This window comes from Alteromonas confluentis, assembly GCF_001757105.1.
Taxonomy (GTDB): Bacteria; Pseudomonadota; Gammaproteobacteria; order Enterobacterales; family Alteromonadaceae; genus Alteromonas; species Alteromonas confluentis.
On record NZ_MDHN01000039.1, the window covers coordinates 78,691 to 127,271 of the forward strand.

Sequence of the window (48,581 nt, forward strand, 5' to 3'; positions counted from 1 at the left end):
TTTAGAGGCATTGCCGCGATTTACTTCAGGTTTCAAAGAACTGGACCGGGTGCTCGGGGGCGGTATCGTTCCTGGCGCGGCCATGTTGATTGGTGGTTCCCCAGGGGCGGGTAAAAGTACCTTGTTGCTTCAGGTTATGTGTGAACTGGCAAAAGAGAAAAGCGCCTTGTATGTCACCGGTGAGGAATCGCTACAGCAGGTTGCGCTGCGAGCCCAGCGTCTGAATCTGCCTACTGACAAGTTGATGATGCTGGCAGAAACTAATGTGGAAACCATCTGCGAGCTGGCACTCACTCAGCAACCGAAGATCATGGTTATCGATTCCATTCAAGTAATGAATGTGTCGGATGTGCAGTCTGCGCCGGGTAGCGTGTCGCAAGTGCGGGAAAGCGCCGCCTACCTGACCCGCTTTGCCAAGCAAAACCACATCGCTATGTTTATCGTTGGGCATGTAACGAAAGACGGTAACCTGGCTGGCCCCAAGGTGTTAGAACACTGTATCGACTGTTCTATGATGTTGGAAGGGGAAAGTGATGGGCGTTTTCGTACCCTGCGTAGCCATAAAAATCGCTTTGGTGCGGTGAACGAACTGGGCGTGTTCGGCATGACCGAGCGGGGTTTAAGAGAAGTGAATAATCCTTCAGCGATTTTCCTCAGCCGCGGTGAAAATCAGGCCCCAGGTTCCAGCGTAATGGTGGTGTGGGAAGGAACACGGCCGCTACTGGTAGAAATTCAGGCGCTGGTGGATTATTCCCAGATGGCAAATCCCCGGCGAATTGCCGTGGGTTTGGAACAGAACCGTCTGGCCATGCTACTGGCAGTGCTGCATCGCCACGGCAATGTGCAGATGAACGACCAGGATGTGTTCGTGAACGTGGTGGGCGGCGTGAAGATTGGTGAAACTGGCGCAGATTTAGCCCTACTGCTGGCCATGGTGAGCAGTTTCCGCAACCGCTCACTACCGCGGGATTTGATTGTGTTTGGTGAAGTTGGCCTGGCTGGAGAAATTCGCCCGGTGCCCAATGGAACTGAGCGTATTACTGAAGCGGCTAAACATGGCTTTAAGCGGGCGATTGTGCCTAAAGCCAACGCGCCGAAGCAACCTATCCCGGGATTGACCGTAGTACCGGTGAGTCAACTCTCAGATGCATTAGAAGCCGTTAGCGAACAGTAGTGCTACGCGTCTTTTTTATACACAGCATCAATAAGCGCATTCAGATCCTGTTCGCTTAGACCAGGATCGCCACTGTTTAAATTAATCAGTGTGCGCAATTCAGCCAGACATTCCACCTCGACATGATCGACCTTACAGCCGATAAATATCAAGTCAGAATTGCCCTGAGACTGGCGATAAAGCTGCTGCAGATAAAGCGTAATTAACGGACTGTCGGGGTTGGCTTTGAACATGACTGTGTATGGGTCATAGCTGTCAAAGGGCAACATTTCCAGCATAGCTTCGGCCGCGCTTAGCCGCAACCCTTGCAGGGAAACATCTTCAATTGTGACGGGTATGCTATTACCGTGAAGGCTTAATTCTCCCGGTACTTTCAAATCAACTCGCTGGAACTGGCGTTTATCCACGTTATCCTTCCCACATGCTTACCCCTAATTATTAGTATAAACAAAAGGGTAAGGTCAACCTGATGGGTAAAATTTATCAAACCCAATGGGTAAAAGCACGAAATAGATACTAAAAACCCCGCGTGAAGCGGGGTTTTGTCAGCTATTTCTTCGCCATACGCTTGTATTTCAGGCGGTGTGGCTCTACCACGTCGTGGCCAAAATTCTCTTTCAGCCAGGTTTCGTAATCGGTGTAGTTCCCTTCAAAGAAGTTAACTTTACCTTCATCACGATAGTCGATGATGTGGGTAGCTACGCGGTCGAGGAACCAACGATCGTGCGAGATAACCATGGCACAGCCAGGGAATTCCAATAACGCATTTTCCAGTGCTCGCAGGGTTTCCACGTCAAGATCGTTGGTCGGTTCATCGAGCAGTAGCACGTTGCCACCGGCTTTCAGTAGTTTGGCTAAGTGAACACGGTTGCGCTCACCACCTGACAGATCGCCAATGAATTTTTGCTGATCGCTACCACGGAAGTTAAAGCGGCTGCAGTAAGCGCGGCTATTAATTTCAAAGTTACCGATGCGGATAATGTCCGAATCGTCAGAAATTTCCTTCCACACGGTGTTTTTGTCGTTCATGTGGTCACGGAACTGTTCCACGCTGGCAAGATGAACGGTATCACCAATTACGACTTCACCTTCGTCAGGTTGTTCCTGACCTGAAATCATTTTAAACAGGGTCGATTTACCCGCACCGTTCGGTCCGATAATACCCACGATAGCGCCTTTGGGTACCACGAAGTCCATATCATCGATAAGTATGCGGTCACCGTAAGCTTTCTTCAGGTGCTTCACTTCGATGACTTTATCGCCCAGACGTTCGCCTGGCGGAATAAACAGCTCGTTGGTTTCATTACGCTTCTGATAATCAGAGGTGGACATTTCTTCAAAACGGGCCATACGGGCTTTCGATTTAGCATGACGGCCTTTCGGGTTCGAGCGTACCCATTCCAGTTCCTGCTTCATCGATTTCACGCGGGCATTTTCAGTGCGTTCTTCCTGGGCAAGGCGGGCTTCTTTCTGTTCCAGCCAGGAAGAATAGTTACCTTCCCAAGGAATACCGTGACCACGGTCGAGTTCCAAAATCCAGCCTGCCACGTTATCAAGGAAATAACGGTCGTGGGTAATGGCTACCACGGTACCTTCGTAGTCGTGAAGGAAGCGTTCCAGCCAGGCAACAGATTCGGCGTCTAAGTGGTTAGTCGGTTCGTCAAGCAGCAGCATGTCTGGCTTTTCAAGCAACAGACGACACAGGGCAACACGGCGACGCTCACCACCTGATAATTTAGACACATCGGCATCCCACGGTGGCAGACGCAGGGCGTCGGCGGCACGTTCTAATGCGTTATCCAGGTTGTGACCGTCTTTAGCCTGAATGATGGCTTCCAGTTCACCTTGCTCTTTAGCCAACGCATCGAAATCGGCATCAGCTTCGGCATAGGCGGCATACACTTCGTCAAGACGGGTAAGGGCGTGTTTTACGTCAGCAACCGCTTCTTCGATGTTGCCGCGTACGTCTTTAGTTTCGTCCAGCTTCGGTTCCTGAGGCAGGTAACCGATATTAATACCTGGCTGTGGGCGGGCTTCGCCTTCAATTTCGGTGTCCACACCAGCCATGATGCGCAGCAGGGTGGATTTACCCGCGCCATTCAGACCAAGTACGCCGATTTTAGCGCCAGGGAAAAAGCTTAGAGAGATATCTTTTAAGATATGACGGTTGGGTGGCACAATTTTGCCAACCCGATGCATAGAATATACGTATTGAGACATACTCGTAACAGTGTCCTTAAATGAATTAACCGTATTGTACTCGTTTTCCCGTGGATCTGACCAGTGAAGCCGGTAACGATTTCTATAATTGGCGGAAAATTATCCGCATAGTTGTTAAACCAACGGATTTTAGTGATAAGGGTCAGGACGAGAGTGACATTTTACAGTAGCATACACACAAAATTTCCGAACAGGATTTGCGCATGACAGCACAGAAAAAGCACACATATACTCTTGCCGAACTGGCTGAGCACGTAGGTGGTCAGGCGGGCGGTCAGGGAAATGCCGCAGAAGTGAAAATCAGTGGTGTTGGTACACTGGCTGGCTCAGAAAGCCATCAAATTTCTTTTCTCACCAACGTAAAATACAAGTCTCAGTTGGCCGAAACCAAGGCCGGTGCGGTAATCATTCACGATAAAGCCGCAGACGAATGCCCGGTACCGGCACTCATTCATGGTAATCCGCACGCTGCCTTTGCGCGCATCGCGCAGTTGTTCGATACCACGCCAGTTGTCGCTTCGGGTATCGCCGCCTCGGCGGTAGTGGCGTCGTCAGCCACCTTGGGCACCAACGTATCGTTGGGTCACAATGTGATTATTGAAGACAACGTGGTGCTGGGCGACAACGTCACTATTGGCGCAAATACCGTTATCGGTAAAGGTGCGAAAATTGGTGAAGACACCACAATTTATCCGAATGTCACCATTTATCATGAAGTTAATATTGGTAAGCGCGTTACCATTCACAGCCAAACGGTTATCGGCGCATCAGGATTCGGTTATGCCAACGATAAAGGCACCTGGATCCCGATTCCACAAACTGGCAGTGTCCGCATTGGCGACGATGCGCAAATTGGTGCTTCCAGCAGTATCGACCGTGGCGCCATGGAAGACACCATTATTGGTAAGAATGTAATTATCGACAACCAGGTTCAGGTGGGTCATAACTGTATCATTGACGACCATTCTTGCATCTGCGGTGCTACCGGCATCGCCGGAAGTTGTCATATCGGTAAATACGTGATCATCGGCGGTGGTGTAGGCATCAACGGCCATATCTCTATCTGCGATAATGTGCAGGTTACCGGCTACACCATGATCGTGCAGGACATCACAGAACCCGGCGTGTATTCTTCGGGTCAGCCAGCCATGAAGAACCGCGATTGGCGCAAGGTTACAGTGCGAGGTCGACAGATAGACGATCTGTTTAACCGGGTTAAAGCACTGGAAAAAAGGGGCCAGTAAGGTCTACCTTATACTGAACAGGCTCATAGGAGCCTGTTTTTGTATCTGCAGTTCGGTTTTTCTAAAGGGGCAATTATGAAGACGATCGGGTTACTCGGCGGCATGAGCTGGGAAAGTACCGTTGGCTATTACCGAGCAATAAATCAAGGCGTGAAGCAGACGTTGGGCGGATTACATTCTGCGAAAATAGTGCTGGTGAGCGTCGATTTTGCCGAAATCGAAGCGTGCCAATCCCGTGGTGACTGGGAAACCGCCGGGGCCTTACTGGCTGCCGGTGCTCGTCAGTTAAAGTCTGCTGGCGCTGAGTGCTTACTTATTTGTACTAACACCATGCACAAGGTGGCAGATGCCGTAAATGCCGCAACGAATTTGCCACTTATTCATATTGCCGATGCGACGGCGGAACAGCTGGTGGCAGACAAGGTTGCTAAAGTCGGTTTGCTCGGCACGGCCTTTACCATGGAGCAAGATTTTTACACGGGGCGTCTGCGGACTCATGGACTGGATGTTATCGTACCTGAAGAGGTCGATCGCCACATTGTGCATCGCGTTATATATGAGGAATTGTGCCTTGGACACACCTCTGCATCGTCTAAAGCAGAGTATTTACGTATTATCGATTTACTCCGCGCTAACGGCGCAGAGGCTGTTATTCTTGGTTGTACAGAAATCGGCTTGTTAGTCACGAGTGCCGATACGGCGGTGCCACTTTTAGATACCACCGCCATTCACGCGCAAAAGGCAGTGGAATTTGCCTTACAAAATAACTGAGTTAACCGCTTATTCCACTTTCATATCAGTTAAATAAATAACTGCTAAAGCCCACCGGTTGTATGCCGCATGCCGATGTGAAACTTTCTTCACATCGGATCTTATGATTAATGCTAACAAAGCAGTATACATAGCGTCTAAAATGACTAAAATATGCCCCTCATTTTATAGCAGTCCAAAAATACGCAGAGTAAGGAGCCTTCATGTTACCTCGCGATATGACTATTGCGGATTACGATCCGGAACTGGCAGATGCCATGGCGAAAGAAGCTGAGCGTCAAGAGCACCACATCGAGCTCATCGCATCAGAGAACTATTGTAGCCCCCGAGTCATGGAAGCACAGGGTTCACAGCTGACTAATAAATATGCTGAAGGTTATCCTGGTAAGCGTTATTACGGTGGTTGTGAGCATGTAGACGTGGTTGAGCAATTAGCTATCGACCGTGCGAAGCAGCTGTTTGGTGCTGAATACGCGAACGTACAACCGCACGCAGGATCACAGGCCAATGCGGCAGCGTTCATGGCGCTGATCAACGCTGGCGATACCGTATTAGGTATGAGCCTGTCTGAAGGTGGTCACCTTACTCACGGTTCACACGTGAACTTCTCTGGTAAGACGTACAATGCAGTACAGTATGGTCTGAATCAGGAAACCGGCGAAATTGATTACGAGCAGGTTGAAGCACTGGCCCTTGAGCACAAGCCTAAGCTGATCATCGGTGGTTTCTCTGCTTACTCTAAAGTGGTTGATTGGGCCCGTTTCCGTGAAATAGCAGACAAAGTGGGTGCGTACCTGTTAGTCGACATGGCCCACGTTGCCGGTCTGATTGCTGCTGGCGTTTACCCAAGCCCACTGCCTCACGCACACGTGGTAACGACAACCACGCACAAAACACTGGCTGGCCCGCGTAGTGGTCTTATTCTGTCTGCCTGTGGCGACGAAGACATCTACAAGAAGCTGAATAGCTCGGTATTCCCGGGTAACCAGGGTGGTCCTCTGTGTCATGTTATCGCTGCAAAAGCGGTAGCTTTCAAAGAAGCCCTGCAGCCTGAATTCAAAGAGTATCAGCAACAGGTTGTTACGAACGCCAAGGCGATGGTTGAAGTGATGCTTGAGCGCGGTTTCGACATCGTTTCCGGCGGTACTGAAAACCACCTGTTCTTGCTTGACCTGATCAAGAAAGACATCACTGGTAAAGATGCCGACGCTGCCCTTGGCCGCGCGAACATCACTGTGAACAAAAACTCGGTGCCAAATGACCCGCGTTCTCCGTTCGTAACCAGTGGTCTGCGTATCGGCAGCCCGGCAATTACCCGTCGTGGTTTCAAAGAGCAGGAAGCAAAACAGGTTGCTACCTGGATTTGTGACATTCTTGACAACATGGGTGATGAAAGTGTTGTTGAGCGTGTTAAAGGCGAAGCCATCAAACTGTGTGAAGCATTCCCTGTTTACGGTTAATAGCCCCTCGCGTTAAACTATGAACCGCCGGACAACCCTGTCCGGCGGTTTTGTTGTTTTAAGGACTCCCCATGTTTTGCCCGTTTTGTTCGGCTCAGGAAACCAAAGTTATCGATTCCCGTCTGGTGGCAGAAGGGCATCAGGTGCGCCGTCGCCGGGAATGCGTGATCTGTCACGAACGTTTTACTACGTTTGAGAGCGCAGAATTGGTGATGCCCCGTGTGATTAAACGTGACGGTTCGCGGGAACCGTTTAACGAAGACAAACTCCGTGCAGGCCTGCAGCGTGCACTGGAAAAACGTCCGGTGAGTACAGAGCGTATTGAGGAAGTGATTTTGTCACTGAAATCCGCCCTGCGTGCTACTGGAGAGCGTGAAGTCTCTAGTGAATATCTGGGTAATCTGATTATGGATGCCCTTAAAGAACTGGATAAAGTGGCTTATGTACGCTTTGCCTCTGTCTACCGTTCGTTCGAAGATATTCGCGAGTTCGGTGAGGAAATTGCCCGCCTGGGAGACTAATCCGCTGTCATGACATGCTCATTATCTGCGTCAGTAAATGACGATTACACCTGGATGGCTAAGGCCATTAAACTGGCCCGAAAAGGCCGCTTCACCACCTCACCGAACCCTCGAGTGGGATGTATCGTTCTCGATGCAAAAGGAGAGTTAGCCGGGCAGGGCTTTCACGTTCAGGCGGGGACGCCACACGCTGAAGTGCATGCGCTACGTGAAGCCGGTGAAAAAGCCCGTGGTGGCACCGCGTATGTCACATTGGAGCCATGTAGCCATTTCGGTCGCACGCCACCTTGTGCCAATGCCCTCATCGATGCCGGCGTGAGCCGGGTGGTGGTGGCGATGACCGACCCAAACCCGCAAGTGAGTGGTAACGGTATACGTCGCTTGCAGGATGCCGGCATCGAAGTGGTTACCGACGTACTGGCCGCTGAGTCTGCTGCGCTTAATCCGGGATTCATTAAGCGAATGGTTACCGGTAAGCCAAGAGTGACCGTAAAAATGGGCATTAGCCTCGACGGTAAAATTGCCTTATCCAATGGGGTGAGTCAGTGGATCACTGGTTCTGAAGCCCGCCGCGATGTGCAATTACAGCGCGCGCAGAGTTGTGCAGTGCTTACCGGCTCTGGTACTGCACTGGCTGATAACCCCAGCTTGCTGGTAAGAAAAGCCGAAGCCGATTTGTCCGACTATCCTGCATTGCCACTACGCCAGCCACTACGCGTTGTCATCGATTCTCATAATGCTTTACCGGGCAATTTACAGTTGTTTACCGACGGTCATAAAACACTGCGCATTACTGGACAGCCCATAGCGCCAGAGACTGACGTGCCGGCCCAGGCAATATCAATGAAAGGCGATCACATCGATTTACATGAATTGATGATGAAATTGGGTGAGCGCCAGCTAAACGATGTTTGGGTAGAAGCCGGCCCCGGACTCGCAGGTGCACTGTTAGCTGCCGGAGAGGTCGATCAGCTTGTAGTATATCAGGCCCCCAAAATACTCGGTGACAAAGGTAAGAGCATGATGACATTGCAGGATTTCACCGCGCTGGAGCAAACGCCGACACTTTCTTTGACCGATGTCAGGCAAATTGGCCCGGATATCCGCCTGACCTACGATATAATTAGTTAAATTCAGCCAGGAGGCTAACCGATATGTTTACCGGTATTATCCAGGCTCTGGGAACCATTCGTTCACTGGACCACCGTGGTGAGGACATCAAACTCACCGTTTCGTCTGAGAAGCTCGATATGTCGGATGTGGCGTTAGGCGATAGCATTGCCACAAATGGTGTTTGCTTAACGGTTACCGAGTTTGGTCATGACTACTACTGCGCCGATGTTTCAGCCGAAACCATTAAGTACACGGGCTTCGCCAATTATAAGCCGGGTAGCACCGTAAACCTTGAGAAGGCCATGCGTCCTACCGATCGTTTCGGTGGTCATATTGTTTCCGGCCACGTAGACGGTGTGGGCGAAGTAAAACGTATTGTTAAGCACGCCACCTATATTGAAATTTGGGTTGCTGCCCCCACTGATCTGGCTAAGTACATCGCCCATAAAGGCAGTATTACTGTCGACGGTGTGAGCCTCACAGTCAATGAGGTAGACGGCAACGAATTTATGCTGTGGATTATTCCCCATACGCTTCAGGAAACGGTGATTGGCAATTATAAAGCCGGTAGCCGGATCAACCTGGAAGTCGACGTGGTAGCACGCTACCTGGAGCGGTTGATGATGGGCGAGAAAGCGGCAGAGAAATCGAGTAAAAAAGACATCAGCATGGCGTTTCTTGCCGAAAATGGCTTTTTGAGAAAATAACCCTACACAAGTGAAATTATGGCACTCAACACATCAGCAGAAATAATTGAAGATATCCGTCAGGGTAAAATGGTCATTCTGATGGATGACGAAGACCGTGAAAACGAAGGCGATATCATCATGGCGGCGGAGCATGTTACGCCGGAAGCGATTAACTTTATGGTTACCCACGCCCGTGGTTTGGTTTGTCTGCCCATGACGCAGGAACGTTGTGCACGTCTAAACCTGCCATTAATGGTCGATAAAAACGGTGCTCAATTCCACACCGCATTTACCGTATCGATTGAAGCCGCACGTGGCGTGACCACCGGAATTTCTGCCGCTGATCGTGCCACAACAGTGCTTGCCGCTGTTGGCAAAGATGCCGTTGCTGCCGATGTGGTTCAACCTGGACATATTTTCCCTTTAATCGCAAAAGACGGTGGTGTACTGAATCGCGCAGGGCACACCGAAGCCAGTGTTGACCTGGCTCGATTAGCAGGTTGCGAACCGGCGGCGGTGATTGTTGAAATTCTGAATGAAGACGGCACCATGGCCCGTCGTCCTGAATTAGAAAAGTTTGCCGAGAAGTACGATATTAAAATTGGCACCATTGCCGACTTGATTGAATACCGTAATCTTAACGAAACCACCATCGAAAAAGTTGCGCAGTGTCATTTGCCGACGGAGTACGGTGATTTCGAATTGCATACATTTAAAGATGTGATTGATAACCAAATCCATTTCGCACTGAAAAAAGGGGATATCAATCCAGAAGACCCCACGCTGGTTCGGGTACATCTGCACAATACATTGGGTGATTTGCTGGGCTCAACCCGCAATATTAGCCGCACGATGACGCTGCAGGATGCGATGAAGCGGATTGCCGATGAAGGTGGCGTCCTGGTGCTGCTAGGCAAAGAAGAAGATCTGGAAGGCCAGGTGAGAAAGTTTGCCGCGGAAGACCGCGGTGAACAGCCTGAAGGCAAGACCTGGACAGGCTCGTCGCGCACCGTCGGTGTGGGGAGTCAGATCCTGGCGACATTGGGCGTGAAGAAAATGCGCCTGTTAAGTAAGCCTGTTAAGTATCATGCATTGTCAGGTTTCGGGCTAGACGTCGTCGAATATATTCATTCATAAGTTCGCGTTGCTTTCGTGAACAATCGATTCAGTTTGTGCGCAGTTATGCTATACTGCGCGCCGTTTTTTATAGGGGTGGAATTCCATGCAGGTAATTGAAGGTAACATTCGCGCGACAGGCAAAAAATTCGCTATTGTTGTGTCTCGTTTTAACAGTTTTGTTGTAGAAAGCTTGCTGGAAGGTGCGCTTGATACCTTAGAGCGTCACGGCGAAGTCAGCGACGGCGACATCACGCTTGTTCGTGTTCCTGGCGCTTATGAGTTACCTGTAGCGGCTAAGAAAATCGCGGAAAAAGGCCAGTTCGATGCCATCATCGCATTGGGTGCGGTTATTCGTGGTGGTACGCCGCACTTTGATTTTGTTGCCGGAGAGTGTAACAAAGGTCTGGCGCAAGTTTCTTTAGAATACGGTATTCCGGTCTCTTTCGGTGTAATCACCACAGACTCAATCGAACAGGCAATTGAACGTTCAGGCACTAAAGCCGGCAACAAAGGTGCAGAAGCTGCACTGGGCGCGCTGGAAATGGTGAACGTTGTTTCTGCCCTTAACGATCTTTAATCGGGGGTTACGTGAAAGTATCCGCACGTCATAAAGCCAGAGAACTCGCCCTGCAGGGTATTTACTCGTGGCAGATGAGTAAGAATGACATTGCCCAGGTTGAGCTTGCACTGGCAACCAGCAATGACATGCAAAAGGTTGATATGGTGTATTTTCAGGCCATTCTGCGCGGCGTCGTCGAGAACGTAGAAACACTGGATACGAAAATCAAACCGTATCTTGGCCGCTTGCCGGAAGAGCTTGATCCTATCGAGAAAGCCGTTCTGCGTATTGCTACCTATGAACTGACTGAGCGCATGGACGTGCCTTATCGCGTAATTATCAACGAATCGATTGAACTTGCTAAGTCTTTCGGTGCCGAAGAAAGCCATAAATTCATTAACGGCGCGCTGGATAAAGCAGTAAAAACCCTGCGTCAGCACGAACGTTAATCAGCGATCTATTTACGGGGAAATCCGTAAATATTCGACGACACTGAATCAATCGGTATTACGTGAAAGAATTTGACCTCATTGGCCGCTATTTTGCAGATGGCGGCCATCAACGAAAAGACGTACTGGTCGGCATCGGCGATGACTGTGCGGTAACGTCTGTACCTGCAAATCAGCAATTAGCCATCACCACTGACACATTGGTATCTGGCGTTCATTTCCTTAAAGATGCACCTGCGCGCTCTGTTGCCTATAAAGCGGTGGCGGTGAACTTGAGTGATTTGGCGGCCATGGGTGCCGAGCCCGCGTGGATTTCTCTGTCCTTATCGATGTCACATGTCGATGAAGCCTGGATGGAAGAATTTGCCAATGGCCTCTACGAGCTAACCCGTTACTATTCGGTACAGCTCATTGGCGGCGATACGGTGCGTGGTCCGCTGGCGATGACAATTACGGCGCAGGGCTTTATTCCACCTGAAAACGCGTTAAAGCGCAGTGGCGCAAAACCGGGCGACTGGATTTACGTTACCGGCACTACCGGTGATGCCGGCGCTGGCCTTGAAATTCTGAAAGGCGAGCGTGAGGCAAAATCAGAAGCGGATAAAGACTTTTTGGTTAAGCGCCACTTATATCCCACGCCGAGAGTAGCAGTGGGGACGGCGATTCGTCGCACCGCCACATCCTGTATTGATGTCTCTGACGGCCTGCTGTCTGATTTGGGCCATATTCTTAAAGCGTCGAATTGCGGTGCCCTGGTTCATGTAGACCGTTTGCCGGTTTCATCCCCATTATTTAATTGCCTGGGTGCGCAGGAAGCTTACCGCTACGCGTTAACCGCTGGAGACGACTACGAGTTAGTCTTCACGGTAAATGAAGAGCAGCGGGGTAACTTAGAAACCTCTTTGGCTTCTACTGGTGTAAAAGCGACCTGTATTGGTCAGGTTACTGGACAAAAGGGCAAGGTAGACCTCAAGCTGTACGATGCACCCTATGAACTGCCTGATGCCGTGGGTTACGAGCACGAGTTTTAATGCAACCTGAGTATCGCGCCCGAGTATCGATGAAAAATCCCGTGCATTTCTGTGCACTGGGATTTGGATCGGGCCTTATTCCACTGATGCCTGGTACCTTCGGCTCACTGGCAGCAATCCCGCTAATTCTTCTTCTCGCGCCGTTAGGCGATAGTATTTTCTTAACCGCTACCCTCGTTAGTTGCATCGTTGGAATCTGGTTCTGTGGCCGTACCGCGAGCGATATGGGCGTGCATGACCACGGTTCTATCGTATGGGACGAAGTGGCAGGTATGTTACTTACCTTCATGTTTGTGCCCATCACGGTATGGACGGTATTACTGGGTTTTGTGCTGTTTCGAATTTTCGACATACTCAAACCCTGGCCAATCGGGCCAGTGGATAAAACCGTGCATGGCGGTTTGGGAATAATGTTGGATGATATCCTGGCCGGGCTGATGTCTTTTGCCTGCTTGCAAGGCGGGATCTATTGGTTTCCGGTATTGCTAAAATAACGTTGGAAAACATTATTGATTTTTAGAATTTAGCTTTTGAGCAGCGCTAACTATAGCTTCAAGAGGTACTTCATTTTTTTGATTAAACTCGAACGGTGGAGTTAAGAGACTGATAAACACATTTATATCAATATTTTCAAACGCATTCTGATTAAAGGCTATAACTAGTCTTAGTGTATTAAATCTTCCTTTGTAAAAATCTGACATTTTTTTATTATATCGAAAGGTTCCGACTAAAATCTGAACAATGTATAGCATTGCTGCAAATATACTAAATCTTATAATATGTTTTTCTATTCTTAACCCAGTATCAAGTTCTTCTTTTTGAATTAATAATTCCAATATGTTAGATTTAACCGAAATTCTATCGTTTAAGCTTTCTATTTCTGCTGGTAAATAAGCGAATTCTGAATGGTTTAGAATTTCGACTACTTCATCAAGTTTGTCCTTCTCATTAACAGTGAGTTTTTTCGAGGACATCTTTAATAGTACATTTGTGTCTGGTAAGATTCGTTTGTAGTATAAATATCCCAAAGTATCTATAAATAGAGGTTGCCCTTCTAACGTCTTACCTACACTAAACTTTGGGATGCCTAAAAGAATAGAGCTGGATTCCCAACTTTTAAAATCTTTATCGGTTTCTATAATTTTATTGTTTCTAGCTAGAATAACCACTTTATTTGAGAAATAAGTGGTAAAATCTATGTCGTTATCCATGTTCCACAGGTCTTTTGGTATTTTATTAGCAACTCGTTCAAAACTCCTTCCTTTGTCAAGAGAGATTAATATTGTGCTACCTTTGGTCACTTCAACTAAGTCTTTATCTATTGTTAAAAAAGAGTCGAAAGGTGGAAAAAAGTAGTGCTGAGGACTGGGTTTAATCCAGTCAAGCCCATTAAACGAAAAATTAAACTGTCCTTGAAAAAATGTAAAGAAAACATTTTTTCTGTAATCTATAGGGAGCTCTTTCTCAACACTTGACGAAGCAAATTCAAATTTTTTAACAGCTTCCCATTCAAACTCACTGTTGAAAGTCTTGAGAATGAATTCGTTAGTTATGCCAAACAGCTTTTTATCAAATAAAAAATAATCGATCATTTCTTCTGTCCCTAAATCTTCCAGTTTATTATTTTTTTCTTTAAAGACTCCAGACTGAAAAACAAAATGCTGAGTTTCCCTCTCATCTTGAAATGTAAATTTAAGTTTTTTATGTTTAAGCTCGGGGGGGGTTATTGTTTTGAATGTTTTGCACGCATTGTTCGTATAAATGTAGCCGAAATCAGAACTGGTATTTCTAACGTTCATAAATTCAAAAACGTTACTATAAGGATTTTTTTGATTAAAAAAAATATTGAAATTTTCCCTGCTTAAATTAATATCTAGTGATGAGTGTTCCCATCTATTATCTGTATAATTGAAGTGATAGAAATTGGTTAAAGGTATAGATGGTGAATTATGATTTCTTTCATAAGCGCAAATTCCGCTTGGTGAATCGATAAAGTTCATTCGGCTAAAGTTGTTTTTATTAGGTAAGGATAATTCTATAAATTTATTGAATTCTTGATCGATCAATAGTCCATTTTCATACCCACGGAATGTGAATATATATTTAGATGGTAAGTCAGTTTTTATATCTGCTTCCCAAGAGTGTAAAGGAATTACTTGTTCTATTTTACCGTTTAAAGGCAGCTTTATTTCATGTAAACTTCTGTCTTCTAGAGAAAATTGATAAACTTTATTTTTTGTTCTATTAATTATAATGCTGGTGGTATATTTCCCAAAGTTCCAAATGAAAGAGTAGTCGTTTTTTGAATCCAGGTTTCTTTCGGAGTTTTTATCTTTTTCTATTATTTCTCTTACCCACATACTTTTAGGTACTTTTTTAAGAGATGCATCTCTCTCTTCTCTTAGGTTTTTTATTTCATCTTCAAGCCTCAATCTATTGTTGCTTTTGTAAATATTAGCTTCCAATTTTTTAACTATTAGAGGGACGTATAGTAGAGATAGGCCAGCTATGACTATTGTAATTAAAATTAGCAAGGCGGAAATGTAACTTTTAAATTTATATCTATAAGATGCTCCATTGAAAAGGTCTAGGCGGTTATTAATTAATTTTAATTCTTCGCTAGTATAGTTTTTTCTTCTCAAGTTCTGATCCCATTAAATACCTTCTGGCCCTGACTATTTTTTAATCTACGATAGTGCATGGATTAAAACAAGTCATTTTTTTGACAAATAATGGTGAGTTTTAAACTGGGAGTGCTTAAAAATTATTAATTATTTTTAATTTAGTTAATTAGTTGTATTCTTGTGTAAAATTTATTTTCAATTTGTTTCTAACAAAAGGGCATGAACACTTTCTACCAATAATTTATCGAATAATGACATATGCTGTGTTTAGCCCGAGTTTAAATGCTAATTTCACTAAGGTTGGTTAAATAGAGGGAATGGCCAACTGCCTGTTAGTGGCTTTAATCGAAATAATGCCCCGTTATTACAAGCAGTTGAAGGAGGGCGAGCTATAATGGTTGGAGCTTTTTTCTACAATTATTTTTGTAATGGGGAGCTGACACCCTTGATATTGGCTCATAGCAAAATGATTCAGAACAACTAAACTAAATTAGGTTACTAACAACTCCCTCAGGGGATCCTGTCAAAATCATAAAGCGACTTTGACCGGCTGGAACATTAATTTGCTAGAATGACGAATATGTTTGGTTTTTTCATTATCAGATATCTTTTATCAAAGTCTAACAATTTTAATTTAATATGGTAGTAGTTACCTTTTAATAAACGCCGTGATCTGCGCTTCAATACCCGCGCCATCGATCTGCAGCTCAGCATACATCTGTTGCTGGGTACCTTGCTGAATAAAGCTGTCTGGCAGACCAAGGTGTAATGTGTGGACAAGCAGTTTATTCGCACTTAAGTACTCACTGACTGCCGAGCCTGCACCGCCCATAATGCAGCCGTCCTCAAGCGTCACTAGCAGCTCATGGGAAGAGGCAAGTTCGGTGATCATATCGCCATCGATGGGCTTCACAAAACGCATATCCACCACGGTCGCATCGAGCTTTTCAGCCGCTTCCAGCGCGCCGGGCAGTAATGTACCAAAGTTCAGAATAGCCACTTTTTTGCCTGCACGAAGCGTACGGGCTTTACCTAGCGCCATCGCTGTCATAACGTCATCGGCGGGCTTGCCGTTGCCGCTTCCTCGCGGATAACGGACAGCCGCTGGCATATTTGCCTTATGGCCGGTAAACAGCATTTGACGGCACTCGTTTTCGTCTGAGGGCGTCATGATTATCATGTTTGGAATGCAGCGCAAGAACGCAATATCAAAAGCCCCTTGGTGCGTTGGGCCATCGGCGCCGACCACACCAGCGCGGTCAATAGCGAACAATACTGGTAACTCTTGCAGTGCTACGTCATGAATTAACTGATCGTAACCCCGTTGCAGGAACGACGAATATATTGCCACAACAGCATTGTAACCTTCTTTCGCCAAGCCGGCGCCAAACGTCACCGCGTGCTGTTCGGCTATTGCCACATCAAAGTACTGTTCGGGGAATTGCTGTGAAAACTTCACCATGCCAGAACCTTCACGCATGGCGGGTGTAATCGCCATGAGTTTAGGATCATCCGCAGCCATATCGCACAGCCATTGGCCAAAAATCGCCGAGAAAGTGGGGGCTGATGGCGCAGCTTTAGGTAATGCGTTATCCAGCGGATTGAACTTCGGTACCGCGTGATACTTAATTGGGTCTTGTTCTGCTACCGGGTAGCCTTTCCCCTTACGTGTGACCACGTGAAGAATATGAGGGCCTGAGAATTGGCGCATATTACGCAGGGTATCTACCACGGCGTTTACGTCATGGCCATCAATAGGGCCAATGTAGTTAAAGCCAAGCTCTTCGAAAATTGTGCCCGGTACCACCATGCCTTTAATATGCTCTTCCGCACGGCTGGCGAATTCTTTGATTGGCGGTACATTGCTGAGGAGCTTCTTACCCCCATCGCGAATTTTATTGAAGAAGTTGCCGGTAAGCAGGCGAGCAAGGTGGCTGTTTAGCGCACCCACGTTTTCCGAAATCGACATTTCGTTATCGTTCAGCACGACCACTAAGTCTTTATTGATATCGCCAGCGTGGTTCAGCGCTTCAAACGCCATACCTGCAGTCATCGCACCATCACCAATTACCGCAACGACTTTACGGTTTTGGCCTTCTTTATCGGCAGCCACAGCCATACCCAGCGCTGCACTGATCGACGTTGAAGAATGACCAACGGCAAACGTGTCGTAGTCACTTTCAGGCGGCCAGGGGAAGGGGTGTAACCCGTCTTTCTGACGAATAGTAGACATTCGCTGTGCGCGGCCCGTCAGGATTTTATGTGGATAGGCCTGGTGACCTACATCCCACAGTAGTCTGTCGAAGGGCGTGTTGTATACGTAGTGCAACGCCACGGTTAACTCAACGGTACCCAAGCCAGAGGCAAAGTGGCCACTGGTTTGACTAACCGATGTCAGCAAGAACTGTCGAAGTTCGTCTGCTACGGCCCGCAGTTTTTCCTGCGGCAATTTTCTGAGTTCATCCGGAGTCTGTGCCTGCGCCAGAAGAGGGTAGTGCGATAAATCTAAACTCATTGTTCTTTTTTCATTTTGTTGTTTAGCATGAAAATCAGAATGTCCGCTTTACCATTAAATCGGTAAAAGCAGATAACAGCTCGGTATTGTAGGGCAAACTGTCTAATGCTTGAAGTGCACTATCGTGTAGACGGGCTAATTCCGCCTTTGCTTGTGTCATCCCTAACAATGCCGGGAAGGTATTTTTCCCTGCTTCTATGTCGGAGCCCTGAGGCTTGCCAATCACAGCTGCATCGCCTTCCACGTCTAAAATGTCATCCTGGATCTGAAAGGCAAGACCGATATCGCTGGCGTAACGAACAAGCGCGTTACGGTGCCCGGGGTCGAGTTCTTCAGCCAGTAATGTGATCATTTCGGCACAAGCCTGCAATAACGCCCCCGTTTTTAAACGGTGTAGGCGCGTTAGTGCGTCGATATCTATGGTTTTGCCTGTAGACGCCAAATCAATAGCCTGGCCGCCGCACATGCCCATATAGCCTGAGGTACGGGCAAGGATGCTGACTAATATAGCGCGCTTATCCTGGGCGAACTTACTCATTGGCGCTTCGGCTAAAATACTAAACGCCATCGTTTGTAGTGCATCGCCAGCGAGAATGGCCGTCGCTTCATCAAACTGAATATGACAGGTGGGCTTGCCGCGGCGGAGATCATCATCATCCATGGCGGGTAAGTCATCATGGGCAAGTGAATAAGCATGAATACATTCAATGGCCATGCTAATTGCAGCTTGATCCTGACCAGGAATATCCAGCGTGTTGCCAATAAGGTGAACCAACAGGGGGCGCATGCGCTTACCGCCAGCCAGTAATGAATATTCCATAGCCGCACGGAGTTGCGGGGCGTGGTCAGGTAGTTGTGCTACGTATTGCAGCAGGCTTTCGTCAGTATTTTGTTTAATCTTCTGACGTAAGCTGTCGATATTAATCATGAATTACCTGTAAAACGGGTAGCAGAGGCACCATGGGCGCCGGTAATCAGTCTTCAGATGGGGTGAAGTCAACGAGGCTGTCTTCACCTTGTTCGCGGAGCAGAATTTTGACTTTTTGTTCTGCCTGGGCGAGGGCCTGTTGGCTGAGACGGGATAATTTTACACCACGCTCGAACTTTTCCAATGCTTCATTCAGCGGTAATTCGCCGGATTCCATTTCTGTCACTATGGCTTCAAGTTCCTGCAGCGAAGCTTCGAATGAAGGTTGAGAAGGCGCTTTTTCTTCAGACACGTCAGAGATCCCGTGGGTAACTATTAGTAAACGCGCACATTAACTGAGGGCTTTCGCCGGGTCAATTGGTTTGTCCATTGAGAATGCCGGAAAAAGCGGCTATCCGACTGGTTTCGCTCAGGATACCTGATAATGAGGATTCATCCTGAAAAGTTCATGCTTTGATTATAGAATTCAGAAATCTGGCCGATAGAGTAAAAGTCAGCGATGACAGTTTCCGGCAGGTCCAATAAAACAGGTTATAATAAACAAGGTCGTAAACGACCATTCACATCAACTTGCCAACAGCGCTAGTACGAGTTTTTTGAGGAGCAATAAGTGGATTTAGCAACCGTCATTGGCATGTTAGGTGGTATCGGCTTTATTGTCATGGCCATGATCCTCGGTGGAGATCTGTCCATGTTTGTCGATGTCGCCTCGGTGCTCATCGTTTTCTGTGGTTCTATTTTCGTTGTTATGTCCCAGTTCACCCTTGGCCAGTTTTTCGGTGCCGGCAAGGTGGCGGGTAAAGCGTTCATGTTTAAAATCGATCCGCCAGACGCGCTCATCGAAAAAATCGTTGAAATGGCAGATGCGGCACGAAAAGGTGGCTTCCTGGCGCTTGAAGAAGCAGAAATTGACAACCCCTTTATGCAGAAAGGGGTAGACATGCTGGTGGACGGCCACGACATTGAAGTGGTTCGCGAAACGCTGAAAAAAGATATTCAGATGACCACTGAGCGTCACGAATTCGGTGGTTCTATTTTTAAAGGCCTGGCCGACGTTGCCCCCGCCATGGGAATGATTGGTACCTTGGTTGGTCTGGTAGCCATGCTTTCCAATATGGACGACCCGAAGTCTATCGGCCCTGCGATGGCGGTTGCATTGTTAACCACACTCTACGGCGCATTCTTAGCCAACGTAATTTGTCTGCCGATTGCCGCGAAGCTGGAAAACCGCAAAGAAGAAGAAAAGCTGAATCAGTCGTTGATCCTCGATGGCATTGTGGGCATTGCCGATGGCCAGAACCCGAAAGTCATTGAAGGCATTCTTAAAAACTACATTGCTGCCGGTAAGCGCGGCGGTGATGAGGAGTAGGGGCGATGTCTGACGAATGCCCTAAATGCCCCCCTCCCGGCCTACCGGCATGGATGGGGACATTTGCCGACCTGATGTCACTGTTGATGTGCTTCTTCGTACTGTTGTTGTCCTTTTCGGAAATGGACGTACTGAAGTTTAAACAAATCGCCGGTTCGATGAAGTTTGCCTTTGGTGTGCAAAATAAAATCGAAGTAAAGGATATCCCTAAAGGAACGAGCGTTATTGCTATGGAGTTCCGTCCAGGCCGCCCTGATCCTACCCCCATTGAAACCATTCAGCAGCAAACCATTGATATGACGCAGCCAACCCTGGAGTTTCAGGCCGGTGATGAAGATTCCTCCGGTGGCCGTCAAACGCAACGGGGTGATCAGCGTGGTGGTCAGGCGCAACAAACAGCCTCCGATTCGGCTGCATCCTCGTCGCAAAGTTCTGATAAAGAACAAGATAACGAAATGATGAAAAAGGTGGCTGAACAACTGCAGAAGGAAATTGCAGACGGTTCGATTGAAATGGAATCGTTGGGTCAGCAGATCACGATCAGGATCCGTGAGAATGGTTCTTTCTCTGCCGGTTCTGCATTCTTACAGCCTCAGTTTAAACCGGTGCTCAGAAAAATTGGTACGATGCTGGCAGATATGCCGGGAGAGATTGAGATTTCAGGCCATAGTGATGGTCAGCACATAGCGAATGAGTTATATCGTTCAAATTGGGACTTGTCTGCCCAGCGTGCGGTGGCGGTGGCTGAAGAGTTACGAAACGCGCCAGGCTTTGATGAAAACCGAATGTCGGTAGTAGGGCTTGCGAACACTAAACCGCTGGTGGAAAACGCGGCGACGTCTGACGACAGAGCACGTAATCGCCGGGTAGAGATCAATATCAACCAAGGCAAGCCACTGATTTCAGACCCAATCTCGGTGCTCAACAACAGCGCCAGCGGCGGAGAAGAGTAATAAAAAGGGGCGCTGTTATGCGCCCCGTGTAATTGCCTCGCGGTAATGTGGTTTCGACAGCAGCAATTGCACCGTCGAAATGGTGCGTTCAAGGAATCCACCTTCACAGTACTTTAAGTAGTATGTCCACATACGCATAAAACGTTCATCGTAACCGTCCTGCTTTAGAGGCTCTCTGGCATTGATGAATGCCTCGTACCAGTCATCTAAGGTTTTAGCGTAGTCCAGGCCGATATCTTGCAAATCGCGAATTGAAAGGTCGCTGTGACGTTTCAGGTAATCATTAATAATGAGTTGCGATGGCAAGAACCCGCCCGGGAAAATGTATTTCTGAATGAAGTCGACACTGTTGCTGTAGCTTTCGTAGCGGCGGTCATCAATAGTGATGGATTGCAGCAGCATAAGCCCTTCAGGCTTTAGCAGTGAGGCACATTTATTGAAAAAGTTGCCCAGATAACGTTTGCCAACCGCTTCAATCATTTCAATGGAAACCAGTTTATCGTACTGGCCTTCAAGGGTTCGGTAATCTTGCTTTAACAAGGTTACTTTGTCGCTCAAACGTTCTCTTGTAATCCATTCTTGTGCGTACGCAAACTGCTCTTCAGAAATGGTGGTGGTAGTCACGTGGCAACCGTAATGTTTCGCTGCGTAAACGGCTAGCCCTCCCCAACCCGTACCGATTTCCATTAAATTTTCACCAGGCTTAAGCTGCAGCTTGTCACATATGGTTTTTAATTTATGCGTCTGGGCGTCAGATAGCGATGCGTTGGGATCGGGATAAATTGCCGACGAATACATCATCGACTGGTCGAGAAAGCGGGTATAAAGCTTATTGCCCAAATCGTAATGGGCCTCGATATTCTTTTTCGCCTGAATTTCCGTATTGCGGCGAAGAAAATGCTGAACCTTCTGAAAAGGTAACATGAACAAACGGTATTTCTGTTCCCATTTATCCAGCATTGGCAGGTTACGGGCAAAAATACGGATGACTGACGTAAGATCGCTGCTCGTCCACAAGCCATCGGTGTACGTTTCGCCCGCTGCGACGCTACCGCCAAATAATAATTGTCGGTAAGCTTTCACATTCAAGATGTTTACATCTGCTTTCAAATCGTGTGACGGGTTACCGAATTCACCCACTGTCGTGCCGTTTTCCTGAATGGACATGTGACCTTCAGGTAAAATCGACAGCACTTTTAAAAAAGCTGCGCGACAGGCGCGGTCTATACTGCTGGCTTCCTGCTCAAAAATAAACGCTGATTCACCGTGTGACATTATCTCGGTTCCTGGCTGTTAGGGTGATCGTAAATCGGTGTGCGTTTAATGAATAATTTCAACGCTTGCCAATAAATCCCCACCACTGTTTTTATTGTCATACTAGGTATACGTCTAAGCATAATGCGCAGGTTAGTATTATCTAATGAAATTCTTTTCATATTCAGACCTGCGGTAAAATCCTTTTCTTTTCGGTGGCACGCCATAACCAGGTTGAAATGCGCATCGGGTTGCCTAATTGTCCATTTATAGGTCATGTCCAGTGGGTTAAACGGCGACACATGGAAGGCTTTCTCGGTGTCTTCCTGGGTTTCCATATCAACCAAATAGTAATGACGTTCATTCCACGGCGTATTGCTGACTTCAGCGAGCATATGCGTGAAGCGGTTGTGCTCAGGACTTCTTAAAAAGTAAAAATTTACCGGGCTAAAGTAAATGCCGAAAGTGCGAAGTTGACCGAAAAAGAAAACCTCGCCATCGAGTTTTTCACCCTGATTAAGCGCCGTCATTTTTTGGCGTATCGCTTCATCTAACGGCAGTGATGGCTCACCGTAATAATCATCGCGATGGAAACTGAGCCAACCACGTTTGCCGATAGAGAAATGTCTCAGCGTATGACTCAGTGACTCAATTTCAGACAATTTCAACCAGAACAAATATATATCGTAGTCGAATTTATGCTGAGTGGGGCGAAACCGTTGGTGAAAAACTTTGCCTTGGTAGATGGCACTTTCCATGTCGCCGGTTTGTACGTTCACAATGTGGCCCCAAAACGTTCACAGACATCCAGTGCGCTGCGAACGCCGTCTTCATGAAAGCCGTTGTACCAGTATGCGCCACAAAAATGTAAGCCATCAACGCCACAGATTTCAGCGCGTCGGCGCTGTGCGGCTACCATGCTGCCGCTGAACTGAGGGTGGGAATACGAATATTGTCGTAAGATTTTTGTTTCATCAATGGCATCTGTGTTGTTCAGCGTTACACAGAATGTGACCGGCGCATTGTCAAATCGCTGCAGAATATTCATATCGTAGGTAACTGAGGCCGGCGCATGACGCTCATCCGGTGTTTCTTTTAAGCGGTAATTCCAACTCGCCCAAGCCAGCTTTCTGTCGGGTAATTGTGTGGTATCGAGGTGAAGCACCACATCATTACTGGCATAAGGAATAGCACCAAGAATATCCTGTTGTGCATCGGTAGGCGCATCTAACATGCGTAATGCCTGGTCCGAGTGACACGCAAAAATCACTTCATCAAAAACTTCACTTTCTCGGCCTTCAATGCATACCTCCCAGCCTGCCTCTATTTTTTTCACTTTATAGACCGCCGACGACAGGCGAATTTTATCTTCGTAGCCTTGAGTGATGCCTGAGATATAACTGTGAGAACCGCCAATCAAGGTGTACCACTGAGGGCGATTGTTGACACTGAGTAGGCCGTGGTTATTGAAAAACTGCAAAAAGAAGGCGAGGGGAAACTGTTTGGTTTGCTCTAGGCTGGCAGACCAAATAGCCGCACACATGGGTAATATATAGAGGTTAGCAAACTCGTTACTGAGGCCAAGCGATTGAACGTATTCAAACAATGTGGTGGTAAAATCTTCTTCGCGGGCTTCTTCATGACGTGCCTTACAGGCTTTATTGAACTTAAGAATGTCGCGGACTAAGCGCCAGAAACGGGGACGGAACAGATTACGGCGCTGGGCAAACAGCGTATTCAAATTATTACCGTTGTACTCCAGGCCGGATTTTTCACTATGCACTGAAAAACTCATCTCAGTAGGCTGACGCGACACGCCCAGCTTGTCCATGAGTTTGATGAAATTTGGGTAGGTCCAGTCATTAAAAACGATAAAACCAGTGTCGACCTGGTAGGCACGCCCCTTAACTTTGATTTCTTTAGTGGCGGTATGGCCACCTATATAATCGTTGATATCAAATACGGTTACGTCATGCTGTTCGTGTAGCAGGTGAGCGCAAGTCAGTCCCGAAATGCCGCTGCCAATAATTGCAATTCGCCGTTGCATATTAAAACCCTTATTACTGCTGTTGCCTCATTTTTAATGACAACCATCTTTGAATACCTGTGGGAAGATTGTGCAATGTACGCATGATCCATCCGAATCCCGTTGGGAAAAACAGGCTGTGTTTTTGTTTTTCTATTCCTTCAAGTAATGCCTTGGCCGCTTCGTCAGCGGTTATTTTCATCGGCATATCGAAGTCGTTTTTATCAGTGAGTGGCGTTTCTACAAATCCCGGCGAGACAGATTGCACAAGAATGCCTTTGTGCGCCAAGTCCACTTCCAGGCTTTTAGTAAAGTAATGCACTGCTGCCTTGCTGGCGCCGTAAGCTTCAGTACGTGTAAACGGCACCAACCGCGCCATGCTGTCGACAATGACCAGTTGGTCGCCAGCTTTTAGTTTAGGCAATAAGGCGTCGACGCTGTGAATAATGCCAAAAAAGTTAATTTCGAAAACCCGACGAAACATCTCGGGCTGGAAATCATCTACGTCGACATATTCGCAGTTACCGGCATTGAGCACGGCAATATCAAATGACAGTTCCGAAATGGCCGATTTAGTCGCGGCCAAATCCGTTAAATCAAACTGTGATGTTGTTATCTTACTGTTTTTACTGAGTTCTGCCAGAGCATCTTTATTTCGTCCACACGCGATCACGTGGTAGCCCGCGGACGCCGCATGCAGCGCAAACGCTTTACCTATACCGGATGTGGCACCGGTGACAAGAATAGTTTTCATGAGGCTAACCTTTGTTTAATTTTTTTAATGATCCAACTAAGCACCGGTATATGCTCATACACCATTTCGCCGAGGTCATAATAGTCACGCTGTAAATAGATCTTATTATCAGCAAACTTGATGAGACTGACGCCATCCAGCGTCACTTGCTTCGCGTTTGACTTCAACGTAAGACGCATAGTCCAGGTAATGGTTGCAGAACCCGTGTCAGTGTGACCCTCTGCATGCACATCATGAATATCGAAGAAACAGGTTCTAGCCTGCTCAGTTAACGAGGACAGATAGTCTGTAAGGGCTTGTAATCCGTGGTGGGTGGTAATGGGGTCAATAAATTCTACATGCTCTGTGTAAATCGTTCCCAATGCCGACATATCTGTATCGTGGAGTTTGGCGTACAACTTACAAAATTTATCAATCATGTTCACGGCGCTGATTCTTATGAATGTAAAAGCAGTATGTAAAAACGTCTTACTTGTATACCAAATTTACTGACGACAAGATCAGGAAGCGAGAATCTGCAGTCGAAAAACCTGTCGTTATCTTGCGATCCAAATTTATTTTTTGCCGTAATTATGATGAAGATAACATTAATATAAGTTGTGTATGGAGCTGCAAAACCTTCCTCTTTTTCCGCTTTCTGCCACTCTGCTTCCGCAGGGTCGTATGGCGCTGCGGATCTTTGAACCACGCTACATCCGCATGGTGAAAGAGGTCTGCGCGAGTAACGGAAAATTTGTAATTTGCATGCTAAATCAAGCCGGTGATAAAACGGCAAATACACATGTCTTTCCTATCGGTACGGTTGCCTCTGTGATCGACTTCGACATGCTCGAAGATGGGTTGCTTGGCATAAAGGTTGCTGGTGAGTACTGTGTAGAGGTTACTGACATGTCTACTGAACCCGATGGGTTGCGAGTTGGCAAGTGTCATGCATTACCAGAATGGAAGTGTGACTTAACACCTCAACAGATTTCACCTATGGACGAACGTTTAAAGGAGATCTTCGAGCGCTACACCGAGTTAGGCCAAATGTACGAGAAGCCGGAATTTAACGACCCGCTTTGGATAATGTACCGCTGGCTAGAGTTGCTCCCCGTAGACGCCAAACAGAAACAGTATTTTCTTGCTCAAAGAGATTGCGTCAAATTACAAAATTATTTGTCGGCGCTAGTGCAATAAGTGCCTTGTAATAATTACACGGTCAGTCTGAGCAAATCTTACATTTCTGTCATCTTCTTGAATTGTCTGTTCGTAGCGACTATTAACTTTATAGGATATGGACAATACTTATGTTAGTTGGAATTCCAGTGGAACAAAGTAACAGCGTAATTAAGCCGAAAGATTGTGCGGCAGAAATGTCAGACTACATTGTTAAAGTTGCAGAACAACGATGCAAAGCGTCGTTCGCAAGAGTTTTTGGCTATTTTGCCCCCCGTTTGCGTTCTTATGCGTTAAAGCAAATGGGAAATGAAGCCTTGGCAATGGAGATGGTGCAAGACACCATGTCGAATGTTTGGCAAAAAGCACATCTTTTTAATGCTGAGAAGGGAAGCCCTTCTACCTGGATTTTCACCATTGCACGTAACATTCGATTTGATATGCTCCGCAAGCTGCAGAATCGAAAAGAAGATATTTGTTCCGACGATTTATGGCCAGTACTTTGCGAACAAACGCCTGATGCTAATGAGCAGTCTCTTGACGAGCAGATTACGTTAGAGCAGATTGGATTTATGTTCGAAGACTTACCGCTGAAGCAAAAATCGGTTATTGAAGCTATTTACATCGATGGCAAGTCGCAGCAAGAAGTAGCAGATGAACTTCATATTCCATTAGGCACTGTGAAGTCCCGCACGCGGTTAGCGCTGCAACGCCTTAAAGGCATGTTACAGGATCATGATTAAGTATCACCCAGAACAATCCCAACTAACACAATTTGTTCAAGGAAATATTTCTCCCGCCGAGGCATTAATCGTCTCGGCGCATTGCGATCTGTGTCATAGATGCCGCCAATTCGTACAGCACAAAACCCAACTCATTGCTGCTGAAGTGTTTGATACTCCGCAGCCGAAAGATTCACTGGAAAACTACGGCGCAATGCTCGCCGCAATAACCCAACTTCCAGCATCTGAGACAGCCCCAGCTGCGCCGGATAACAAACTCAATCTGTCGACTCCAGAGCCTATCGCCACTTTTACGTTGGTGAAAACACTTGAGCTCGACGGGCACCAATTTACTTTACCTCCCACGCTTCAGCGAATTGCAGCGAAAACAGGTAACTGGTCGGGACTTGTAGGTCGATTATGGCAAGCCCCTGTAGAGCTAAATTATCCTGGTGTGGCGAATTTTATTTACATGGGGCGGGGCGGCAGTGTTCCTGAGCACACACATCGTGGTGTGGAATATACGCTGGTACTTGATGGTGAATTTAATGACGGGATTAACAACTATCGTACCGGTGATTTCGTCGTAATGACCGACGACAATACCCATGCTCCTCATTCTGAGCATCGAGAGGGATGTTTGGTATTTACGTTACTGGATGAACCCCTTCATTTCACTTCTGGCATTGCACGGCTGCTGAATCCTTTCAGTCATTTGTTCTTTCGATAAACGTTTATTATTCAGCTGAACGGGTAGTCGAACAATAAAAAAGGCCAGCAATATTTGCTGACCCTCTTGATAGTTAAACTTCTTCGCGTTTTCAATTACGCTTTCAATCATTTACTCGACAAGGGTGTCGCAGTGCGCTCTTCGGCTGAAGCTGTTTGGTCGTGCTTATATTCACGTGTTTTGATATCAAATAATCCATAACCGCCAACCACTAAGAAGCACAGTGCCGGCACAATGTATGAAACTACTACACCATTAGCATCGATAAGTGCTGCCTGGAATAATGGCAGAATCGCACCGCCCAGAATTGCCATAACGAGGCCAGCCGCACCTAGTTTCGTGTCGTCTCCCAGTCCGTCCAGGGCAATGCCATAAATGGTTGGAAACATGAGTGACAAACACGCAGAGATAGACACCAAAGCGAGTATGCCAACAAAGCCTGGGGTTTGTGTCATTACAATACATAGCGCCGCAGCAACCAGTGACATGATCATAAGCAGTCTTGCGGGGTAGAGGTACTGCATAACCCAGGTCATTACAAAGCGGGAAATCAGAAATACAATCATGCTGTATTGTAGGATTTGCCCACCATCTACTTCATTACCGCCTGTCGCCGCCATGGCGTATTGAATGGTAAACGTCCAAACACAGGTCTGCGCGCCTACATTGAAAAACTGCGCCAGCACACCGAAGCGGTAGTGACGGTTTGCCAGAAGTCGCTTGAAAGATGCACCCAAGTGAATGTTTTCACTCTTCTGTTCAGTTGATTCATTAACCGGTGTTTTAATGTAAGCTATAGCAATCCACACTATCACTAGTACGCAAGCCATACCCACATACGGCAGCATAACAGCATCAAGCTCGGCACCGATCACCGATTTCAGTTCAGCCGCAGACATTGCCGCGCGCTCTTCTGCGGATGCCTGATTGAGATTCGGCAAAATAAGGGTGGCAGCCAGAAACACGCCAAGGTTGGTGCCTACCGGGTTAAAAGCCTGTGCAAGGTTCAAACGGCGCGTTGCACTTCTTTCACAGCCCATGGCCATGACATAAGGGTTGGCCGAGGTTTCCAGAATCGATAAGCCGCCAGCCAGAACGAACAAAGCGAGCAGGAAAAAGCCATACGTCATGGTTTGACTAGCAGGATAAAACAGAAAAGCACCGGCAGCGGCACAACCCAATCCGGTGAGCACGCCCGTTTTGTAAGAGAATCGTTTGTTAATGAATGCGGCGGGAATGGCCAGGCAGAAGTAAGCACCGTAGTAGGCGAATTGGACCAATGCTGACTGCAAAGACGACATAGTGAAAATTTTACTGAACACCTTTACCAGCGGATCTGTCATGTTCGCAGCAACGCCCCAGGCGGCAAAACAGATGGTAAGCAAAATAAAAGGGAGCAGAGTATCTTTTGAAACCAATGGTGCACGTTTTTGCACTTCATGCCTCTCAATGTAAAATTTTAGTTAAGCGATTTAAACAACAATTTTTTTCAGTGTCAATAAATCAACATAATTTATTTAATCTGTTTTCTTTTGATCTAGGCCGGGTGTTAGCGGTTGTCTAACTAATACTGGGCATCAGGTGTTTGACGGTCTACTATAGGCTGTTGATTTAATGTAAATAAGAGTGTTGTCATGCCGAATTCAGCCCATCAGGAATCCAATGCCACGTCAGCCGTATGGCAGCAAAGCACGAAAGCTAAAGGGCAGTCAGGCCTAAGAGCTTTAAATGAGCGGCGCATTCTTACCCTCATCCGACATCATCAGCAGTTACCGAAAGCGCAAATAGCAAAAGAAACCGGATTATCAGCCCAGGCCGCCACTGTCATTATTAATCGGCTGGAAGAAGATGGCTTGCTACAGCGAGGTGAGCCACACCGGGGCAAGCGCGGCCAGCCTAGCGTGCCGTTTTATTTACGCGCCAATGGGGCCTTTGGTCTAGGGTTGAAAATTGGCCGTCGTAGTATGCAGATTTCACTCATTGATTTTTGTGGCAACGTGCGTGCTTCACTCTGTGAGCATTGGCAATATCCGTGTGTAGAAGCCATGGAACGGTTCGCATCAAGAGGTCTAAAGGCCATTTTGTCTACACTGGACGAAGACGAAGTTGGCCGGGTTAGCGGGGTTGGCATTGCTATGCCCTTTGAAATTTGGCGTTGGAGCGAACAGGCGGGTGCGCCGGCCGATAAGCTCGCGAAGTGGAAAGGGTACGACGTACTGGCGGCAATCCAATCGATTGTCGATTTACCGGTTTATCTTTGCAACGACGATACTGCAGCCTGTGCCGCAGAGCTTTGGTTTGGACAGCACCGGCAGCTCAACGACTACCTTTACTGTTTCGTTGGGACTTTCATTGGTGGCGGCATGGTGCTAAACCGGCAACTGCATGTAGGCCGAAGCGGTAATGGTGGAGCGGTAGGTTCCTTACCTTTTACCTATGCCGGTAACAGCAAGCAGCTACTTGATGTAGCATCGATTTATCTGCTTGAAAAGCAACTCGAAGAAGCCGGTGTGGATACCAGCTTTATGCACGGCCGTCAGCAAAACTGGCCTGAGGACCTTCCCGGTTTAGGTTGTTGGATAGCGTCGGTAGCTGAAGGGATTGTGCATGCAGCCATTAGTGCCCACGCCTTTTTGGATTTAGACGCCGTTGTTATAGAAGGGGCGTTGCCACTCTCCGTTAAGCAACAATTGCTGGCGCGATGTAAACATCACTACCAACAGGCTGACTTACGAGGCTTGTCTTCTCTGACATTCCTTCCCGGTACCGTAGGTGCTGAAGCACGCGCGCTCGGCTGTGCGAACCTGCCCTTACTTGCCCAATTTAGTTTGTAAACAATTAAGTAATAAAAGTTGATTTAATTTTTCACCTGCTTTACATTGCGCTTCCTGAACCTCTGTTAATACGGTGTAATCGAGTTGTGCCTACTGATTACACCCAGTTAGGACGCAATATGAGCAGAAAAAGCATTTCAACGAAGCCACGTCTGTACCAGGCGATGATGAATGTAATGCCAATGATGGGTGTTGTTTCTTCTGGCATTTTGGCATTCAGCCTGGGTCATTCTTCCGTAGCCAAGGCCGCTGAAGACAGCATGGATTATATTCACTGGCAAGCAGCGTACACCGGGGAAGCGGCGGCCAATGTGAAAGGGGGGGAGCAACGCGGAAGTGCCTACGCCGGGCAACTTTTCCTTGGCGCAGATTTCGATATGGAAAAGGCCGTCGACTGGAAAGATACCCAAATCCATGTTGCGCTGACGAATCGTCATGGCCAGAACCTGGCGCAAAACTACATTGGTAATAGTACCTCGGTGCAGGAAATTTACGGTGGACAAAGCTCCCGTTTAGCCCGGTTAACCATTGAAAAGACATTCTTTGATGGTCAGCTTCAGGTAGAAGCGGGCAGGACTGTGGCGAACATCAGTTTCCTTGGCTCATCGTTATGCCAATATTTTCAGACCAACGCAGCCTGCGGTAATCCAACCTTCGTTTTTCGTACCAGTAACTTTACCTGGTGGCCGGTTTCGAGTTGGGGAGGACATGCCCAGTACAACATCAATGACAAGATGTATTTTCATGCTGGTGTGTACGAAGAGAATACCGTACATCAGCGACCAGGCGATCATGGTTTTGACTGGCGCACGTCAGGATCAACCGGGGTAATAGTGCCATTGACGCTGGGTTACAGAACCAGTTGGGAAAATGATAATTATCCACGGCAGTATGAGATAGGTGGTTGGTACGATGGCGCTGACTATACCGATCCTGCTCGCGACAGCAATGGTGATTATGCCGCAGTAACGGCTGAAGACTATGCCACACGAAATGGTCGTTCAGGTGCTTTTATGCGTTTTGAACAAACTGTGTTGCGGCCAAATTTGAATTCTCAACGTAGCGTTACCGTTTTTGGCGCGTTTCTGACTGGGCTTTCCGGTGAGCTAACGCAAGATTACTTTATCAAAGCTGGATTTGTTAAACATGGCACCTTTGCAGGACGGGACGAAGATACCATTGGGTTTGTGGTAACCCGTCAGCAGTACAGTGACGACGCCCTCGAAGATCAGGCGCTGCTAAGGATGTTGAACGGTGGCGTAGGAATGCCCGCGAGCAGTCAGACAATGATGGAGTTGAGCTACGGTATTCAGTTTAATGACCACATTCGAATTCAGCCAAACCTGCATTACATCATTAACCCCGATCAGTTTAATGAGCGGTCACGCGCTAAAGATTTACCTGATGCGTGGGTGGTGGGTTTACGACTGGACGTCGACCTGGCGGGTCTACTTTTTTAATATTAATCAGATGATTGTCTGAAACGTTAACGGGAGAGAGTACATGCAGGTATTGTGTATGGGGGAAGCATTAATCGACATGCTTGCAACCAAAGAGCAAAACGGCAGCGGCATGATTGAAAGTTTCCAAAAATTTGCCGGTGGTGCGCCGGCGAACGTCGCTGTGGCGGTAGCCAAGTTAGGTGGAGACAGCGCGCTTTTTGGAAAGTTAGGTAAAGATCAATTTGGACATTACTTACATCAAACGTTAACTGAACTTGGCGTCGATACCACATTCACGGCTTTTTCTGACAAAGGCAAAACGGCGCTGGCATTCGTAGGTCTTGATGATGAGGGTGAGCGTTCTTTCGATTTTTATATTGATAATGCCGCCCATACCGACTTAACCGAAGCTGATTTGGTATCCACGCTATTTGACCGCCCGCGAATAGTGAGTTTTTGCTCAGGGTCTTTCAGTACCTCTGCGCTACGACAGGTTACCGAAGCCGGACTCAAGCTATTTACTGATGCAGAAAGTGTACTTTGTTTGGATATTAATTACCGTCCGGCATTCTGGGATAACGTGGCATTGGCGCCAGAAGTTATCAGCGATGCGGCAGGCAAAGTAGACATGATAAAGGCGAGCCGGGAAGAACTTGTCGACTTGTATGGTGAAGGTCAGGTAGACAGTAAAATTCAGCAATGGCTAGACAGCGGTGTTTCATTGATTTTATTAACCAATGGCGCAAAACCTGTGTCGTTTTATACCCGGGACACAGATGGCACGTTTCCCGTTCCCGAGGCAGAGGTTGTTGACACTACCGCAGCCGGAGACGCTTTCGTCGGTGGATTCTTGTTTATGATGTCAAACGCTGTGGTAAACCGACATTCATTTGTGCAGTGGGCAGGAAACTTTGAACATATTCTAACAACACTGCGGTTTGCTACCCAATGCGGTGCTGTTGCTGTAGCACGTTATGGTGCGTTCGACGCGCTGCCTGACCAATCGCACATGAATGATTTCGTGCACTGATATTCATGTATAAAAAAAGCCGGATTACTTTAGAAAGTAATCCGGCTTTTTTGTATGTGGGCAGGGTGTTTAGCCAATAAAATCACTGTCTGGGAAATTCAGTTTCAGCGTTTTCATGGCGTTTTCTTTAAGCTCGGTTAGCCCTAACAGGTCGTAGCTGGAAACCATGATTTCAAGTGCTTCTTGCACCTGGTCGGTATTGGAGTAATTTTCCAGTACATAGCGGCCACGATTCGCAGCGGCAACATAAGCTTCACGGCGCATATAAAAACGGGCGATAGCAATTTCATATTTCGCCAAACGTTGTTTAATGAACATCATGCGCTTTTTGGCATCAACGGCGTATTTGCTGTCAGGATATTGCAGAATCAAACGGCGAAAATCTTCAAACGCTTCTCGTGCTTTTGTTGGATCGCGGTCTGAACGGTCGATTTGCATCATCTCTTGAAACAGGTTGGCGTCTGATTCCATGTTGGTTAGCCCACGCATATAGTAGGCGTAGTCAACATCAGAGTGATTAGGGTTCAAACGGATGAAGCGATCGATAGTCGCCAACGTCTCGTCAATTTTTCCTGACTTGTAGTAGCTGTAAATCAGATCAAGTTGCACCTGATTAGACAAAGGACCAAACGGATAACGTGAATCCAGTTCGCTGAGGGTGGTCGCGGCTTGCCCAAAGTTACCTACTGACATGCTGCGTTTCGCATGGTCGTACATTTGCTGAGAGCCCATGTTGGCCAGTCTCGCGCGTTCTTCTGAATCGTCAGATGAGCTACAGCCCGTCACGCTAATCATGACGCCCACTACCAGTGGCATCATTAATCGAATTGGTTTCATATCTGTTGTCTATTCCTGCTTAACCGACTGATACGTCTATTACTGCATTTAGTAAGAGGCATTCTAGCGCACTCGAATACGCAAACTCCACACAAAAACCGGAAACTTTCCGATTTAACCTGCGCAAGAGTTGGTATAATGCGTTTTTTGTAACAGCGAAAGAGTTATATGACCCAGTCTGATAATACCGTCAAACTTGAGGCTAACACTGAATCACGTCATTTTGGTCTGAGGTTAGATCAGGTTTTGGCTGATTTGTTCCCTGAATATTCACGGTCAAAGCTAAAAAATTGGATTCTGGATGGCAATGTCACGGTAGATGGTGACGTTTTAACCACACCACGTCAAAAAATGTGTGGTGATGAATTTATTCAGGTTAAAGCTGAAATGGAAGTGCAGACCGCCAGCCTGCCACAGAAAATAGATTTAAACATTGTTTATGAAGATGATTCGATTTTAATCATTAATAAGCCCGCTGATCTGGTGGTTCACCCTGGTGCGGGCAACCAGGATGGTACTTTGCTGAATGCCTTGTTGGCGCATGTGCCTGGTATCGATGTTGTTCCCCGTGCGGGCATCGTGCATCGTTTGGATAAAGATACCACCGGATTAATGGTGGTGGCGAAGACAGTACCGGCGCAAACGCATTTGGTAAATCAACTTCAAGACCGGGTGATGAGCCGGGAATATGAAGCGTTGGCATACGGCACCATGGTTGCGGGTGGTATTGTTGATCAGCCTATTGGCAGACATGCAACGAAACGAACGTTAATGGCCGTTCGTGAAACCGGTAAGCCGGCAGTAACCCACTATCGTGTAATTGAAAAATTTCGCGCGCACACGCATCTACGCCTGAAACTGGAAACCGGCCGTACGCACCAGATCCGCGTGCACATGGCGCACCTTAAGCATCCGTTGGTAGGCGATACGGCGTATGGTGGCAGAACACGTTTGCCAAAAGGCGCGACAGAAGAGTGCGTTGAAGTATTACGCGCTTTCCCTCGTCAGGCGCTTCACGCAGCACAGTTATCGCTGTTTCATCCTGAGACCGACGAATGGATGACCTGGCAGGCGCCGCTTCCTGATGACATGGTTCAGCTGATTGCCACTGTACGGGAAGACACCAAAATTAAAGGCATGGACGACTATTAATTGTTATCGCTGATTGTTCCAGACTGGCCAGCGCCATCAAATGTCTTTGCCTATACCTCGACCCGACAGGGAGGGGAAAGCACCGGTGTCTACGCTGGATGCAACGTGGGCCTACATGTTGGTGATAATGCCAGCCACGTGCTTGCTAACCGTGCGGGCTTGCCGGAATCTGATAGGTTGGTATGGCTCAATCAAGTACATGGCAACACGGTTGTAGTATTGGATGCCACATCCCTCGCACTTGAGACCGGTGCCACTGAGGCGGATGCGTCACTCAGTCGAACGCCAGATGTTGCCTGTGCAATCATGACTGCTGATTGTGTTCCCGTTTTGCTTACTAACAAAGCGGGAACAGAAGTCGCAGCGGTTCATGCTGGCTGGCAAGGTTTGGACAGTCAGATAATTGCTGAAACCGTTAAACGCTTGCATGCCTGCAGTCAGGATTTACTCGCCTGGATTGGTCCTGCTATCAGTCAGGCGTGTTATGAAGTGCCCGATTCCCTTGCAAGTCGATTTGCCCAATACGACGGTGTAATTAAGCCTGCGGGCGTCGACGGAAAGTCCTTACTTGATTTGGCCGGCATAGCTGCGAAACAATTAGCGGCTTGTGGCGTAGAGCATGTAGTGAACTCAGGTTTATGCACTTATCGCGACGAAACACGGTTTTTTTCTCACCGCCGTGCAACCCATCAACACCATCAAACCACTGGCAGAATGGTCTCTGTTATTGGTATGAGAGCCATAGAACCGAGTTAATTTTCTCGCTTTTTATATAAGGTTGTGCGGGATATTCCCAGTTCACGCGCCGCCGCAGTGAGATTACCATGATGCCGCTGCACCGCCGCCTCAATGGCATTTTTCTCAATATCAGCCAACGTTAGCGGCTCTACTTCCTGAGGCTGGGCGTCGAATTCGACAAAATGCTCAGGTCTTAGCGCTTTCTTACCATCAGCAATTACCGTGGCTAGATGAATGGTTTGTCTCAATTGTCTAATGTTGCCCGGCCAGGGCTGATTGATCAGCCACTGCATGGCATCTTCAGTAATTTCAGTGTGGTTGAACGATGCCACGATGGTCGTGATCAATCGGCGTAAATCCTGACGAAGATGCAGTGGCGGCAACTTTACCTGCATACCTTTCAGGCGATAATACAAGTCTTCGCGGAACATCTGCTTTGCCACCATGGCCGGTAAATCTCTGTGGGTAGCGCAAATAATGCGTATTGATAGCGGACGAATCATTGAGCTGCCGATGCGGGTGATTTGTCGCTCTTGTAAAAACCGGAGTAAGCGGGTTTGTAGTCGAAGTGGCATGTCACCGATTTCATCAAGAAGTAGAGTGCCACCATCCGCGTCTTCCAATTTTCCTCTCGCCCCTCCTTTTTTAGCGCCGGTAAAACTGCCTTCTTCGTAACCGAACAATTCCGATTCAATTAAGTTTTCGGGCATCGCTGAACAGTTAATTGCAATAAAGGGCGAGTCAGCATCAATAGTATCGTGTAGTGCTTTGGCGAAGACTTCTTTACCCGTACCGGTTTCGCCGGTAATCATAATGGGAATATCGGCTTTGCACGCTTTTACCGCAATCCCGAACTGTTTTTCGATGGCTGGTTCGGTACTCACACTTACCGGCACATAGCTTTGTTGCTGGGCATGTCTAAATGTGGTGACACCAGCAGCAAGATTGCGCACATAGATGTAGGTGCCATCGGGTAAAGCGCGCTTTTCGGTTCTGGCACCAAGGTTTTTCAGGCTGCTCTGATTAAACGGTAATGACCGAGAGGAAATGCGCAGTTGTAGCAATTGTCTTGCAGAGTGACTGGCGGCCACAAAATTGCCGTCTGCTGACAAAGCAACTAAACCTTGAAAAGGTGTGTTCAAGAATGTGGGAGAAGACTGAATACTGAAAATATCACAGCCTGCATAGTGATCGGTAAATAACTGGTTTTCTATTGCCATTGCTGATAAGCGCAGCTGTTCGAACACAACCTGGGTATTACGCTCGCCGATCCCCGTCATATCGAGGGCACCGGCAAGTTGATTGTCAGGGCCGAAAACCGGCACCGATACACAGAAAAAACGGTCAAATTCCTTCAGATAATGCTGTGGGCCGGTGAAGACAAAAGCCCTCTTTTCCCGCAAAGTGCATGCTGGCGCCGTGGTACCGATATCCGCTTCCTGTACACGTACACCTGTCTTGAGCATGTTAAGCGGCGGGGTCTCGGCATTGGTTTTGCTCCGCACTATCACCGCGTCACTATTTACACAGAAAAGACACCAATCTTCACCACCGAACACGTCCCATAAACGGTCGATTTCCGGTTGGGCGGTGGCTGCTAAGTGTTCATCGGTTTCTGACAGTGGGTAGTCGTCATTTACCCGGTTTACTAACCGGCTTTCCCAAGGGTGTAAACCCGCATCCCGGGAGCGCTGCCATGAACGGGCTACCGCATCCGGTAACAGATTCTCTGGAAGAGGGTGCCCCAATAATAACTGGCGCCTTGCATCATCCAGCAAATCGGGATTTATCAGAAGTTCTTGATCATTATTATTGAACACGGCAACACCTCTACCACTTTATCTGGTGCCGATGTTATCACAATGTAAAATTGACAGTTGGCTATTGATAGCAGGAAGGAGTGATTTCACCCCTTCCTGTGGCGGCAAGGTTACAGTTCGCCAATTTTGATGATGGGCTTCAAGGTTATGCCTTTTTCGCTATCTTCAGCAGCCTGATTGATATCGCCAAATTCGTAGAATTTAACTAATTTATCGAAGGGAAAGCGGCCTTGATTAAACAATTCTACAAGTTGTGGAATGAAGGTTTTTGGGGTGGAATCACCTTCAACGATACCGCGAATCGATTTACCGCCGAGCAGCACATCATTTACGTCAAAGGTAGCATCGGTTCCTAATGCTGGCGCACCGACTACACCGATAGTGCCCATCAGCCCAAGTGCATCAATCCCTTGTCTTAATACCGCAGGGCGGCCGGTTGACTCAAGGGCAAAGTCGGCGCCACCACCGGTAATTTCTTTTACCCGTTCAACCACGTCTTCGTCTTTGCTGTTAATAACATGGGTTGCACCTAGTTCCTTTGCCAGTTCGAGGCGGGATTCCACCACATCGGTTGCAATAATCGTGGTGGCGCCGGCAACCCGTGCCGTCATCACTGATGATAAGCCTACTGCACCTGAACCATAAGACACAAAACTGCTACCCGGCGTGACTTTCAGTGAATTAATTACCGCACCAGCACCGGTTTGAATACCGCAACCTAGGGGACCTAGCAGCTCCAGCTTGGCATCTTTACTGACCTTGATGGCGTTACTTTCTAAACTCAGTGCATAGGTAGCAAAGGACGACTGGGCAAAGAAATGATCGTGCAGCGGCTTACCATTGGCATCTTGAATAGCGGTTTCGCCATCTGTTCCTACGCCACTGAAGTTGCGAGGATAGAATTCCTGGCAATAGGTGGCATGACCGTGGTTACAGGGTTTACAATGTGTGCAGTAACCGAAAGTGAGTACCACGTGGTCGCCCACCTGAAGGTCTTTAACCAGCGGGCCCACCGCCGTAATCACCCCGGAACCCTCGTGGCCTAAAACCGCAGGAAGAGGGACGGGATAGTATTGATCACGCACAATCATATCAGTGTGGCACATACCGGTTGCCACTATTTTAACCAATACTTCATCGTCTTTCGGTGCACGGATTTGCGCCTCTTCTAATTCAAAAGGGGCGCCTTTGGCGCGAGTCACTGCCGCGCGAATTTGCGTAATTTCAGACATTATCTTGTTCCTTATAATGGATAGCGAGGGGCTTCAGATTGGATAGTCAGCCATTGCCATTGGGTGAATTCTTCCCAATTAGCAGCGCCGCCCACACTGGTGCCGTTGCCGGATGCCCCGGTTCCACCAAATGGATTAACCACCTCGTCATTGACAGTCTGATCATTGATATGAAGCAGACCCGTGTTGAGTTGCTGACTTAAGTCGAGCGCCCGCCCTACGTTGGTCGCGATGATACCCGCTGATAAGCCATACTCGGTTTGATTTGCCAGTTGCGCTGCTTCCTCATCGGTATCGAACGGAATAACAACGGCAACCGGACCAAAAATTTCTTCATTAAATGCCGGACTTTCCAGCGTCACACCGCTGAGCACTGTCGGCTGGTAAAACAAACCGGAATAATCGCCGCCAGCCTCTATTTTGGCGCCACCTTCTACTGCCGCTTTGAGAATTCGGCTAATGTTATCGCGCTGTTGCTCATTAATGATTGGGCCAAGTGCGACCTGCTCGGTGGCAGGGTCTCCCACTGGCAGTTGCTTGGCTTTTTCTGCCAGCTTACTGATAAACGCCTGATAGATTTTACGCTGCACAAGAATGCGGCCGGTAGACATACAAATTTGCCCCTGATGTAACCAGGCGCCCCAGGTCGCGTTCGCGATAGCAAGATCGATTTCGGCATCGTCTAGAATAATCAGAGAGTTCTTTCCACCCAGCTCCAGCGACACTTTTTTGAGATGGCGGCTGGCAGCTTCGCCTACTTTTTTACCCGCGTTGGTCGAGCCGGTAAACTGAATCATCGCTATATCCGGGTGCTCGGTTAATGTGGCACCGGCCGCGCCATCACCCGGCAACATATGCAGTATTCCTTCAGGTAATCCGGCTAATTCGAACACCCGAGCGATGGTAACGCCGCCACACACGGCAGTTCGGGGATCAGGTTTGAGCACAACTGCATTGCCCACTGCAAGCGCCGGAGCAACCGCACGAATGGCCAGATACAGTGGAAAGTTAAATGGCGAGATAACGCCTACCACACCCAAAGGTTTACGACGGGCAATACTAATTTTACCCGGCGCGGCAGGTAATACTTCTCCTTGGCTTTTTGACGGCAAGGCTGCGCTTTCGTTTAGTACTTTTATACTGAGTGAAACTTCAAATTCGGCCTTTGCCCTAATCGAACCGCTTTCGCGGATCAACACATCGGTGATGTCGTTAAAGTGCTCTTGCATCACCTGAGCGGCTTTGCGCAGTACCGCAGCTCGCTCTTCAAAATGGGTGGCAGACCAGACGGGGAACGCTTTTTTCGCTGCAGTACAGCTTTGGCTCACATCTTCTGGACTCGCCATGGCGATTTGTCCAAGTTCTTTTCCAGACGCAGGTTCAGTCACAATAACCGGCTTGGCCGAACCAGATACCCATTTGCCGGTAAAGAGTTTTTCCTGCCAAATCGCATTGGCAATGAATGATTCTGTCATTACAACCTCTTTCGCTTAGGCTCACAGAGCCAGTGAATGATTCATCGGTGTCGATGTACATCTTATTAACAGCATCACCTGTGCCAGCCGCTGTTTTCGGGCAATAGGTATCGAAAATGTCCATATAGTGAACAATATGATTGTCTGGCATGTTCATAACCTGAACGCTGTGCGCGAAACTTGAGAGCCGTTTGTAAATTTTTCGATTGTGGAAAGAAAGATCGAAATGACCCACTAAAAAGATTGACTGACATCAATGAGTGGATAGGTTCATCACTAATTTTTTGCGTAATGAACTTGAATAGCATGTGTGCGATACCTATTTAAATAGCACTACGTTTGCAGGGGGCTTTTCATGCGATTAGATAGATTTACCAGTAAGTTTCAACTAGCGATATCCGACGCACAGTCATTGGCACTGGGTCGCGATCATCAGTTTATTGAGCCCGTGCACCTGATGACAGCCATGCTGAATCAACAGGGCGGCTCTGTGCGCCCGCTTCTCGATCAGGCCCACGTTAATGTGAATGCATTACGTTCTTCTTTGGCCGAAGCTATCGAGCGTCTTCCCCGCGTTGAAGGGATTGGCGGCGATGTGCAGCTAAGCAAAGAAAGCGGCATTTTGCTAAACCTGTGTGACAAAATTGCGCAGCAGAGAAAAGATGAATACATCACGTCAGAAATCTTTGTACTGGCAGCGTTAGACGACAAAGGCAAGCTTGGCGAATTGTTGCGAAGTTTAAACATCACCCGCGACCAGCTGGAAAGCGCCATCGACAAAATGCGTGGCGGTCAGAAAGTGACAGATCCGAATGCCGAAGATGTTCGTCAGGCACTGGAGAAATACACTACCGATCTGACAGAGCGGGCAGAGCAGGGCAAGCTCGACCCGGTAATTGGCCGTGATGATGAAATTCGCCGCACCGTGCAGGTGCTGCAGCGCCGTACCAAAAATAACCCGGTATTGATTGGTGAGCCTGGTGTAGGTAAAACCGCCATTGTTGAAGGCTTAGCACAGCGTATTATTAACGGTGAAGTGCCCGAAGGTCTGAAAGACAAGCGTGTGCTGTCGCTGGATATGGGCGCGCTGGTGGCCGGCGCGAAGTACCGTGGTGAATTTGAAGAACGGTTGAAGGCAGTTCTGAATGAACTGGCCAAAGAAGAGGGCCGTGTCATTTTGTTTATTGATGAGCTCCATACCATGGTCGGCGCCGGTAAAGGCGAGGGCGCAATGGATGCGGGTAACATGCTCAAGCCCGCACTGGCCCGTGGTGAACTTCACTGCGTGGGCGCTACTACGCTGGATGAATACCGCCAGTATATTGAAAAGGATGCCGCTCTTGAGCGCCGTTTCCAAAAGGTGCTGGTGGATGAGCCAAGCGTTGAGGATACCATTGCTATTCTGCGTGGTTTGAAAGAACGCTATGAACTCCATCACTCGGTAGATATTACCGATCCGGCCATTGTCGCGGCGGCTACGTTGTCGCATCGTTACATTAGTGACCGTCAGTTGCCTGACAAAGCTATTGATTTAATTGATGAAGCGGCTTCAAGCATACGTTTGCAAATCGACTCTAAGCCTGAAGAAATGGACAGATTGGAACGTCGTATTATTCAGCTTAAGTTGGAAGAGCAGGCGCTGGCAAAAGAAACCGACGACGCCAGTCATAAACGACTTGAAATGATCGAGTTGGAACGTGAGCAGGCAGAAACTAAATTTGGCGATCTGGATAAAATATGGCGTGAAGAAAAAGACGCCATGCAGGGCACGCAGTCTATCAAGACTGAACTAGAGCAGGCAAAACTGGATTTGGAAATTGCCCGTCGTGCCTCTGATCTAAACCGCATGTCCGAATTGCAATATGGCCGTATTCCCGAGCTTGAAATGAAGCTGGAAAAGGCGGCAGAGAATGAGACGCGCGAAACGCTGTTGCTGAAGAATAAGGTGACCGATGTGGAAATAGCCGATGTGCTTTCACGTTGGACCGGTATTCCGGTAGCCAAAATGCTTGAGGGTGAGCGTGACAAACTGCTGCGTATGGAAGATGTTCTCCATACACGCATTGTGGGCCAGACTGAGGCGGTAAGTGCCGTTTCAAATGCGATCCGCCGGTCTCGGGCCGGTCTTGCCGATCCAAATCGACCCATTGGTTCGTTCCTGTTCCTCGGCCCGACGGGGGTCGGTAAAACAGAGCTTTCTAAAGCGTTGGCCGGCTTCCTGTTCGATACTGAAGAAGCGTTGGTGCGCATTGATATGTCGGAGTTTATGGAGAAGCACTCTGTGTCCCGACTAGTCGGTGCGCCTCCGGGTTATGTGGGATATGAAGAAGGCGGTTATCTGACAGAAGCGGTCAGACGTAAGCCTTACTCTGTGATCCTGCTGGATGAGGTGGAAAAAGCCCATCCGGATGTGTTTAACATTCTGCTTCAGGTACTGGATGATGGCCGCCTTACCGACGGTCAGGGACGTACGGTCGACTTTAAGAACACCGTTGTGATCATGACGTCGAACTTAGGTTCTGATGTTATTCAGGATACCCATGATGACAGTCAATACGACGAAATGAAGCAGCGTGTGATGGGCGTAGTGAGTCAGCATTTCAGACCGGAATTCATTAACCGGGTGGATGATCTCGTCGTGTTCCATCCGCTGGGCAAAGAGCAGATTAAATCGATAGCCAAAATCCAGCTTGCCTCCTTACGTCAGCGCTTAATTGAAAAAGGTTACAAACTGGAATTGTCTGGTGCCGCAATGGACAAATTGGCGGATGCCGGTTTCGACCCGGTATATGGCGCTCGCCCGCTCAAGCGCGCTATTCAGACGCAAATCGAGAACCCTTTAGCGCAACAGTTATTGTCTGGTGTGTTAATGCCTGAGTCGACTATTCGCATCGAGGTGCGGGATGATGAGTTAATTATCGTCTAAGTGTTCTTAGGCTGAGTTAACCAGGCTATTTGGGTTCGCTCAAACGTGGTCAGCGTGTCGCATAAAACAAAAAAAAGCCGTGGTACTGAGAAGTACCACGGCTTTTTATTCATAGCGGTTGTATTTTAGTTTATCGCCAGCATCTTCTTGGCATCAGTTTTACCATTGAAATCGAATTCGGAATTCGCCGCTAACTCAAGGTGTTCGGCAGCTTCCCCTTGTCGACCCATTTTCGTAAGGGTATAGCCAAGGTGATAGCGTAATTTCGGATTCGTTGCATGACGGCTAAACGCGCGGCGAAGCATTTCCAGACTTTCAGCGTATTTTCCTTCTTGCGCGAGTACCCAACCATACGTATCTAAAATCTCGGGGTCGGCAGCGTTTAATTCAAATGCCTCTTTAATCCAGATACTTGCTTGCTGAGTGTTGGTTTCGGCAGTCATCTCAGCAAGGCGGTTCAGTACCTTAGATTTATTAAGCACATTAGGTAACTTGACCAACTGAGCGTAAATCGGTACCGATTTCTCAAACTCACCCGCGTTGTAAAAGTACTGGGCGAGAAGGTTTGCTGGTAACAAATATTGTGGATGCTCTTTCATCAGCTTCGAGGCAATAGGCACGAAACCTTTAGGGTAATCGTTGCGCTCTGCCATTTTGTAAGCGGCGATAAGTGGTTGCGCGTAAACCGGTGCAAGGTCCAGTGAGCGGCCGTATGCTTGCGCTGCTCTATCAAAACTCTGGCGGCTTTCAGCTAACAAACCCGCGACATACCAGAATTCAGGATTATTCTGATTTTGGTCGATTCTAGATGAAATAGTACCCGCGGCATCTGACACTTTACCCATTGCTATTTGCAGCTTTGCAGTATGCAGGGCCAGGCTATTGTCGTAAGGCGAAATTTCACGCGCTTTCAGGAAGCTTTCTAGCGCCTCTCCTGGACGACCAAGCTTAATGAGAATATTGCCGTAACGTTGAAGATACTTCGCACTGTTCTGGATACCGTCGCGGGCTAGCACAATAGCTTGCTCAGCGTCATCGTTGCGGCCCATGCCCGTCAGAATGTCAGCTTTCTGAAGTAGATAGGCAGGGTTATCAAAGTCTTCCTTAAGCAGTTTCTCAAGTTGGTACAGCGCATCATTCATGTTGCCTTTGCCAGCGCTAATTTGAACCAGTTTCACCCGAGCCTCTTCATTACGAGGGTGAAGGGCTAATACGTCGTTGTAAATAGCGATCGCATTTTCCATATCGCCGAGGAGCAGTAAGTTCTGCGCTTTGAGCAATTTTGAAGGAACATGTCGAGGCACTTGGGCGATCAGTTCGTCCAAAGTAGTGAGAGATTCAGCAACACGGCCTGTCTTTGCGTCTACCGATGCAAGGTTGAAGCGAGCAGAGAAGCTACTTTTATTCAGCTCAAGTGCTTTGTTAAGCAGTGCGCGGGCCTTATCGTATTCTTCTTGCTGCATGAACAGACTGGCTTTTAGGTTATAGACATCTGCCTTGTCTGGAAATATATCGATAAGTGCGTCTGCACTCTTGTGGGCGTCATCATAAAAACCATAACGCATCTTCATGGACGTATAGGTAAACAGATAAGTCGGGTTTAGCTGTTGGCTTTCATAGTTTTTCTCAAGCAGTGCCAACGCTTCTTCACGCTGCCCGCGCACAGTCATCAACTTAATTTTGAACAGCTCCAATTGCAGCGTTCGGGGATATTCTTGTTCAAGAAGACGCACTAAACTGTCAGCACGAAAACTCTTATTCTGATCGATGAGCAAGTCACCAAGTAAGAGTGCTGCGTTAAGGTCTTGCATTAGCAGTGTTTGTTTCTTCTCAAGTAAACTCAATGCGAGTTTAGGACGCTGCGTGGCGATATAGGCTTTCGCTAGCAGTTTGATTGCCTGTAAGTCGTCTGGCGTTTTATTCAAATAGCGCTCAAAGTCACCCACTGCTTTTTCAATATTGCCGTTAAAGTAGGCAGTGAGGCCGCTGATATAAATCAGTAGAGGTTGTGACTCAACCACGTCAGGAGACAGTTCTGACAGGGTATTGCTGAGCTTCTGCATTTCTGTGTTACTAGAACGTACCGTTTGCTCCTGAGTCATCAGCCAGTTATTGAGGAGAATGGCAAGTGGGTCATCTGGCGTACGTGACATGATTTCATCAACGTATTTGCGCGCACTTTCGAAGTCGTCACGTGCAATATAAATGTTTACCAGGTTACGTAATGCAATGGGGTCGTCTGCGCTGATATCCAATGCATGTTTAAAGTCTGTAATTGCGCCATCAACATCACCTTTCCGGTAAGTAAGCTGACCCATCAGACGCCACAATATAGCGTTGTCTTCATTAATAGACTTAGATTGGTTTAAGTAGTCTTCAGCTTTTTTCAGATCGTCGGCTCGCATGGCAATGGCGGCCAGGCCGGTAAAGGCATTCTCGTGATTAAACGGCATTGCCAGCATATCTTGATAAGCTTGACCTGCACATTTGTCATCATCTAGTTTGGTACAGGCTGTTGCCCGTATCTGTAGCCATGCAGATTTTTGCTTAGAACCAAGACGCTTGTAGTCTTGAAATTCAATAATGTCGTTGAAACGGTTCATGAATAACCAGGCGGTACCGAGAGGCTCAGCAACCAGGTTGAGGTCTGCCCCCATATCGATGGCTTCCTGAAATTCCAGTTCGGCTGCTCGAACATAGCCGTTTTGCAGTAGCAATCGACCCATCAGGATTTTCGCTGTCAGATTATCAGGGTCTTTTTTCAGGCTATTTTTTAAATGAACAAAGGATTCTTCGTAGCGCTTGTTGTTATAAGCATCCAAAGCCTGCTCGTAGTCTTCAAAAGTTGTTGCCGACGCAGAAGTGAACGTTACCAAACCAATGGCACCGAAGAGCGCGTTTCTTACTAATGAAGTTAAAATCCGTTGTTTATTCATATCACACCTGAATTTGAGTGAATTAAAAAAGGTGGCATACGCCACCTTTCAAATACTAAGCCTGTAGAGCGTAATCGCTGAGATTATGCTTTACGCTTTCTACGCCACATGGCCAGTGCGCCACCCATGAATAACATTGCAAAAGTACCAGGTTCGGTTACTTCTGTTGGTGGGTTAGTTGGAGGAGTGTCTCCGCCTTTCGCATTGAAACCAATAGACGCTAACTTGAAGCCGTCGTTGAACATAGTATGCCCGATATCACCAAATACAGTGTTATACGCACCTATAATCCAGTATTGAGAATAAACACTTTCCATATCAACCATGGCCAGGTTAGTGTCGTCACAGTTCAGTACATCGAACGAGCCAACAGACATCGCGCTACCAGCGATATCTGACCAAGTGTTTGCACCAGACGTCAGCATTGATGTATCGCTAAGAGCCGCTACAGATACCTGAGTTTCAGTGTCTTTCCACAGCCAACTAAAAGTGGCACCTGTTACATTTACTTCTTCATCAAAAGAAATAAGGATGTAATCAAAGTCTGTTTCGTAATTAACGATTTTCTTACCGTCTTTACTAGCCCAGTACGCTTCCCATTCGTTATCTGCAGAGTGTTCAGGCGACTCATGGTAACTTTCATCGGCGTTAACAACGCCGTAGCCAGAACCGTATTGTGCTAAATCAGCCGCTTCTACGATGCCGTCACCATACATTTTGTAATCGCCGTAGTTGCCTTGTCTAACAAAGCCAGCTGTATCTGAATACGCTGATGCGTTAATAGTAACGCCATCTACTACTGCTCCAGAAATACCATCTGATACCAACTCATATTTCAGATCATCATCGAAATAATCAGCTGCATTACAACCTGAGCCGGTATTACCATCACTGCCACAACCACTGTGCCAATTACTGCCTTTACCGCCCCAAGTAGCATGGGCAGGAGCAGATGCAGCTGCAGCGGCAAGGACGAGTGTCGTCACTGACGCAATTTTACTTAATTTCATTTAAAAACCCCTTTTATACCTCGATTTCATACCTCAAAGACAACTCAGCACTAAATATGCCAACTTTTAAAGCTATGAATATATTAGGTTTTTTACGCCAAATTTTTAGGTTTGAAATAGCCTACGTAAAAAATACTGACATTGGCAAGATCTGCTAAAATCAGATTTTTCCCATTAAATACAGCTATTTATTGTAAGATTAAAAAACGTTTTTTAACGTATGCAGTCACATACTAAGTTATTCGGTGTGCTTTTGAATTTGAGCCGTGCGTGCACAATTGATGTATGAAATAATGTGCCAGTCAGCTTTAAACATAAGAGGGTGTATGACAGATACCAAACGGAAGGGCATTTATCTATTGCCTAATCTTCTTACCACAGCCGGATTATTTTCAGGCTTTTATGCAATTGTCGCTTCGATGAACGGTAGTTTCGAAGCCGCAGCGGTTGCAGTTTTTGTTGCTATGATTTTCGATGGCCTGGACGGTAGAGCTGCCAGAATGACGAATACACAAAGTGCCTTCGGCGCCGAGTATGACTCAATGGCTGATATGGTTTCTTTCGGTATAGCACCTGCATTGGTGGCTTATAACTGGGGATTAAGTGAATTAGGTAAATTTGGCTGGTTAGCTGCCTTCATCTATGTAGCAGGTGCAGCGTTACGTTTAGCAAGATTTAATACTCAGGTCGGTATTGCTGATAAACGGTTCTTTCAGGGGCTCGCGAGTCCAGCTGCCGCTGCCGTTGTATCTGGTTTAGTGTGGGTAGGCGTTGAATATGGTGCCAACGGCGATGATTACGGCGTTATCGTTGCCTTGGTAACAGGAGCTGCAGGTTTACTCATGGTAAGTAACTTTAAATACAATTCATTTAAGGAAGTGAATTGGAATGGAAAAGTGCCTTTCGTTGCCTTGCTTATTATTATGCTTATCTTTGTCGTTGTGGCGACCGAGCCTGCACTTGTTTTATTCCTGGTGTTTGCCTTGTACGCATTAGCAGGGCCGATCAATACATTTAGAACGGTAGATAAGATGACGCTTCATGATGTAGTAGGCGACCATGAAGAGAAAGATGCCGACTTTACGACTAATGAAGAATCAGTCTCGTCAGAGCAGGAAAGCGTTAATAGCGACAACAACAATAATAAGAAACCCGAATAGCACTGAAAACAGTACAATTTGATAGTTTATTATGATGATTGAACAAAAAGCGACCGAACAGGTCGCTTTTTTCATTTTTATGACAGAAAGGGGTTGACGAAAAACCTCTGGAGCGTAGAATGCGCACCACTTCGACGGGGAACGTCAAACGGACCGCGAAGAAGTCGTTATAGGAAGTTATCTTAACCTCAAATGACGGTTTTCAGCGAAAACAACTTGCGAAATAAACTTTCAAAAAGATGTTGACACTGAAAACGAAGCGCGTAGAATGCGCGTCCCGCTTCGGGGTAAAGCTTCGAAGCAGCTAAGCAAGGCTTTTAATAAGCACTTAGCATTGTTCTTTAAAAATGTATAACAAGACAATCTGTGTGGGCACTCGTTAAGAGTGTCAACCGACGATTCATAAAAGTTTTTCGATATATTTAATTGAAGAGTTTGATCATGGCTCAGATTGAACGCTGGCGGCAGGCCTAACACATGCAAGTCGAACGGTAGCAGGATGTGCTTGCACATCGCTGACGAGTGGCGGACGGGTGAGTAATGCTTGGGAACTTGCCTTTGCGAGGGGGATAACAGTTGGAAACGACTGCTAATACCGCATAATGT

42 protein-coding genes and 1 rRNA gene (1 of these 43 running past the window's edge) are annotated in these 48,581 nt (G+C 47.4%); 25 read left to right on the forward strand and 18 right to left on the reverse strand.

All coding sequences use genetic code 11. The features are described from left to right. Nucleotides 1-1,174, forward strand: the 3' portion of a protein-coding gene (gene radA / locus BFC18_RS16680; RefSeq protein ID WP_070126730.1) for a DNA repair protein RadA. Its footprint begins 197 nt before the window's first position; only the last 1,174 of its 1,371 coding nucleotides appear in the window; its start codon lies off the left edge, out of view; it ends in the stop codon at nt 1,172-1,174. 2 nt (nt 1,175-1,176) lie between these two features. Here radA and BFC18_RS16685 read toward each other — a convergent pair whose 3' ends face one another. Then, the gene (locus tag BFC18_RS16685; RefSeq protein WP_070126690.1) at nt 1,177-1,581 is read right to left on the reverse strand and encodes a PilZ domain-containing protein; all 405 of its coding nucleotides are present in this window, start codon (nt 1,579-1,581) and stop codon (nt 1,177-1,179) included. 142 nt (nt 1,582-1,723) lie between these two features. Beyond that, nucleotides 1,724-3,394, reverse strand: coding sequence for an energy-dependent translational throttle protein EttA (gene ettA / locus BFC18_RS16690; protein WP_070126691.1), 1,671 nt, complete (start codon nt 3,392-3,394; stop codon nt 1,724-1,726). Nucleotides 3,395-3,597: 203 nt separating this feature from the next. On the opposite strand from ettA, the gene lpxD reads away from it, so the two are divergent. The 11 genes from lpxD to BFC18_RS16745 all read left to right on the forward strand — a co-directional run bounded on the left by lpxD (nt 3,598) and on the right by BFC18_RS16745 (nt 12,844). Beyond that, nucleotides 3,598-4,638 (forward strand): UDP-3-O-(3-hydroxymyristoyl)glucosamine N-acyltransferase, encoded by a 1,041-nt coding sequence (gene lpxD, locus BFC18_RS16695; protein WP_070126692.1) that lies wholly within the window; start codon nt 3,598-3,600, stop codon nt 4,636-4,638. Between the two features lie 75 nt (nt 4,639-4,713). Continuing rightward, entirely contained in the window at nt 4,714-5,409 is a 696-nt protein-coding gene (locus BFC18_RS16700) for an aspartate/glutamate racemase family protein (protein ID WP_070126731.1), read from the forward strand. Nucleotides 5,410-5,612: 203 nt separating this feature from the next. Further along, on the forward strand, nt 5,613-6,869 hold the full coding sequence (glyA, locus tag BFC18_RS16705) for a serine hydroxymethyltransferase (RefSeq protein ID WP_070126693.1): 1,257 nt from the start codon (nt 5,613-5,615) through the stop codon (nt 6,867-6,869). A gap of 71 nt (nt 6,870-6,940) precedes the next feature. Continuing rightward, entirely contained in the window at nt 6,941-7,390 is a 450-nt protein-coding gene (gene nrdR / locus BFC18_RS16710; RefSeq protein ID WP_070126694.1) for a transcriptional regulator NrdR, read from the forward strand. 9 nt (nt 7,391-7,399) lie between these two features. Continuing rightward, complete coding sequence (gene ribD, locus BFC18_RS16715; RefSeq protein WP_070126695.1) at nt 7,400-8,521, forward strand: bifunctional diaminohydroxyphosphoribosylaminopyrimidine deaminase/5-amino-6-(5-phosphoribosylamino)uracil reductase RibD; 1,122 nt, start codon at nt 7,400-7,402, stop codon at nt 8,519-8,521. Between the two features lie 23 nt (nt 8,522-8,544). Beyond that, the gene (locus tag BFC18_RS16720) at nt 8,545-9,210 is read left to right on the forward strand and encodes a riboflavin synthase (protein ID WP_070126696.1); all 666 of its coding nucleotides are present in this window, start codon (nt 8,545-8,547) and stop codon (nt 9,208-9,210) included. Nucleotides 9,211-9,228: 18 nt separating this feature from the next. Next, nucleotides 9,229-10,329: a bifunctional 3,4-dihydroxy-2-butanone-4-phosphate synthase/GTP cyclohydrolase II gene (gene ribBA / locus BFC18_RS16725; RefSeq protein WP_070126697.1), complete on the forward strand. Its 1,101-nt coding sequence runs from the start codon at nt 9,229-9,231 to the stop codon at nt 10,327-10,329. An 85-nt stretch (nt 10,330-10,414) separates the two neighbouring features. After that, entirely contained in the window at nt 10,415-10,888 is a 474-nt protein-coding gene (ribH, locus tag BFC18_RS16730) for a 6,7-dimethyl-8-ribityllumazine synthase (protein WP_070126698.1), read from the forward strand. An 11-nt stretch (nt 10,889-10,899) separates the two neighbouring features. Continuing rightward, nucleotides 10,900-11,319, forward strand: a complete 420-nt coding sequence (nusB, locus tag BFC18_RS16735) for a transcription antitermination factor NusB (protein WP_070126699.1) — start codon at nt 10,900-10,902, stop codon at nt 11,317-11,319. 62 nt (nt 11,320-11,381) lie between these two features. Next, complete coding sequence (gene thiL / locus BFC18_RS16740) at nt 11,382-12,350, forward strand: thiamine-phosphate kinase (protein ID WP_070126700.1); 969 nt, start codon at nt 11,382-11,384, stop codon at nt 12,348-12,350. Continuing rightward, entirely contained in the window at nt 12,350-12,844 is a 495-nt protein-coding gene (locus BFC18_RS16745; RefSeq protein ID WP_070126701.1) for a phosphatidylglycerophosphatase A family protein, read from the forward strand. Before thiL ends, BFC18_RS16745 begins: the two co-directional genes overlap by 1 nt. 12 nt (nt 12,845-12,856) lie before the next feature. Here the strand turns inward: BFC18_RS16745 and BFC18_RS16750 are convergent, their stop codons facing one another. The 4 genes from BFC18_RS16750 to xseB form a co-directional block, all read right to left on the reverse strand. Further along, nucleotides 12,857-14,992 carry a hypothetical protein gene (locus BFC18_RS16750; RefSeq protein ID WP_070126702.1) on the reverse strand — a complete coding sequence of 712 codons (2,136 nt, stop codon included), beginning with the start codon at nt 14,990-14,992 and terminating at the stop codon, nt 12,857-12,859. A 631-nt stretch (nt 14,993-15,623) separates the two neighbouring features. Then, on the reverse strand, nt 15,624-17,489 hold the full coding sequence (gene dxs, locus BFC18_RS16755; protein WP_070126703.1) for a 1-deoxy-D-xylulose-5-phosphate synthase: 1,866 nt from the start codon (nt 17,487-17,489) through the stop codon (nt 15,624-15,626). A gap of 34 nt (nt 17,490-17,523) precedes the next feature. Next, nucleotides 17,524-18,414, reverse strand: coding sequence for a (2E,6E)-farnesyl diphosphate synthase (gene ispA / locus BFC18_RS16760; protein WP_070126732.1), 891 nt, complete (start codon nt 18,412-18,414; stop codon nt 17,524-17,526). A 49-nt stretch (nt 18,415-18,463) separates the two neighbouring features. Continuing rightward, nucleotides 18,464-18,709: an exodeoxyribonuclease VII small subunit gene (gene xseB, locus BFC18_RS16765; protein ID WP_070126704.1), complete on the reverse strand. Its 246-nt coding sequence runs from the start codon at nt 18,707-18,709 to the stop codon at nt 18,464-18,466. 318 nt (nt 18,710-19,027) lie between these two features. Between xseB and pomA the strand changes: the two genes are divergently transcribed. Together pomA and BFC18_RS16775 are read left to right on the forward strand one after the other, a co-directional pair. Then, nucleotides 19,028-19,786, forward strand: coding sequence for a flagellar motor protein PomA (pomA, locus tag BFC18_RS16770; RefSeq protein ID WP_070126705.1), 759 nt, complete (start codon nt 19,028-19,030; stop codon nt 19,784-19,786). Between the two features lie 5 nt (nt 19,787-19,791). Next, entirely contained in the window at nt 19,792-20,739 is a 948-nt protein-coding gene (locus tag BFC18_RS16775) for a flagellar motor protein MotB (protein ID WP_070126706.1), read from the forward strand. Nucleotides 20,740-20,754: 15 nt separating this feature from the next. Here BFC18_RS16775 and BFC18_RS16780 read toward each other — a convergent pair whose 3' ends face one another. The 5 genes from BFC18_RS16780 to BFC18_RS16800 are packed head-to-tail and all read right to left on the reverse strand — an operon-like array spanning nt 20,755 to nt 25,192. Next, nucleotides 20,755-22,014 (reverse strand): SAM-dependent methyltransferase, encoded by a 1,260-nt coding sequence (locus tag BFC18_RS16780; protein ID WP_070126707.1) that lies wholly within the window; start codon nt 22,012-22,014, stop codon nt 20,755-20,757. Beyond that, the gene (locus BFC18_RS16785; protein ID WP_070126733.1) at nt 22,014-22,751 is read right to left on the reverse strand and encodes a DUF1365 domain-containing protein; all 738 of its coding nucleotides are present in this window, start codon (nt 22,749-22,751) and stop codon (nt 22,014-22,016) included. Before BFC18_RS16785 ends, BFC18_RS16780 begins: the two co-directional genes overlap by 1 nt. A 17-nt stretch (nt 22,752-22,768) precedes the next feature. Continuing rightward, nucleotides 22,769-24,040, reverse strand: a complete 1,272-nt coding sequence (locus tag BFC18_RS16790) for an NAD(P)/FAD-dependent oxidoreductase (protein ID WP_070126708.1) — start codon at nt 24,038-24,040, stop codon at nt 22,769-22,771. Nucleotides 24,041-24,053: 13 nt separating this feature from the next. Next, complete coding sequence (locus BFC18_RS16795) at nt 24,054-24,773, reverse strand: SDR family NAD(P)-dependent oxidoreductase (RefSeq protein ID WP_070126709.1); 720 nt, start codon at nt 24,771-24,773, stop codon at nt 24,054-24,056. Further along, on the reverse strand, nt 24,770-25,192 hold the full coding sequence (locus BFC18_RS16800) for a nuclear transport factor 2 family protein (RefSeq protein WP_083273149.1): 423 nt from the start codon (nt 25,190-25,192) through the stop codon (nt 24,770-24,772). Before BFC18_RS16800 ends, BFC18_RS16795 begins: the two co-directional genes overlap by 4 nt. A gap of 184 nt (nt 25,193-25,376) precedes the next feature. Here BFC18_RS16800 and BFC18_RS16810 point away from each other — a divergent pair, with 184 nt between their 5' ends. The 3 genes from BFC18_RS16810 to BFC18_RS16820 all read left to right on the forward strand — a co-directional run bounded on the left by BFC18_RS16810 (nt 25,377) and on the right by BFC18_RS16820 (nt 27,383). Next, nucleotides 25,377-25,952: an LON peptidase substrate-binding domain-containing protein gene (locus BFC18_RS16810; protein ID WP_083273150.1), complete on the forward strand. Its 576-nt coding sequence runs from the start codon at nt 25,377-25,379 to the stop codon at nt 25,950-25,952. A gap of 110 nt (nt 25,953-26,062) precedes the next feature. Then, nucleotides 26,063-26,674, forward strand: coding sequence for a sigma-70 family RNA polymerase sigma factor (locus tag BFC18_RS16815; protein ID WP_070126713.1), 612 nt, complete (start codon nt 26,063-26,065; stop codon nt 26,672-26,674). Beyond that, complete coding sequence (locus BFC18_RS16820; RefSeq protein WP_070126714.1) at nt 26,667-27,383, forward strand: ChrR family anti-sigma-E factor; 717 nt, start codon at nt 26,667-26,669, stop codon at nt 27,381-27,383. The genes BFC18_RS16815 and BFC18_RS16820 overlap by 8 nt, the downstream gene beginning before the upstream one ends. Before the next feature lie 107 nt (nt 27,384-27,490). On the opposite strand, the gene fucP is transcribed toward BFC18_RS16820, so the two are convergent. After that, nucleotides 27,491-28,819, reverse strand: coding sequence for an L-fucose:H+ symporter permease (fucP, locus tag BFC18_RS16825; protein WP_083273151.1), 1,329 nt, complete (start codon nt 28,817-28,819; stop codon nt 27,491-27,493). Nucleotides 28,820-29,017: 198 nt separating this feature from the next. Here fucP and BFC18_RS16830 point away from each other — a divergent pair, with 198 nt between their 5' ends. From BFC18_RS16830 to BFC18_RS16840, 3 genes are all read left to right on the forward strand, one after another. After that, nucleotides 29,018-30,217, forward strand: coding sequence for an ROK family transcriptional regulator (locus BFC18_RS16830; protein WP_070126715.1), 1,200 nt, complete (start codon nt 29,018-29,020; stop codon nt 30,215-30,217). A 119-nt stretch (nt 30,218-30,336) separates the two neighbouring features. Next, nucleotides 30,337-31,677: a carbohydrate porin gene (locus BFC18_RS16835; RefSeq protein WP_245680420.1), complete on the forward strand. Its 1,341-nt coding sequence runs from the start codon at nt 30,337-30,339 to the stop codon at nt 31,675-31,677. Between the two features lie 58 nt (nt 31,678-31,735). Then, entirely contained in the window at nt 31,736-32,689 is a 954-nt protein-coding gene (locus BFC18_RS16840; protein WP_245680421.1) for a carbohydrate kinase family protein, read from the forward strand. A 69-nt stretch (nt 32,690-32,758) separates the two neighbouring features. Here BFC18_RS16840 and BFC18_RS16845 read toward each other — a convergent pair whose 3' ends face one another. Beyond that, nucleotides 32,759-33,526 carry an outer membrane protein assembly factor BamD gene (locus BFC18_RS16845; protein WP_070126717.1) on the reverse strand — a complete coding sequence of 256 codons (768 nt, stop codon included), beginning with the start codon at nt 33,524-33,526 and terminating at the stop codon, nt 32,759-32,761. A gap of 168 nt (nt 33,527-33,694) precedes the next feature. Between BFC18_RS16845 and rluD the strand changes: the two genes are divergently transcribed. Together rluD and pgeF are read left to right on the forward strand one after the other, a co-directional pair. Beyond that, nucleotides 33,695-34,678: a 23S rRNA pseudouridine(1911/1915/1917) synthase RluD gene (gene rluD / locus BFC18_RS16850; protein ID WP_070126718.1), complete on the forward strand. Its 984-nt coding sequence runs from the start codon at nt 33,695-33,697 to the stop codon at nt 34,676-34,678. Continuing rightward, on the forward strand, nt 34,679-35,434 hold the full coding sequence (gene pgeF, locus BFC18_RS16855; RefSeq protein WP_070126719.1) for a peptidoglycan editing factor PgeF: 756 nt from the start codon (nt 34,679-34,681) through the stop codon (nt 35,432-35,434). On the opposite strand, the gene BFC18_RS16860 is transcribed toward pgeF, so the two are convergent. The 3 genes from BFC18_RS16860 to BFC18_RS16870 form a co-directional block, all read right to left on the reverse strand. Next, nucleotides 35,431-37,236 carry a sigma-54-dependent Fis family transcriptional regulator gene (locus BFC18_RS16860; protein WP_083273152.1) on the reverse strand — a complete coding sequence of 602 codons (1,806 nt, stop codon included), beginning with the start codon at nt 37,234-37,236 and terminating at the stop codon, nt 35,431-35,433. The two genes, pgeF and BFC18_RS16860, sit on opposite strands and share 4 nt — an antisense overlap. 110 nt (nt 37,237-37,346) lie before the next feature. Next, nucleotides 37,347-38,468 (reverse strand): NAD(P)-dependent alcohol dehydrogenase, encoded by a 1,122-nt coding sequence (locus BFC18_RS16865; protein ID WP_070126720.1) that lies wholly within the window; start codon nt 38,466-38,468, stop codon nt 37,347-37,349. A gap of 11 nt (nt 38,469-38,479) precedes the next feature. Further along, nucleotides 38,480-39,943 (reverse strand): benzaldehyde dehydrogenase, encoded by a 1,464-nt coding sequence (locus BFC18_RS16870; RefSeq protein ID WP_070126721.1) that lies wholly within the window; start codon nt 39,941-39,943, stop codon nt 38,480-38,482. A gap of 355 nt (nt 39,944-40,298) precedes the next feature. Between BFC18_RS16870 and clpB the strand changes: the two genes are divergently transcribed. Then, entirely contained in the window at nt 40,299-42,869 is a 2,571-nt protein-coding gene (clpB, locus tag BFC18_RS16875; protein WP_070126722.1) for an ATP-dependent chaperone ClpB, read from the forward strand. Nucleotides 42,870-42,994: 125 nt separating this feature from the next. Here the strand turns inward: clpB and prsT are convergent, their stop codons facing one another. Together prsT and xdp1 are read right to left on the reverse strand one after the other, a co-directional pair. Next, a complete protein-coding gene (gene prsT, locus BFC18_RS16880; RefSeq protein ID WP_083273153.1) occupies nt 42,995-45,805 on the reverse strand; it encodes an XrtA/PEP-CTERM system TPR-repeat protein PrsT in 2,811 nt (936 codons plus the stop codon). Nucleotides 45,806-45,888: 83 nt separating this feature from the next. Next, the gene (gene xdp1 / locus BFC18_RS16885; protein ID WP_070126723.1) at nt 45,889-46,815 is read right to left on the reverse strand and encodes an exosortase-dependent surface protein XDP1; all 927 of its coding nucleotides are present in this window, start codon (nt 46,813-46,815) and stop codon (nt 45,889-45,891) included. A 326-nt stretch (nt 46,816-47,141) separates the two neighbouring features. On the opposite strand from xdp1, the gene pssA reads away from it, so the two are divergent. Then, nucleotides 47,142-47,975 (forward strand): CDP-diacylglycerol--serine O-phosphatidyltransferase, encoded by an 834-nt coding sequence (gene pssA / locus BFC18_RS16890; RefSeq protein WP_070126724.1) that lies wholly within the window; start codon nt 47,142-47,144, stop codon nt 47,973-47,975. 423 nt (nt 47,976-48,398) lie between these two features. Then, nucleotides 48,399-48,581, forward strand: a 16S ribosomal RNA gene (locus BFC18_RS16895); the annotation flags it as partial.

Coding starts and splice junctions, on each gene's coding strand:
- nrdR (WP_070126694.1), top strand. CDS start 6,941: ATGTTTTGCCCGTTTTGTTCGGCTCAGGAAACCAAAGTTATCGATTCC.
- ribH (WP_070126698.1), top strand. CDS start 10,415: ATGCAGGTAATTGAAGGTAACATTCGCGCGACAGGCAAAAAATTCGCT.
- BFC18_RS16795 (WP_070126709.1), bottom strand. CDS start 24,773: ATGAAAACTATTCTTGTCACCGGTGCCACATCCGGTATAGGTAAAGCG.
- glyA (WP_070126693.1), top strand. CDS start 5,613: ATGTTACCTCGCGATATGACTATTGCGGATTACGATCCGGAACTGGCA.
- BFC18_RS16845 (WP_070126717.1), bottom strand. CDS start 33,526: ATGAAACCAATTCGATTAATGATGCCACTGGTAGTGGGCGTCATGATT.
- BFC18_RS16815 (WP_070126713.1), top strand. CDS start 26,063: ATGTTAGTTGGAATTCCAGTGGAACAAAGTAACAGCGTAATTAAGCCG.
- rluD (WP_070126718.1), top strand. CDS start 33,695: ATGACCCAGTCTGATAATACCGTCAAACTTGAGGCTAACACTGAATCA.
- BFC18_RS16865 (WP_070126720.1), bottom strand. CDS start 38,468: ATGTCTGAAATTACGCAAATTCGCGCGGCAGTGACTCGCGCCAAAGGC.
- lpxD (WP_070126692.1), top strand. CDS start 3,598: ATGACAGCACAGAAAAAGCACACATATACTCTTGCCGAACTGGCTGAG.
- ribBA (WP_070126697.1), top strand. CDS start 9,229: ATGGCACTCAACACATCAGCAGAAATAATTGAAGATATCCGTCAGGGT.
- BFC18_RS16720 (WP_070126696.1), top strand. CDS start 8,545: ATGTTTACCGGTATTATCCAGGCTCTGGGAACCATTCGTTCACTGGAC.
- BFC18_RS16780 (WP_070126707.1), bottom strand. CDS start 22,014: ATGTCACACGGTGAATCAGCGTTTATTTTTGAGCAGGAAGCCAGCAGT.
- BFC18_RS16830 (WP_070126715.1), top strand. CDS start 29,018: ATGCCGAATTCAGCCCATCAGGAATCCAATGCCACGTCAGCCGTATGG.
- dxs (WP_070126703.1), bottom strand. CDS start 17,489: ATGAGTTTAGATTTATCGCACTACCCTCTTCTGGCGCAGGCACAGACT.
- BFC18_RS16835 (WP_245680420.1), top strand. CDS start 30,337: ATGAGCAGAAAAAGCATTTCAACGAAGCCACGTCTGTACCAGGCGATG.
- prsT (WP_083273153.1), bottom strand. CDS start 45,805: ATGAATAAACAACGGATTTTAACTTCATTAGTAAGAAACGCGCTCTTC.
- BFC18_RS16800 (WP_083273149.1), bottom strand. CDS start 25,192: ATGATTGATAAATTTTGTAAGTTGTACGCCAAACTCCACGATACAGAT.
- xdp1 (WP_070126723.1), bottom strand. CDS start 46,815: ATGAAATTAAGTAAAATTGCGTCAGTGACGACACTCGTCCTTGCCGCT.
- BFC18_RS16820 (WP_070126714.1), top strand. CDS start 26,667: ATGATTAAGTATCACCCAGAACAATCCCAACTAACACAATTTGTTCAA.
- BFC18_RS16790 (WP_070126708.1), bottom strand. CDS start 24,040: ATGCAACGGCGAATTGCAATTATTGGCAGCGGCATTTCGGGACTGACT.
- BFC18_RS16775 (WP_070126706.1), top strand. CDS start 19,792: ATGTCTGACGAATGCCCTAAATGCCCCCCTCCCGGCCTACCGGCATGG.
- clpB (WP_070126722.1), top strand. CDS start 40,299: ATGCGATTAGATAGATTTACCAGTAAGTTTCAACTAGCGATATCCGAC.
- BFC18_RS16870 (WP_070126721.1), bottom strand. CDS start 39,943: ATGACAGAATCATTCATTGCCAATGCGATTTGGCAGGAAAAACTCTTT.
- BFC18_RS16700 (WP_070126731.1), top strand. CDS start 4,714: ATGAAGACGATCGGGTTACTCGGCGGCATGAGCTGGGAAAGTACCGTT.
- BFC18_RS16745 (WP_070126701.1), top strand. CDS start 12,350: ATGCAACCTGAGTATCGCGCCCGAGTATCGATGAAAAATCCCGTGCAT.
- pssA (WP_070126724.1), top strand. CDS start 47,142: ATGACAGATACCAAACGGAAGGGCATTTATCTATTGCCTAATCTTCTT.
- BFC18_RS16785 (WP_070126733.1), bottom strand. CDS start 22,751: ATGGAAAGTGCCATCTACCAAGGCAAAGTTTTTCACCAACGGTTTCGC.
- ribD (WP_070126695.1), top strand. CDS start 7,400: ATGACATGCTCATTATCTGCGTCAGTAAATGACGATTACACCTGGATG.
- ettA (WP_070126691.1), bottom strand. CDS start 3,394: ATGTCTCAATACGTATATTCTATGCATCGGGTTGGCAAAATTGTGCCA.
- BFC18_RS16840 (WP_245680421.1), top strand. CDS start 31,736: ATGGGGGAAGCATTAATCGACATGCTTGCAACCAAAGAGCAAAACGGC.
- BFC18_RS16810 (WP_083273150.1), top strand. CDS start 25,377: ATGGAGCTGCAAAACCTTCCTCTTTTTCCGCTTTCTGCCACTCTGCTT.